Source organism: Sphingobium sp., from assembly GCF_032153725.1.
Classification (GTDB): domain Bacteria; phylum Pseudomonadota; class Alphaproteobacteria; order Sphingomonadales; family Sphingomonadaceae; genus Sphingobium.
This window is the reverse complement of record NZ_JALDYQ010000019.1, coordinates 1-57,671: the sequence shown is the minus strand read 5'-3', so window position 1 is coordinate 57,671 and position 57,671 is coordinate 1. Positions and strand designations below refer to the sequence as shown.

Annotated in this window: 49 protein-coding genes and 1 riboswitch (1 of these 50 running past the window's edge); of the genes, 18 read left to right on the top strand and 31 right to left on the bottom strand. The window is 65.0% G+C overall.

The window, feature by feature from the left end; translation table 11 throughout:
* From RUH75_RS08665 to RUH75_RS08650, 4 genes are all read right to left on the bottom strand, one after another.
* Nucleotides 1–1,309 carry the 5' portion of a TonB-dependent receptor gene (locus RUH75_RS08665; protein ID WP_313804503.1) on the bottom strand. 1,109 nt of this gene lie to the left of the window's left edge, so the window shows 1,309 of its 2,418 coding nt (coding positions 1–1,309); the start codon lies at nt 1,307–1,309; the stop codon falls past the left edge of the window.
* An 8-nt stretch (nt 1,310–1,317) separates the two neighbouring features.
* Complete coding sequence (locus tag RUH75_RS08660) at nt 1,318–1,560, bottom strand: hypothetical protein (RefSeq protein ID WP_313804500.1); 243 nt, start codon at nt 1,558–1,560, stop codon at nt 1,318–1,320.
* A 461-nt stretch (nt 1,561–2,021) separates the two neighbouring features.
* Complete coding sequence (locus tag RUH75_RS08655; protein WP_313804497.1) at nt 2,022–2,894, bottom strand: MucR family transcriptional regulator; 873 nt, start codon at nt 2,892–2,894, stop codon at nt 2,022–2,024.
* Nucleotides 2,895–3,499: 605 nt separating this feature from the next.
* Nucleotides 3,500–3,775, bottom strand: coding sequence for an HU family DNA-binding protein (locus RUH75_RS08650; RefSeq protein ID WP_313804494.1), 276 nt, complete (start codon nt 3,773–3,775; stop codon nt 3,500–3,502).
* Between the two features lie 399 nt (nt 3,776–4,174).
* Here RUH75_RS08650 and RUH75_RS08645 point away from each other — a divergent pair, with 399 nt between their 5' ends.
* From RUH75_RS08645 to RUH75_RS08625, 5 genes are all read left to right on the top strand, one after another.
* Nucleotides 4,175–5,875, top strand: a complete 1,701-nt coding sequence (locus tag RUH75_RS08645) for a ShlB/FhaC/HecB family hemolysin secretion/activation protein (protein WP_313804491.1) — start codon at nt 4,175–4,177, stop codon at nt 5,873–5,875.
* 47 nt (nt 5,876–5,922) lie between these two features.
* Complete coding sequence (locus RUH75_RS08640) at nt 5,923–6,483, top strand: 2OG-Fe(II) oxygenase (RefSeq protein WP_313804488.1); 561 nt, start codon at nt 5,923–5,925, stop codon at nt 6,481–6,483.
* Between the two features lie 742 nt (nt 6,484–7,225).
* Nucleotides 7,226–8,209, top strand: a complete 984-nt coding sequence (locus tag RUH75_RS08635; protein WP_313804485.1) for a hypothetical protein — start codon at nt 7,226–7,228, stop codon at nt 8,207–8,209.
* Between the two features lie 199 nt (nt 8,210–8,408).
* Nucleotides 8,409–9,629 carry an autotransporter outer membrane beta-barrel domain-containing protein gene (locus tag RUH75_RS08630; RefSeq protein ID WP_313804482.1) on the top strand — a complete coding sequence of 407 codons (1,221 nt, stop codon included), beginning with the start codon at nt 8,409–8,411 and terminating at the stop codon, nt 9,627–9,629.
* Nucleotides 9,630–9,758: 129 nt separating this feature from the next.
* Nucleotides 9,759–10,772 carry a ParB/RepB/Spo0J family partition protein gene (locus RUH75_RS08625; RefSeq protein ID WP_313804479.1) on the top strand — a complete coding sequence of 338 codons (1,014 nt, stop codon included), beginning with the start codon at nt 9,759–9,761 and terminating at the stop codon, nt 10,770–10,772.
* A gap of 9 nt (nt 10,773–10,781) precedes the next feature.
* Here the strand turns inward: RUH75_RS08625 and RUH75_RS08620 are convergent, their stop codons facing one another.
* The 11 genes from RUH75_RS08620 to cpaB form a co-directional block, all read right to left on the bottom strand.
* Nucleotides 10,782–11,210: a TadE/TadG family type IV pilus assembly protein gene (locus tag RUH75_RS08620; protein WP_313804540.1), complete on the bottom strand. Its 429-nt coding sequence runs from the start codon at nt 11,208–11,210 to the stop codon at nt 10,782–10,784.
* A gap of 5 nt (nt 11,211–11,215) precedes the next feature.
* Entirely contained in the window at nt 11,216–11,395 is a 180-nt protein-coding gene (locus RUH75_RS08615; RefSeq protein WP_409592342.1) for a Flp family type IVb pilin, read from the bottom strand.
* Nucleotides 11,396–11,465: 70 nt separating this feature from the next.
* Nucleotides 11,466–13,232 carry a TadG family pilus assembly protein gene (locus RUH75_RS08610; protein WP_313804476.1) on the bottom strand — a complete coding sequence of 589 codons (1,767 nt, stop codon included), beginning with the start codon at nt 13,230–13,232 and terminating at the stop codon, nt 11,466–11,468.
* Entirely contained in the window at nt 13,229–13,453 is a 225-nt protein-coding gene (locus RUH75_RS08605; protein ID WP_313804529.1) for a hypothetical protein, read from the bottom strand. The genes RUH75_RS08610 and RUH75_RS08605 overlap by 4 nt, the downstream gene beginning before the upstream one ends.
* Nucleotides 13,453–14,094: a tetratricopeptide repeat protein gene (locus RUH75_RS08600; RefSeq protein ID WP_313804473.1), complete on the bottom strand. Its 642-nt coding sequence runs from the start codon at nt 14,092–14,094 to the stop codon at nt 13,453–13,455. The genes RUH75_RS08605 and RUH75_RS08600 overlap by 1 nt, the downstream gene beginning before the upstream one ends.
* Complete coding sequence (locus RUH75_RS08595) at nt 14,091–14,954, bottom strand: type II secretion system F family protein (RefSeq protein ID WP_313804470.1); 864 nt, start codon at nt 14,952–14,954, stop codon at nt 14,091–14,093. The genes RUH75_RS08600 and RUH75_RS08595 overlap by 4 nt, the downstream gene beginning before the upstream one ends.
* Nucleotides 14,954–15,847: a type II secretion system F family protein gene (locus RUH75_RS08590; protein ID WP_313804467.1), complete on the bottom strand. Its 894-nt coding sequence runs from the start codon at nt 15,845–15,847 to the stop codon at nt 14,954–14,956. The genes RUH75_RS08595 and RUH75_RS08590 overlap by 1 nt, the downstream gene beginning before the upstream one ends.
* On the bottom strand, nt 15,841–17,169 hold the full coding sequence (locus tag RUH75_RS08585) for a CpaF family protein (RefSeq protein ID WP_313804464.1): 1,329 nt from the start codon (nt 17,167–17,169) through the stop codon (nt 15,841–15,843). The genes RUH75_RS08590 and RUH75_RS08585 overlap by 7 nt, the downstream gene beginning before the upstream one ends.
* Complete coding sequence (locus RUH75_RS08580; protein WP_313804460.1) at nt 17,166–18,338, bottom strand: histidine kinase; 1,173 nt, start codon at nt 18,336–18,338, stop codon at nt 17,166–17,168. Before RUH75_RS08580 ends, RUH75_RS08585 begins: the two co-directional genes overlap by 4 nt.
* 2 nt (nt 18,339–18,340) lie before the next feature.
* A complete protein-coding gene (locus RUH75_RS08575) occupies nt 18,341–19,504 on the bottom strand; it encodes a pilus assembly protein N-terminal domain-containing protein (protein WP_313804457.1) in 1,164 nt (387 codons plus the stop codon).
* A gap of 8 nt (nt 19,505–19,512) precedes the next feature.
* Nucleotides 19,513–20,412: a Flp pilus assembly protein CpaB gene (gene cpaB, locus RUH75_RS08570; RefSeq protein WP_313804454.1), complete on the bottom strand. Its 900-nt coding sequence runs from the start codon at nt 20,410–20,412 to the stop codon at nt 19,513–19,515.
* 462 nt (nt 20,413–20,874) lie between these two features.
* Here cpaB and RUH75_RS08565 point away from each other — a divergent pair, with 462 nt between their 5' ends.
* Nucleotides 20,875–21,312, top strand: a complete 438-nt coding sequence (locus tag RUH75_RS08565; RefSeq protein ID WP_313804451.1) for a PaaI family thioesterase — start codon at nt 20,875–20,877, stop codon at nt 21,310–21,312.
* Between the two features lie 14 nt (nt 21,313–21,326).
* Here RUH75_RS08565 and RUH75_RS08560 read toward each other — a convergent pair whose 3' ends face one another.
* From RUH75_RS08560 to RUH75_RS08505, 12 genes are all read right to left on the bottom strand, one after another.
* Nucleotides 21,327–22,490 carry a CaiB/BaiF CoA-transferase family protein gene (locus tag RUH75_RS08560; RefSeq protein WP_313804448.1) on the bottom strand — a complete coding sequence of 388 codons (1,164 nt, stop codon included), beginning with the start codon at nt 22,488–22,490 and terminating at the stop codon, nt 21,327–21,329.
* Entirely contained in the window at nt 22,483–23,112 is a 630-nt protein-coding gene (locus RUH75_RS08555) for a TetR family transcriptional regulator (protein ID WP_313804445.1), read from the bottom strand. The genes RUH75_RS08560 and RUH75_RS08555 overlap by 8 nt, the downstream gene beginning before the upstream one ends.
* A gap of 25 nt (nt 23,113–23,137) precedes the next feature.
* Nucleotides 23,138–24,655, bottom strand: a complete 1,518-nt coding sequence (locus tag RUH75_RS08550) for an AMP-binding protein (RefSeq protein WP_313804443.1) — start codon at nt 24,653–24,655, stop codon at nt 23,138–23,140.
* Nucleotides 24,656–24,668: 13 nt separating this feature from the next.
* A complete protein-coding gene (locus RUH75_RS08545) occupies nt 24,669–25,577 on the bottom strand; it encodes an SDR family oxidoreductase (protein WP_313804441.1) in 909 nt (302 codons plus the stop codon).
* 20 nt (nt 25,578–25,597) lie between these two features.
* Nucleotides 25,598–26,761, bottom strand: a complete 1,164-nt coding sequence (locus tag RUH75_RS08540) for an acyl-CoA dehydrogenase family protein (RefSeq protein WP_313804439.1) — start codon at nt 26,759–26,761, stop codon at nt 25,598–25,600.
* Entirely contained in the window at nt 26,762–27,967 is a 1,206-nt protein-coding gene (locus RUH75_RS08535) for an acetyl-CoA acetyltransferase (protein ID WP_313804437.1), read from the bottom strand.
* 8 nt (nt 27,968–27,975) lie between these two features.
* A complete protein-coding gene (locus RUH75_RS08530) occupies nt 27,976–29,436 on the bottom strand; it encodes an OB-fold domain-containing protein (RefSeq protein ID WP_313804434.1) in 1,461 nt (486 codons plus the stop codon).
* Nucleotides 29,427–30,269, bottom strand: a complete 843-nt coding sequence (locus RUH75_RS08525; RefSeq protein WP_313804431.1) for a MaoC/PaaZ C-terminal domain-containing protein — start codon at nt 30,267–30,269, stop codon at nt 29,427–29,429. The genes RUH75_RS08530 and RUH75_RS08525 overlap by 10 nt, the downstream gene beginning before the upstream one ends.
* A 7-nt stretch (nt 30,270–30,276) precedes the next feature.
* Nucleotides 30,277–31,188 carry an SDR family NAD(P)-dependent oxidoreductase gene (locus RUH75_RS08520; protein ID WP_313804428.1) on the bottom strand — a complete coding sequence of 304 codons (912 nt, stop codon included), beginning with the start codon at nt 31,186–31,188 and terminating at the stop codon, nt 30,277–30,279.
* Nucleotides 31,189–31,254: 66 nt separating this feature from the next.
* A complete protein-coding gene (locus RUH75_RS08515) occupies nt 31,255–32,514 on the bottom strand; it encodes an MFS transporter (RefSeq protein WP_313804425.1) in 1,260 nt (419 codons plus the stop codon).
* Nucleotides 32,511–33,476 carry an alpha/beta hydrolase gene (locus RUH75_RS08510; protein ID WP_313804422.1) on the bottom strand — a complete coding sequence of 322 codons (966 nt, stop codon included), beginning with the start codon at nt 33,474–33,476 and terminating at the stop codon, nt 32,511–32,513. Before RUH75_RS08510 ends, RUH75_RS08515 begins: the two co-directional genes overlap by 4 nt.
* 16 nt (nt 33,477–33,492) lie before the next feature.
* Complete coding sequence (locus RUH75_RS08505) at nt 33,493–35,790, bottom strand: TonB-dependent receptor (protein WP_313804419.1); 2,298 nt, start codon at nt 35,788–35,790, stop codon at nt 33,493–33,495.
* 272 nt (nt 35,791–36,062) lie between these two features.
* On the opposite strand from RUH75_RS08505, the gene iolG reads away from it, so the two are divergent.
* From iolG to RUH75_RS08465, 8 genes are all read left to right on the top strand, one after another.
* Nucleotides 36,063–37,055: an inositol 2-dehydrogenase gene (gene iolG, locus RUH75_RS08500; protein ID WP_313804416.1), complete on the top strand. Its 993-nt coding sequence runs from the start codon at nt 36,063–36,065 to the stop codon at nt 37,053–37,055.
* 25 nt (nt 37,056–37,080) lie between these two features.
* Complete coding sequence (locus RUH75_RS08495) at nt 37,081–37,929, top strand: MurR/RpiR family transcriptional regulator (protein WP_313804413.1); 849 nt, start codon at nt 37,081–37,083, stop codon at nt 37,927–37,929.
* Between the two features lie 69 nt (nt 37,930–37,998).
* A complete protein-coding gene (gene iolC / locus RUH75_RS08490; RefSeq protein WP_313804410.1) occupies nt 37,999–39,912 on the top strand; it encodes a bifunctional 5-dehydro-2-deoxygluconokinase/5-dehydro-2-deoxyphosphogluconate aldolase in 1,914 nt (637 codons plus the stop codon).
* A complete protein-coding gene (iolD, locus tag RUH75_RS08485; RefSeq protein WP_313804407.1) occupies nt 39,909–41,750 on the top strand; it encodes a 3D-(3,5/4)-trihydroxycyclohexane-1,2-dione acylhydrolase (decyclizing) in 1,842 nt (613 codons plus the stop codon). The genes iolC and iolD overlap by 4 nt, the downstream gene beginning before the upstream one ends.
* Complete coding sequence (gene iolE, locus RUH75_RS08480) at nt 41,747–42,646, top strand: myo-inosose-2 dehydratase (protein WP_313804405.1); 900 nt, start codon at nt 41,747–41,749, stop codon at nt 42,644–42,646. The genes iolD and iolE overlap by 4 nt, the downstream gene beginning before the upstream one ends.
* On the top strand, nt 42,643–43,458 hold the full coding sequence (iolB, locus tag RUH75_RS08475; protein ID WP_313804404.1) for a 5-deoxy-glucuronate isomerase: 816 nt from the start codon (nt 42,643–42,645) through the stop codon (nt 43,456–43,458). Before iolE ends, iolB begins: the two co-directional genes overlap by 4 nt.
* Before the next feature lie 183 nt (nt 43,459–43,641).
* Complete coding sequence (locus RUH75_RS08470) at nt 43,642–44,757, top strand: glycoside hydrolase family 68 protein (RefSeq protein WP_313804402.1); 1,116 nt, start codon at nt 43,642–43,644, stop codon at nt 44,755–44,757.
* Entirely contained in the window at nt 44,754–46,961 is a 2,208-nt protein-coding gene (locus RUH75_RS08465) for an alpha-galactosidase (RefSeq protein ID WP_313804400.1), read from the top strand. Before RUH75_RS08470 ends, RUH75_RS08465 begins: the two co-directional genes overlap by 4 nt.
* 77 nt (nt 46,962–47,038) lie before the next feature.
* Here the strand turns inward: RUH75_RS08465 and RUH75_RS08460 are convergent, their stop codons facing one another.
* On the bottom strand, nt 47,039–48,538 hold the full coding sequence (locus RUH75_RS08460) for a putative 2OG-Fe(II) oxygenase (protein ID WP_313804397.1): 1,500 nt from the start codon (nt 48,536–48,538) through the stop codon (nt 47,039–47,041).
* A gap of 199 nt (nt 48,539–48,737) precedes the next feature.
* Between RUH75_RS08460 and RUH75_RS08455 the strand changes: the two genes are divergently transcribed.
* Nucleotides 48,738–51,251 (top strand): TonB-dependent receptor domain-containing protein, encoded by a 2,514-nt coding sequence (locus tag RUH75_RS08455; protein ID WP_313804394.1) that lies wholly within the window; start codon nt 48,738–48,740, stop codon nt 51,249–51,251.
* 91 nt (nt 51,252–51,342) lie between these two features.
* Here RUH75_RS08455 and RUH75_RS08450 read toward each other — a convergent pair whose 3' ends face one another.
* Nucleotides 51,343–52,353, bottom strand: a complete 1,011-nt coding sequence (locus RUH75_RS08450) for a substrate-binding domain-containing protein (protein ID WP_313804391.1) — start codon at nt 52,351–52,353, stop codon at nt 51,343–51,345.
* A 36-nt stretch (nt 52,354–52,389) separates the two neighbouring features.
* Nucleotides 52,390–53,679: an MFS transporter gene (locus RUH75_RS08445; protein WP_313804388.1), complete on the bottom strand. Its 1,290-nt coding sequence runs from the start codon at nt 53,677–53,679 to the stop codon at nt 52,390–52,392.
* 262 nt (nt 53,680–53,941) lie between these two features.
* Between RUH75_RS08445 and RUH75_RS08440 the strand changes: the two genes are divergently transcribed.
* Nucleotides 53,942–55,237 carry a DUF3422 domain-containing protein gene (locus tag RUH75_RS08440; RefSeq protein ID WP_313804385.1) on the top strand — a complete coding sequence of 432 codons (1,296 nt, stop codon included), beginning with the start codon at nt 53,942–53,944 and terminating at the stop codon, nt 55,235–55,237.
* Nucleotides 55,238–55,286: 49 nt separating this feature from the next.
* Here the strand turns inward: RUH75_RS08440 and RUH75_RS08435 are convergent, their stop codons facing one another.
* Complete coding sequence (locus RUH75_RS08435; RefSeq protein WP_313804382.1) at nt 55,287–55,796, bottom strand: MgtC/SapB family protein; 510 nt, start codon at nt 55,794–55,796, stop codon at nt 55,287–55,289.
* 310 nt (nt 55,797–56,106) lie between these two features.
* A riboswitch (cobalamin riboswitch) is annotated at nt 56,107–56,298 on the top strand.
* Between the two features lie 238 nt (nt 56,299–56,536).
* Here RUH75_RS08435 and RUH75_RS08430 point away from each other — a divergent pair.
* Nucleotides 56,537–56,944, top strand: a complete 408-nt coding sequence (locus RUH75_RS08430) for a DUF1636 domain-containing protein (RefSeq protein ID WP_313804379.1) — start codon at nt 56,537–56,539, stop codon at nt 56,942–56,944.
* A partial coding sequence (locus RUH75_RS08425; protein ID WP_313804376.1) for a nicotinate-nucleotide--dimethylbenzimidazole phosphoribosyltransferase occupies nt 56,941–57,671 on the top strand: 731 nt, incomplete at its 3' end. The genes RUH75_RS08430 and RUH75_RS08425, both read left to right, overlap by 4 nt.

Sequence of the window (57,671 nt, the reverse complement as noted above, 5' to 3'; positions counted from 1 at the left end):
CCGCATTGCGCGTCACCGGATCGGCATTGGGGAACAGCCAGAGCGGGGCGTCGGAACCATAGCCCGACGCGCCATAGCCATTGATGATCTGCCAGAAATAATAGGCGCCGATGGTGTAGTGCAGGCGGCCTTCGCCATTATTGCCGAGGCGTAGTTCCTGGCTGAACTGTTTCTGACGATTGGCCTGCTCCGCCAGGGTATTGACCGACAGCGGCGTGTTGTCGGCGTCATTGGCCGGATGCCAGTTCCACTTGCGATAGGCGGTGATGGAGGTCAGCGTGACCGGTCCCAGATCCCAGTCCGCCTTCCCCGACACGCCCCATTGGTTCATGTTTGCCTGAAAATGGGCGTCGACATCGACGCGCCGGGCAAAGGGATCGGTCGGCAGCGGCGTGTAACCGGCGCGCGCCGCCCGCTGGTTGAAATTATTGGCGATGGTCGTGCCGTCATCATAGGTGGTGAAGACGGTGCTGGGCAGGCGCACGCAGCAATTGAGCGTCTGCCGGCCATAATCGCCGATCAGCCGAACGGTGAAATTGTCGCTGGGTTTCAGCAGCAGCTGGCCTCGCGCGGTGAAATTGTCGTAATCATGGATGCGCGCGCCATCATGGATATTGCGCAGGAAGCCGTCGCGATGGGTATCGGACAGGCTGATCCGCACCGCCGCCCAATCGGTGATCGGGCCAGTGACCGATCCCCGGACCTGATGGAGTCCATAGTCGCCCAGCGTCGCTTCGGCCTGACCGCCAAAGTCGAATTCCGGCTGACGGGTGGTGATGTTGATGGCGCCCGCCGTGGTGTTCTTGCCGAACAGGGTGCCCTGCGGCCCGCGCAGCACCTCTATCTGGGCCAGATCGACCAGCTCGAACTGGCTCGACCCCACGCGGCCATAATAAACGTCGTCGACATAGACGCCGACGCCATTTTCCAGACCGTCATTGGTCAACGCGACATTCGACCCCAATCCCCGAATATTGATATTGGTGTTGCGCGGGTTGAAGCTGAAGAGCTGGAGACTGGGCGCGACCTGCTGCACGGCAGCCAGCGTATAGTCGCCGCGCTGTTCGAACTGATCGCCGCCCACGACCGAAAGCGCGACCGGAACATCCTGCGCATCCTCTGCGCGGCGGCGGGCGGTGACGACGATACCGCCGGCGAAATCATCCTCGGCGCTGGCGCTATCGACGGTATCGGGGGCCTGTGCCGCGACGGGCGCGGCGTTCAGCAGGGAAAGGGTGGCGCCAGCCAGCAGCAGGGACCGCGCGGCGCTGGAAAAAGGCAGGCGCGGAGACGAAGAAGCAACGGACATGAAAGAATTTACTCCCTGAATTTCCTGTTTGATTTTGGTGGTTTATTTGCTCCATCGAGCAGCTGTGCCACTTCCACGCCGTAAAGCGCGGCAGCGGCCTGAAGCAGCGAGACGGAATAGGCGCGCGCCCCATCGGCGCGGCCGGATCGTGGAAAACCGGTTTGGGAAGGACTGGTTTGTGGAGGGTGGGGCATGATCGTCCCTTTCCCGGTGGCCAGGGCCGCCAGAATGTCAGGATCGAAGGCAACCACAGAGGTTCCAGGATCACAGGACCCGGGATCAAACCCGCATGGCAACGGTTTTCAGCCAGGCCGAAAGGCAGCTAGTCTGTCATGATATTGCGCATCGCTTCATTCCCCAAAATTGTGGGGGGAACACGATCCTGGCGTTGTCGCCTGAAATCGTGCGCTTTAGCTGTTGGTAACGCGGAGCAAGCTGCATCCCGATCAAAAGCCGCGGGTCCTGATTGCAATATCCGGCACGGGGACCAGCCGTGCCGTCCGATAATCTCTACTTAACAGGTAGATTTTAGTGAGGAAGCAAGTTTTGCTTGGCAACGGACAAGCTGCGTTGGGGCCTGGCGGAAAAACCATGGCCGTGGCGCATGGTCAATGCAGGCGGCTGAGTTCCACCGGACAGAAAAACGCCCCGACCGGCCTATGTGGCGGTCGGGGCGTGTTCTCGATACCCTTGGCCTGAACAGGCCGGTGGATCAGGCCGTGGGAGGCGTCGGCGCCTTGGGCGCGGGCTTGGCGGCCGGCTTTTTCTTGGCGGCCTTTGCCGGCGCCTTGGCAGCGGCTGCGGGCTTGTCGCCAGCGGTTCCCTTATCCGCAGCTTTGGCCGCAGGCTTGTCCCCGGCCGGTGCGGCATCCTTTTTCACGGCGCTGGGCGTGGCGATGGAAAGGCGCTTGCGCGATGCCGCCGGCTTTGCCGCGGGTGCCTTGGCAGCCGGGGCCTTGGGTTCCGCAGTTTTCGCCACGGGCGCCTTTGCCTCGGCGGGCTTGGCTGCGGGTGCCTTTGCCGCGGGAGCCTTTGCTTCCACCGGCTTTGCTGCGGGCGTCTTCACTTCGGCCGCCTTCACCACGGGTGCCTTCACCGTCTTGGCAGGTGCGGGCTTGACGGCGGCAGGCTTCGGCGCTGCCGGCGCTGCTGCGGCGGGTTCGGGCGCCTTCTTCGCATTGACCGGCTTGCGGCCAAGGCCAAGCTTCGTGGCGACTGCGCGTCGCGCTTCCGAATAGTTGGGCGCGACCAGCGGATAGGACTTCGGCAGGCCATAGCGATCCCGATAGTCGTTGGGCGTCAGGCCATGACTGGCAAGATGGCGCTTCAACGTCTTGTAAGGCTTGCCATCGATCATGCTCAATATGTGTTCGGGCGAAGACAGGCTTTTGCGCACGGACACGGCCGGCGTGTAAGTCGGTGCGGTCGCCTCGGCCGGCTTGGCCGCCAGATCATCAGTCAAAGCGAGGCGCGTCGTGCGAATGAGGTCGGCCAGACCTTCGCTCGCGACATTATTATTAGAGACAAAGGCGCTCACCAGCTGAACAGTGAGCGTCGTGATGTCAGGCTGGCTGTTCTCAGACATTGGCCCCGCTTCCCTTATTCGAGTATTGGAAACGGCCTTTTGCGCGGTTTTGCGTGAAATGTAAATCCGAAACAATTGAAACCGGGTCATCGAGGGTTTTTGCGAGATCTCAACTGCACTATTGTTTCGGGATGGCACAGGTCAGGACCGGAAAACCTTGCCATGTCGAGCATGGCAAGGGGTCGGCGGTCAGGCAGGTGGAAGGAAATCGCCGGGAACCTTCGACCCGCCCGATCTTCTATGGAAAGGCTTTATTGGCGGCAGGCCTATATTCGAGACGATTGCCGAAATCTGCCGCTCCAGTCTCTGTCCTCTCCCGCGTGACAAAAAAAGGCCGATCTTTCGATCGGCCTATTGAGTTAGGAGAGGATGCCTGAAAGGCACCCGCCAGATGGCGGGCCGAAGCCGCAATGGCAAATGCGAAGCGCGGCGACACGATTGCGTTCGACGCACCCCATGATCGAATATCAGGAAAAGGGGCGGGCATCCCTCCCGCCATGATGGCGCGCGCCCCGCCGGAGCAGCAGAGGCGCGCCACTGGACCCGAGCAACGGACGCTCCGGTCTTTCGCCAGCGGCGGCCGGTCCCGGCCGCCGGGCATGGGATCAGCCGTTCAGCTGATCCTTTACGGCCTTCGCCGGGGTGAAGGTCAGCTTCTTCGAAGCGGCGATCTGGATCACGGCGCCGGTCGAAGGATTGCGACCTTCGCGGGCGGGCTGGTCCTTGACCTTGAACTTGCCAAATCCGTTCAGCGACACTTCGCTGCCCTTCGCGGCGGCACCGGCGATCGCGGCGAAAACGCCGTCGACATATTTCCGCGCATCGGCCTTGGTCAGGCCGTGATCGGCTGCCAGTGCTTCGGCGAGTTCAGTATTGTTCATGATGATCTCCCTTTCGTGGACGGACGGTCTTAACCTGTCTCTTCGCGCTCAACCAGTCCTTTGCAACCGGTTATCGACGAAAATCAGCAGGAAAAACGCCTCATTTCGGCTTTTGAGATGCAAATCGCCGGTCATCGGGTGTCGTTTGGCCGCTTTTCCCCTCTGTCGCGACTCTGGTGCCGGGAACAGCTTTCACCGAAATGGTCGCAATTGTCGTGACGGCCAGTGGGTGCTGTCGCACCTTCCCAAGCGTCGACAGCCTGTTTTCGCGCCTGGCCGGACTTTACCGAAAGCTTGCGAAAATAACCGATCCGGTCGCGGTTGGAGGTGAAGGCCGCGCCGTTTTCTCCCATCCTTCATTGCAGGGGCGGCCCTTTCGGCGGCCAGGGTGCGTGGACGATGTGGCAGCGGATCAAGGTGGGAATGGGGCGGTACGGGCGCGTTGCGCAGGGGGTCGTCCTTGGCCTGACGCTGCTGCCGGTTGCGGTCCTTGCGCAGGAAGGGGCGCCCGGCCAGCCGAGCGCCGCGCCGGTCATCGACCGCGACCGCGCCGACCGGATCGAACCCCGGATCGCGCCCCCGCAGACCATGGCACCGCGTCCGGCGCCGTCGGTGGAGGTCACCGGTTCGCCGGCGGCGGGCACCCTGCTGACGCAGTTGCGCTATGCGGGGACGACCTTGCCCGCCGCGCGGCTGGACGCGGCGACGAAGGCCTTCATCGGCCGGCCCCTGACCCGCGAGACGTTGCAGGCCATCGCGAATGTGATCAGTGCTCTCTATGCGAAGAGCGATATCGCCTTCTATTCCGTCGCCATCCCGCCGCAGGTGCCGAGCGGGGGCGTGCTGACCGTCCGGCTGGTGGAGGGGCGGATACGCGATTATCAGCTGAGCGGCATGTCGCCCAGCATGCCCACCGACCTCATCGCCGCGCATATGGACCGGCTGATGCGCGAAACGCCGCTGCGCAAGTCCGTGCTGGAACGAACACTGTCCCTGCTGCGTGACATTCCGGGGCAGATGGTCGACGCCCGGCTGCGGCAGGCCCGGTTGCAGCCGGGCGCCGGGCCCGGCGATCTGCTGATCGAACTGATCGTCAAGCGCAAGCAGGTGCAGATCGGGCTGCTGATCGACAATAGCGGCGTCAGCAATGTCGTGGAGGGCGTGCAGGCGCAGATGTCGGTCACGCTCAACGGCCTGGCGCGCGAAGGCGACAGCACTCGCCTGTCCGGCTATCTGCCCTTTTACCCGGACCGCTACCAATATCAGGCGCTCAGCCACATTACGCCGATCGGCAGCAACGGCCTGACCCTGAACGGGCAGATCGCCCATGTGCAGACCCGGTCGCGCGATAGCCGGATCAAGGGGGAGGCAATGCTGGCCGGTCTGACGCTGGCCTATCCCGTCCTGCGGTCGAGCAGGACGAGTTTATCCGTCACCGCCGCGATCGACGGGATCGATAGCGACAATTATTTCCTCGACACCCGCTTCGGCGATTACCGGTCGAGAACGGTTCGGCTGGGCGCGTCCTTTTCCCATGCCGATGCGGCCAATGGCTATGCTGTGTCGGCCATCGTCAGTCAGGGGTTGAACGCGCTGGGCGCCAGACCCTTTACCGGTTTTTCCGAAACCGGCTTCGCCAAGGTCAATGTTCAGGCCGTCGCGGTGAAGGGCGTGACGAAGCAGCTCAGCCTCAGGACTTCGTTCAAAGGGCAATATTCGAAAGACGATCTGCCGGTGACGGAGCGCTTCGCGCTCGGTGGACGCGGCGCGGGCATGGCCTTTCGCACCGGCACGCTGACAGCGGAACAGGCGGTCGCTGGCAGCGCGGAATTGTCATGGTCCTTGCCTGCCCGATCGCGCCTGCTCAAGGCGAGCGCGCTGTTCGTCGCCGTGGATGGCGCGATTGCGCGCACGACGGCCCGGCCTGTCTATGGTCTGGCGGCGCAGGATTACAGCCTTGCATCGGTGGGCGGTGGCGTGCGGTTGGGCCTGGGACCGAAATGGCGGATCAGCGCTGAAGTCGCCGTGCCGATCAAGCGTCCCGATCCGGCCTATAGTCGCCGGCCACGCTTTTTCTTCGGGGTCGGGCGAATGTTCTGACCGGGTTTTGCGAACACGCAAAAACAGATGCGCAGGAAGTTGAGACGATGAATAATATATGGGAGGTATGGCCGTCGGCGCTCACCGCGGCCGAATGTGACGCGATCATCAAGCGGGCGGCGCTTTATACGCAGCAAAACGCGACCGTTGGCTTCGCGCAGGGTACGCGCAGCGATCAGGCCTATCGATCGTCCACCATCAGCTGGCTGGATATTCATCGCGACAAGGACATTGTCGATCGCATGATGCAGTTCGTTCAATCGTCGAACCGCACCAATTTCGGCATCGACATCGCCGGACCCTATGACCTGCAATATACGGAATATCATGGCCGGTTGCAGGGCAAATATGACTGGCATCACGATGTGTGGCTGGAATCATCCCGTCCATTCGACCGCAAGCTGTCGGTGGTGGTGCAATTGTCCGAGCCGGAGGATTATGACGGGGGCGCCTTTGAATTTTTCGGCCTTCAACAGCCGGGCGTGAGCTTCGCGCCCAGGGGCAGCATGCTGATCTTCCCGTCCTTCCTCCAGCATCGCGTCCTGCCCGTCACCAAAGGCGTGCGGCGTAGCCTGGTGAGTTGGATCGAGGGGCCGAGATGGCGGTGACGCTGCTGTCGGCAGCCTGATCACCAACATCCCGGACGGGCCGGCTTCACGCCGGCCTTTTTTGCCTGCGCGGTCGGTCGGCCGTTCTGCAAAAGCAACCATTACGGATGAAAGCACATCGATGCGCCTTTGCCTGTCCTGCCCGGGATTTTGCGGACTGACCCGCCGGAAAAGTCAGGAAAAGCTGAAATTGTCGGGCAGTTCCCCGTTTCCACATGGACTTTGCGTATGGCGGGGGGCCTTTTTTCGGGCACTGACGGCATGGATCTGGGGCGGGATGACCATTGCAACCAGAGCGGTTTCTTCTTGACGAGGCGATAACAATCATTTGGCCTAATCAATCCCTGTTGCGATCTGATCGCAGGGAAACAGGGAGTTTGCGATGTCACGTCATGAATCCGTCCGATCGGCAAGGCGCTATCTATTGTGCGCTACCGCCATACCGCTTCTTTTGCTTGGCGCCTGCGCTGATGGCGTCGGGTTCGACATCGGGGCCGGGGGTGGTCAGGCGCCGTCCGGCCCTTCCGGTCCCGGTGGCCCCACTGGTCCGACGAGTCCCTCCGGCCCGACCGGTCCCGGCGGCCCAAGCGGCCCAAGCGGCCCAAGCGGCCCAAGCGGTCCAGCCGGTCCCAGCGGGCCTACCAGTCCGACAGGACCTGCCGGTCCGAATGGTCCGACCGGCCCCGCTGGCCCCGGAGGCCCGACTGGTCCCGCTGGCCCGACTGGTCCCACCGCCAGCGGATTGATCATCGGCGCGTCCATTGGTGATCTGTCGGTCGTCGATCCCACCGGGTCCGCTTCTCTGGTCGGCGTCAATGTGCTGCCGGGCGCAACGCCTGCGACGGGCAGCGTGGCAACGGTCGGCCTGCTGACTGGGGACGGCACCGTCGCGCAAGTCGCCCTGCCGACCACGGCGGGCGCTGTGCAGCAGGGCCTGGCGTCGGTGGGCACCCTTGCCGGAACAGTCCTGGGCGCTCCGGCGGGCGAGGCGGTGACGCAACTCACCAACGGGCTTTCGCCCACGGTGGCGACTGTCACCTCTACGGTCGATCAGCTCGCCACGCCCCTGCTCGGCACGGTCAATGGCGCGCTGTCGCCGGTCACCGACCCGCTGATCGGTGAAAATGGCGTCCTTGCCCCTTTGACGGGGCTGGTCGAAAACAGCGCCGGCGGCCTGACAGGCGCATTGGGGGGCGTGGGCGGTGATCCCTCCACGGCATTGGGCGGGTCTTTGGTCGGCGCGAATGTCGGCGGCAATGTGCTTCCCGGCGCGTCCTCCACGGAAACGCTGATCGGGGCCAATTTGCTGCCGTCGGATAATGGTACAGTGAACGGACAGCTGGCGACGGTTGGCGTGCTGTCGCAGGGCAATCTGCTGGACGTGACCGTGCCCACCACCGCGGCGGGGGTGGAAGCCGGGCTGGAGCTGGCCGCCAGTCTCGCCGCTGGCCTTTTGGGGCCGCAGGCCGGAACGACTGTGAGTCAGGCCGCCAGCGCCGTCGCACCGGTGGCGGCAACCGTCACCAGCACGGTGGACAGTGTCGCCGCGCCGTTGCTTGACACGGTCAACAGCCTGACGCCCGCGCTGCCCGGCGGCGAGGGCGGTTCGCCGCTCGCGCCGGTCACGGGGCTTCTGAACGGCGCGCTCGCTCCCGCAACAGGCTCGGGTGATGCGACTGCGCCTGTGACGGGCCTGCTGGGCGGCCTGTTGGGCGGCGGCAACTGATGCAGGAGCGCGGCCCGGCATGATCCTCATGCATGGCGGGCCGCGCGCTGACGGCCCCTCCCCATGTGCCCCCGGGGGAGGGGGGGGCGAGGAGGCGGCGGGCGCGCCGCCTCCTCAAACCTTCAGGGCAAGCGATCCCCGCAAAGGCCCACAGTCTTTTGCGCATACGCAAAATCCAATCAAAAAAGGGAATTTCATTTTGTCGAACCGTCCTTTTCCGATCCGGCGCCTGATTCAGGGCGCGGCGGCGGCGCTGCTGCTGTTCGGCGCGCAGCCCGCCCTCGCCGGTCCTTATGCGCCCTATGCCGCGACACCGGGCGAGACAGCGGTGGGCGCGATGCTGGATGCCATGTCCGGCGCGCCCACCGGCGACCGCGCGGCCATGCTGGCGTCCATCGATGCCCTGCCGACGGCGGCCGCGCGCGCGGATGCACTGGGGCAGTTGTCGCCGCGCAGCTATTCGCTGCTTCCCCGCCTGTCGATCCAGTCGATGGACGCGGCCGACCGGGAGATCCGCTCCTGGCTCGTCGAGCGGCGCGCCATCGCGATCGACGCCCCTGCGGATGTTCCGGCGAGCGGCGATCGCACCATCACCATGATGCTGACCGGCGGCGTCAGGCAGGCGAGTTATAAGGGACGGATCGATCGGCCCGAAGCGGAGTCCGACAGCCGGTCGCTGCGCTTCGCGATCGATGTCCGCCCGACAGCTGGCCTCCTTATCGGCGCGACGCTGGGGATTGATGGCATCGACGCCCGGCTGGATCCGGCGCAACGTCCGCGCATCAGCCAGTTCAACAGCAATATCGGACCATATGTCAGCTATGATAATGGCCGATTTTATGTCGATGCGACGGCATCCTACACGCTGTCCGAATATAAGCTGCGGCGTCAGATCGGCTGGTCCGGCTTTACCGGCCGGATGGTCGCGCCGGTTGATGGGGACGGTTGGGCGGCCTCGGGCGAAGCGGGCGCCATGCTCCGTGCCGGGGCCCTCCGCATCCAGCCCTTTGCAGGTCTGCATTATCGCTATGCGGATGTCAGCGGCTTTACCGAAAATGGCAGCGCCGCCGCGTTGCAAGTCGCGCCTTTCCGCACCAAATCGCTCCGTAGCGCGCTGGGTGGGCGCGTTTCGATCAATGTCGTGCAAGGCGGCTGGACCCTGCGTCCCTCGATCGAGGCGCAATGGCAGCGCGAGCTGCGCAGCCGTGCCGACAGCCGGATCGAAACGCGTTTCGCCACGCGGGACCTGCCGGTCTTCACGCTGCGTCCGACCCGGCTGGCGCGCGACGCGGGACTGGTGAACGCGGCCATCAGCGCCACCTGGAACAGCCGTACGACTGTCCGTCTGGGCTATGCCGGGGAATATGGTGCCGACCGCCACGTCCATGCCGCCACGCTGACGATAGGGCGGCGCTTTTAGGGACGAAAAGTCCCCTTCTCCCGCGCGGGAAGGGGAGAATGGATTGCTCCGGAACGGACAGGCTTCCTCACCTCTGCCTTGTCCGAGCCGCTATTGCGTAGCCAACGACACGCAAAAAGGAAGTGATCCATGGCTGGTTTCATCCGCGACATATTGGCGACCCTGACCTATCAACCACCCGTGCCCAAAGTCGCGCCAAAGGTCCTCGGCGATCAGGAAGAACTCAGCCGCCTCGATCAAAGGCTGGCCTGTTTCGCGGACAAGGGGGCGGGCCCGCGCTCGGCCATTTCGATCCAGCCGGACGAATGTTCGGTCTGGGACGGCAATCCGCGCGACCAGCCCGGCCTCACGGCGGACAGCTGCCGATCGCTGATCGAATCCATCGCCAGCGAAGGGGGCAATCGCATCCCCGTGCTGGTGCGCCTCAACCCGCCCGGTTCGGACCGGCCCTATCAGCTTCTGGTCGGCAGCCGCCGCCGCTTCGCGGTCGACTGGCTCAATCATAATGGGCGGCCGGAACTGCGGCTGGCGGCGCTGGTCGTCGACCTGTCGGATGAGGAGGCTTTCCGTCTCGCCGATATTGAAAATCGCGAGCGGGCGGACATCAGCGAACTGGACCGGGCGCGCAGCTACCAGAATGCCGTCGACCGCTTCTATGGCGGCGTGCAGTCGCGGATGGCCGAGGCGCTCAACCTGTCCAACAGTCAACTCAGCCGCCTGTTGGCGTTGGCGCAATTGCCGGAGGACGTGGTGGATGCCTTCGCCACCAGGGATGAATTGCGGGTGCGCTATTCGGAACTGCTCACCCCCTTGCTGCGCCGCCCCGAACAGCGGAGCCGGATGATTGCCGAAGCGCAGCTGATCGGGGAAGAGCAGCAGGCCCTGGCTGTTCAGGGCGACCGCATGATCCCGCCTGCCATGGTGCTGGCCCGCCTGCGGGAAGCGGCCCTGCCCGAGCTGTCGGAGGATGCCCGCGACATCGCGATCATCGCGGGCGGCGCGCGCATCGGCCGCGCCAAGGCCAGTCGCAGCGGCGGCCTGACCGTCGATTTGAGCATCGCGGAGGACATCGATCTGGACGAGCTGCTGACTCGCCTGCGCGAAACGATCGTCGCGGCGCGGGCCGCGCCCCTCGCGTCATAATGGCGCGGTTCAATAGCTTCCGTTGGTGACGATGATGCTGGCGCTGACCGTGGGGGAGGGCATGGGCACGAAGGCCGCATAGCGCATCATCGGACTGCCGCTCATGTCATAGCTGATCCGGACGCGGAAGGTCCCCGTGGCATCGGCCGCCGCCGTGATGACCGGCCCGCCGCCCGATGCCAGCAGCGTGCCATAGCCGTTGATCACCGCCTGCGCCCGGCCCTGCGCCAGCGATGCCCGCTCGGTGGTGGACAATCCCGCCACGGCGGCGCGGGCGCCCTCCACGGCGGCGTGGCGCACGCCCATCAGCGCGGCGAAGTAAAAAGAATAGAGCACGACCGCGAAGACCAACATCAGCAGCGCGGGCGCCAGCAAGGCGAATTCCAGCGCCGCCAGCCCCCTTTCGCAATCAGCCAGTCGGCGCGCGCCCTTCTTCATCCTGTTCAACTCGACGGAATGCTGTTGAACATGCTGGTGAAGGCGGCGCCCAGCTGCGTCTGGAAATTGGTGCCGACCGCGACGATGGCGGCCACCACCACCGCGCCCAGCACGGCATATTCCACCGCCGTCAGGCCTCTTTGGTCGCGCTTCAGCTTCGCGATCAACGATCCCAGCTTCTTCATGATCATTCTCCCTTGGTCCTCCCTGAATGTCCGGCGGCGGGCGGGGGAGGGGACCGCCCGCCGCAAAGCGTCACACCAGCACCGGCACGCCGCAGCGCGCGCCCGTCGCCCACAGCGTCGCATGACCCAGCTGGATGCCCAGGGCGGCGAGCAGATTGTCGAGCAGCGGATCGGCCGTGGAACCGACCAGCCCGGCCAGCGGCGCGACGATCCCGTTCAGCAACTGCGTTCGCACCGCTGTGGCCGTGGCGTCGCAGACCAGCGGCAGGCACAGGCCCAATATCTTCACCTGTAGCCCGTTGCTGGCGGCGATGCTGCTGCCGAGCGATGTCAGCAGCGGTCCCACTTGCGATCCGTTGCCGATGCTGGCGGCGGTGCCCGGCGCGCCGGGGCGTCCGATGCTGCCCTGGCCGCCGGGACCGAAGGTCAGATCGCCGCTATTGCCCATCACCGGTTGCGCGACCGCGCGCGCGTCGACGGTGACGAGGGAGAGCAGATTGACGATCCGCGCCTGCCCGATGCTGGCTGCGGTGATCGACGGCATGGGTCGGGTCATCGCATTGGCCGGGGCCGTGCCGATATAGGCGTTGACCAGCCCGCTATCGGCATGGACCGTGACCCGCGTGTCGCGCGCCTGCTCGGCAGTGTCGGGGCAGTCGATCGCCGTCACCTGCGCCTGCGCGGCGGCGATGTCGATCAGGACCGGCAGGGAATCGACCGAAACCGCCGATCCCAGCACGGAAATATTGTTGAGGCCGATCAGCAGTTGCAGCCGGAGCGCGGATGTGGCGACGCTGGTTTCGCCCGCTGGCCCGAAGGAGAAGCGCGGCCGATCCATCGGCCCACTCGCCATGGCGGCGACCCGCACGGTGCTGCCGCCCGCGATCAGGCTGACCGCGTCGGACAGGTCGATGGCGCCGTTGCCCGCCTGCACCGCGAAGGCAAAGAGCTGATAGGCGTTGATCCCCGCGCGCAGGGCCGGTTTCTCGTCCGCGCCGCCCACCGGCATGTTCTTCCACACGCCCAGGCCGAACAGTCCCGCCAGCGGCACGGAATAGCCATTGCCCGCCTGACCCGCGATCAGGTTCAGCCGGGCCGCGGTCGCGCTGTCGTCCGCGGCGCTGGCGGCGGCAAGGAGCAGATCCTGCAATCCCACGGTCCGGCTGGTGAGGGCGGCATAGGTTCCGCTCTCCCCCACCCGCCGGGCCAGCGCGTCGAAGAACAGCCCGGCATCGACATTGGCGGCCATCAGGCCCTCGACATCGGCAGTGGAGAGAGTCAGTTTGATGCCCAGCAACGCGCCCAGCAGATCGTTGACGCTGTTGGCCAGCGAATTGCTGACGGTGAGGATGCCGGAGGTGATGCCGACGCCCGCCTCATCGATGCGCGCGGCGGTGGCGCTGGCGGCAAGATCGGGCAGCGGATTGGCAGGCCCCAGCACCCGCATCAGAAATTGCCGCGCGGGCTTGGCCGTGCGGATGCGCACGGCAGTGACCCGCCCATTGCCGGGACAAAGCGTCATGCTCGCGTCGAAGCGCTGCGCGGCGCTCAATCCTGCATCAGGACAATAGCGCCCCAGTTCGACCGACCGGAGAATGGCCGGATCATAGCCATTGCGGCTGAGGCTGTCCCGCGCCCGCGCCGCCGCCTGCGCCGGATTCATCGCAGCCGCCAGCGCGGCGGCATCGGTCGCCGCGCGCAGGTTGCGCTCGCCCACATAATAAAGCCCGGCATCGAGCGCGAAACCGGCCGCTCCGATCAGCGTCGCGCCCAGTGCCGCCACCATCGGCGCCACCGCGGCGCGCCGATCGCGCCAGAGAAGGGAGGCCAGCCTCATCGCGGCTGTTCCGGCGCTTGCTCGACGCGCTGGCCGATGGATTCCAGATAGCGTTGCCGGACGCGGGTGGCTTCCTCCGCCGACAATTCCGCGTCGATGCGGGGCGGCGACTGCAATTGCCAGTCGACGATGCGCCGCGCCGCGTTCTCCGGCGGTGCTTTCGAGGGCAAGGGCGGGGGCAAGGGCGGGGGAGCGGCCGCCAGCAACAGCAACAGGTGCATCACCGATCAGCCTCCCTTCGTGATCCGTCCATCTCTATCCGGGCAGCTTCCGCCGCCAGCTTCTGCCGCAGCGGCCCATCCAGGCGCCGCAGACCCGCTTCGGTTTCCGCGCGCCGGCCGCCGACTATCAGCGCCAGCAGCAGATTATTGCGGATGATCGTCATCTGCGGCGCGAGATCGCTGGCCCCGCGCAGGGCCTCGATCGCCGCCGCCGCCTGCCCGGCGCGCAGCAGCGCATAGCCCAGCGCATTGCGCAGCAGCGGATCGGCGGGGCTGGCGCGGCTTGCCTGGCCGTAACAGCTTGCCGCCTCGGCCCATCGTCCGCGCGCGGCCAGCAAATGCCCGCGCACCGCGCTGACGCCGCCATCGCGCGTTTCGGCGGGCAGCGCCACCGCCTCCGCCGCGTCGATCTGGCCCAGATCGATCAGGCTGTTGACCCGCAGCAGCCGCGCCTGGGCATCGCCCGGATAGCGCCGTTCGAAATCGTCAAGATAGGCCAGCGCCGCCCGGGGCCGCCCATCGCCGCGCGCCTGATGGATGAGTTGCAGGTAAAGGCCGCGCGTATCGGGCGCCTCCTCAGCCTGCGCGCCCTTTGCGAGCGTGGCCGCCATCAGCAGCGCGGCCAGCATCACCCGCTTCATTGCGACACCCCCCGCAACGTATCGAAGATCGCCACCACCGGCGGCCCGCCCAGCACCACGAACAAGGCGGGCATGAAGAAGAGGATCATCAGCACCACCATCCGCACGGTGATGCCGCCCATCGCTTCGCGCGCGCGGGCGACGCGGCGCTGGGTGAATTCGCGCGCGAATTCGCGCAGGGCAGGGGCCAGCTCCACCCCCTGGAACAGCGCCTGCCGGAACAGCGCCGCCAGTTCCTTCGCCCCGTTCACCGCCACCCGCGCCGCCCAGCGGTCCAGCGCCAGTTCATAGCGCATCCCCCGGTCGAGGTCGGCCACCAGCATCGCGATCAACCGCGCATGGCGCGGCACGGCAATGGCTTCATCCCGCGCGAGCGAGCGGAAGCACTGGTCGAGCGAAATGCCGCTCTCCAGCATCATCAGCATCAGGTCGAGCAGAAAGGGAAATTCCGCCATGATCGCCTGCGCCCGCCGCGCTGCGAGCAGATGGATCGCCTGCTTCGCCCCGACATAGGTGAGGCCGGTGGCGATCACGATAGCCAGGGGTTGGGCCAGGAAGCCGCCCCAGACCAGTCTGGAAACCAGCATCACCGCAAGCCCCATGCCTACGGTCGCCGTCATGCGCGCCCACACGAACCAGTCGGCCGCGCGCGCATTCTGAAAACCCGCCAGCATCAGCTTGCCCGCAATCTCGGACCTGTCCTGTCCACGCGCAGTCAGAACACCCGGCAACCGAAAGGCAGGCCGCTCCCCGGCCATGCCCAGCCGCGCCGCCAGCCGCTGGTCAGCCAGCCACATCCGCGCCCCGGCAAGGGCGCAAGCCACCCCCAGAGCCGCGCAGAAGAGAAACAGCGCGCCCATCAGAAGGCGAGCCTCATCACCCGCCGCATCGCCAGCATCCCCAGCCCTTGCAAGCCCGTCGCCACGATCGCGAGTTGGTGCCCGCGCGGATCGTTCAGGAAAAAATCGACATAGGACGGGTTCATCGCCACCAGCGCCGCCATCGCCACCAGCGGCATGACGATCAGCACCCGCCCGCTGATCTTCGCCTCGGAAATGGCGGCCTTCAGCTCGCGCTTGATGCGGATGCGCTCGCGCAGGATGTTGGAGAGGTTCAGCAGCACCGCCGAAATCGATCCGCCATAGCGCATATTGGTGCGGATCACGGCGGCCAGCATCGATATTTCGGGAACGCGCAGGCGCTCCGCCAGCACCTGCATCGCGTCGGCCACCGACGCGCCCAGCTCCAGCCTTCGCGCGACGGGCGCGATGGCGCTTTGCACGATGGCAGGCGCATCGCCCAGCGCCCGTTCCAATGCCTGCGCCAGCGAATTGCCGACGGCCTGCATCTGCCGCACGGCGTCGATATAATAAGGTAGCGCCTCGATCAGCGCCTCGACCCGGCGCTGCGCCCGCCGCCTGACCCAGCCGAGCAAGCCCAGCGGCACGCCGACGACCACCGCCAGCGCCGCTACCGGTCCCGCCGCCAGCAACGCGACCAGCGCCGTCAGCGCCAGCCCGGCGGCAAACCCCTTCAGCGCCCGCGCCGTCACTTCAAGCTGCGCCTGCGCCAGCAAGGGCGCGACGGCATCCGGCACCAACAATGCCGCCCGGCGCTGCGCCACGACTGCCGTGGCCAATCCCAGCCGCCGGTCGATGTCCGTCTGCTGCCGTCGCCGCTCCGCCAGCAACGGCCAGCCGACCCCCGCCAGGCTGAGCAGCGCCAGCACCATGAAGGCCGCCCCGCTCAGCACGGCCGCTCGCTCCGATAATCCCGCAGCCGTCCCGCAAAAAACGGCCGGGGCGATTGCGTCCGAAACACGCCCAGGCCCGACATGGCCGGCTGTTCCTGAAAGACGAACAGCTCGTTCAGCGAATAGGCGTCGCCCTCCAGCCCGGTGACTTCGCTGACCGACATCACCCGCCGGCTGCCATTGGCGAGCCGCTGCAACTGCACCACCACATGCACGCTGTTGGCAATGAAGCGCCGGATCGCGCGAATGTCGCTCTGCACCCCGGCAAAACCGAGCAGCATCTCCAGCCGCGCGAAGGCGTCCCTCGGGCTATTGCCGTGCAGGGTCGCCATCGACCCGTCATGCCCGGTCGACATGGCCTGCAACATCTCCACGGCTTCCACGCCGCGCACCTCGCCCAGGATGATCCGGTCCGGCCGCATCCGCAGCGCATTGCGCACCAGTTCGCGCGAACTCACCTCGCGGTTGCCGTCCACCGTCGGCGGCCGCGTTTCCAGCCGCACCACATGGCTTTGCCGCAATTGCAGTTCGGCGGCGTCCTCTATGGTGATCAGCCGTTCGCGATCGCCGATGAAGGTCGAGAGCATGTTGAGCAAAGTCGTCTTGCCCGCTCCCGTTCCGCCGCAGATCAGGATGTTGAGCCGCGACCGCACCGCCGCGCCCAGATAGGCCGCCATGTCCGCGCTCATCACCTGCTTTTCGACGCAGTCGTCGATCGTCATGCTCTGCAACCGGAACTTGCGGATCGAGAGCGTCGGCCCGTCCAGAGCCACTGGCGGGATCACGATATTCACCCGCGACCCGTCGGGCAGCCGCGCGTCGACATAGGGACTGGCCTCATCCACCCGGCGTCCGATGGGTCCCACGATCCGCTGGATGATGTTCATCAGATGCGCGTCGTCGCGAAAGCGCGTCTCGACCTTTTCCAGCAGCCCGCCGCGCTCGGCATAGACATGCCCCGGCCCGTTGACGATGATGTCATCGATGCCCGCATCGCGCAGCAGCGGCGCAAGCGGCCCCATGCCCGCGACCTCATCCTCCACATCCTCGATCAGCAGCAGCCGTTCCGCGCTGTTGAGCGCCAGTTGCCCGCGCCGGCTGCGGCTGGCGATGACCTGCTCGATCTCCTCGCGCAGCGCCCTTGGCCCCAAAGTCTCCGCCGTCTCGCCCCGCGCCTCCAATTGCTCGATCAGCTGGGCGCAGGTCTGCGCCTTGGCGAGCTGATAGCTGTCGCTCATCCGCTGCGCGGCGGGCTGGGCGACGGGGGCGATCCGGACCTCCCGCGCGGGCACGAAGCCCTCTTCCCCGGTCAGCAGGCTCATGACGCGCGCTCCACGACCTTGAGCATTGCCCGCCTGACCCGATCAATGCCGCGCGTCTTTGGCGCCACCCCGCACACCCGCCGGATCGCGCTCATATAAGCCCCGCCATCCGCCTCCATGGCCAGGGGCCGCCCGGCGTTCAGGGCATTGCGCATCCGCGCCCGGTCCGTCGGCAGCGCCAGTACCGATCCGACCCCCAGAGCATCCGCCATCCGCCGTCCATCCAGCAGCACGCCCGGCAGATGGTCCCACACCAGCAGCCGCATCGCCTCGACCCGTTCACGCTCCGCCCCGATCCGGTCGAGTAGGCGGCGGCACGCCTCGATCTCCCGGATGGTTTGGCCGCAGAGCAGCTCCACCTGGGTTGCTTCCGCCACCACCTCCCGCAACAGCCCGCCATGGCGCAGGCTTCCTGCATTCAGCACCACGTCGCTGCAACAGTTCCGCAGCAGCCTGATCAACGCCGCCAGATCGCCCGGCGTCAGTCCCGCCGGTTCCGCGCCCGTGCCGCCGTCAAAGGTCAGCAGCATCAGCCCGCTCGGCCCATGCCGCGCCAGCGTGCTGGCGAGCAGGCTGGCGTCCAGCCGATCCATGTCGCCAACCGCCGAAGCCAGCCCATAATCGACGTTGAGGTCCAGATAGGCCGCCGCCGCGCTGGTCGGCAAGGTGCAGTCGATGAGCAGGCCCGAACCGGGGTTCGCACTGGGCTTCTCACCCTGGCCCGCCGCGATCGCCATATCCGTCGCGACCATGGCGCAGGCATCGCGATCCGCGCCCAGCACTAAAGTCAGCCGCCCCCGGTTCCCCCGGTCCGCCATCGCATCGTTCAGCAACCGCGCCAGCACGGCGGCAATCTCCGTCCCTTCGCCCCCGCGCGGAACGACATCGCTCGCCCCGGCGCGAATGGCGCGCAGCAAAGGCTCGGCCTCCATCTCGTCGGTGGCCAGCACGACGGGCCGCCCGCCCGCGCTCTGCACCACTGTCCCGATCGCGGCGGACAAGGCCCGCTCCGGCGGAATGGCGGCGCGATCGATCACGATCAGGCACGGTCCTGCCAAAGCATCGCGCTCAATGGACTGCGCCAGTTCGACGGTCGCGCGTCCGCCCAGCGACTCCTCGATGCGCTGCGCCAGCATCCGGTCGACGGAAAGCAGGAAGATCGTTGCCATGTTCAGCGCCTCACCACGCCGAAGGGCGCGCCCGACTGGTCCAGCCCGTCCGTGCTGACGATCATGTCGCTCGTCACCGGATCGACCCCGGCCGTCGCCGCGCCGGGCAGGGGCGGCATCTCCTCCGCCTTCACCGGCCCCACCAGCCGGGGCGTGGCAACGATGATCAACTCCTGCTTTTCCTTCTGGCTCTGCTGGCGTCTGAAGAAGGCGCCCAGCACCGGAATATCGCCCAGCAACGGCGCCTTTTCCCTGGATGTCGTCTGGCTGGAATAGCTCAGCCCCGCGATGACGAAACTCTGCCCGCTGCCCAGTTCCACCGTCGTTTCCGCCGAGCGCCGCCGCAATCCCGGCACGACATAGCCCTGCAACTGCACGCCGTTATTATAATCGAGTTCGCTGACCTCTGGCGCGATCTTCAGGACGATATGGTCTTTCGACAGCACATAGGGGGTGACGGACAGCCGCACGCCGAACTCCTTATACTGGATGGACAGCGTGTTCCCCGATCCGGAAAGCTGTGGCACCGGCACGGGGAATTCGCCGCCCGCCAGGAAACTCGCCTGCTCGCCGGAGCGCACCAGCAGGGTCGGCTGGGCCAGCAATTGCGACAGGCCGTTGGAGGACAGCGCGCTCAACACTGCCCCGATGCCGCGATTGGGCGCCGACAGGAACAGGTTGAAGGCGTTCTGGATCGGCGCGCTCGCCTCCAGCGAAAGGCCATTGGGGGTAAAGGAGGCGCTTCCCAGACTGTTGGGCGAAATGATCGCGCCCTGAATGTCGCCGCTCAATCTGGAGAAGTTGAACCCCAGTGCCTTCAACGTCGTGGAGGATACCGCCGCGAACTGCACATCGACCGCCACGACCTGTTCACCCGCCCGCACGACCGGCGCGCTCGCCGCCGCGTCGGGACCCACGCTGATCGGCACCCGCGCGATCAGTTGGCCATCGCCGCCATAAATGCTGATGGTCGCCTCCCCCTCGCCAATGGCCGTCAGCCGCAACGACCGGGCGGAAGGCGCGGCGATGGACAGCACGCCATCCCGGTCCACCTCCACCCGCCCGATGGGGCGGGGATAGGACAGGGTGCGCTGCTCCTTCACATGCAGCGCCGTCTGCGCAGCCGCTGCCATGGGGAAGGCCAGCGCGACCAGGCTGGCGGTCATGAAAATCCTCAACGGCCGGCACTCCCGGAATAGATGGTTTCGCGCCGGTCGCCCACGACCAGCTCGATGGCGTGAGGCGCAGGGCGCGGCACGGCGCGCGGCGCCGGCGCAGCCAGAACGCGCGGCAAGACCGGCGCCGCCACCGGATCGGGTCCGGAAGAGGCGGCGACGGCCACCGCCACCGGCGCGCTATCCGCCGGATTGCGCAGCGACAGCGTCAGTGCGCCGGTGCTTTTCGCAAGGGACAGGGTCGACACCTGCTCTGGCGTCAGGGCCAGCGTCACCGTCCGGGCGGGCGGGGGAGGGGAGGACAGCGCGCCATCCACGCCGGAAGCCTGCCGCGTCCCCACGACCACCTCTCCGACGGCCAGCACCTGCACCATCTGCAACAGGGCCTGCGCGCGACTACGCCCGGCGCCGCGCGCTCCGCTGATCGCATCGGCGCCCGGATAGACCACCTGAACATCCACCCGATCCCCCGGCCGGATCAACCCGGCCACGGCGATTTCCGCCGTCGTATCGATGCTGACCGCGCGCATCCCCATCGGCACGCGAATGGCGAGCCTGCTTTCCATCCCCACCGCATCGCGCGCAATGAGCGCGCGCATGGGAATGTCGCGGGTGGCGACCTTGCCCACCACTTCGGCGACGGTCGCGGCATGGGGAAAGCGCGCCGGATCGCCCGCAGCATTGCGGATCATGGCGGCGGTGATCGTCTCGCCCGTGCGGATCGCCCGCGCCGCCTGCACCAGCACTGCGGCCGGCCCGGCGACCTGTGCGGGCAACTCCCGGCTCTTCACCGTCGCGGCAGAGGCCTTTCGCCATTCCCTGACGCCCATCGCCAGAAAAGCCGAAGCGGCGGTCAGCCCGACGGCGATCGTCAGCTTCGCTTTCAAACCCAGGCGCATATATGTCCCCCATCAGCGCCTTGCACCCGCGTAACGTTCGGGCGCAAAGCGCTTCAACCGGGAGAATTCATAGCTTCAGAGCCATTGTCAGGGCATGAAAGACGCAACCGGAACGGCGCAAAGTCCAACGGCGCGGAATGGGCGGCCTTGCGTATCGGCGATGGGACTTTTGCTGATTTCCACCGCGCAAAAACCGCTGCGGAACAGGCGCGATTGGTCCAGAATGGTTGAGCTTCCTTCCATTACGCCTGCGCCGACCTGGAGCCGGCATAGCGGATCGTCATTTATCCCGCCTTATCTCGACAGATGGTCGTAAAAACAGGTGTCGGCCGTCAGTCATTCAAAATAATAATCGTAATTAATGGAAAATAATGGTGTGAAAAGGAAATATTTAATTCAAAAATTTTGAATTAAATATAGAATATGTTTGACATTATATAAAATTAACCCATTGTATCTTGCATGATTAAATATCCAGAAGGCTTCTCGCTATATAAATCATCGCCATTTACGGCCTTTCTTGGCAATCTGTATTCCAAGCGCGACGAGGCGGGGATCAGTTTCGGCCTTCTTCTGGAGGAAAGGCACGCCAATTTCTCCATGCATGCGCATGGCGGCGTCATCGCGGCAATGTCCGACATCGCGTTGACTAATGCCATCAGGGATGCCCGCGAGCCGCCGACGCCCCCTGTAACCTTGAGCCTGACGACCGAATATCTCGCGCCGGCATCGATAGGCGAATGGCTCATCGCCGAAGTGACCGTCAGGTCGGCGGGTCGCTCGATTGCGTTTGCTTCCGCCGAGTTCAGGTCGGACGGCAGGCTCTGCGCCATCGCCCATGGCACGTTCAAATATGTCCGCGCGGCGCCGGAGCGTGCCGATGACAATGAACGGTCGTAGCGGTCCATGGTCAGCTAACCGAAAGCGCCTTCCGCCTCGAGCCGCCTGATCTCCGCCTCGTCCATGCCGAGGTCGGAGAGGATGGCGGCGCGATCCGATCCGGGGGCCACCGGTTTTGACGGCTGGTTCAGGCTGGTTCTGGAGTAGCGCGGCGCCGGCGCCGGTTGGACCAGTCCATCAATCTCCACGAAGGTCCCGCGCTCGCGGTTGTGCGGAAATTCCAGGGCTTCGCCCATGTCGAGGACGGGCGAGACACAGGCGTCGATCCCGGAAAAGATCGCGACCCACTCGTCCCGGGTCCTGGTCGCTATCACTCGCGCGACGCGGCGTTTGAGCTCGGGCCAGAGTTCCTCGTCACGCTGGCGGTGAAAATCGCGATCTCCGTCGAGGCCCAATGTTTCGAGAAAGCGCGCGTAGAAAGCAGGTTCGATTGCTCCGATCGCCAGATAGCCGTCAGCCGCCCTGTATACCCCATAGAAATGGGCGCCGCCGTCGAGGGTGTTCGCGCAGCGCCGGTCGTTCCATCGGCCCGCCGCCCGGTTGCTCCAGATCATGCTGGCCAGCAGCGCGGCGCCGTCCGTCATCGCGCAGTCGACAACCTGACCCTCGCCGGTGTTCCTGGCATGCAGCATGGCCGCGACCATGCCGAATGCCAGCATCATCCCGCCGCCGCCGAAATCGGCGATGAGGTTGAGTGGAGGAATCGGACCCCGATCCTCGTCGCCGATGAGGCCAAGCACGCCGGCGATCGCAATATAGTTGATGTCGTGCCCGGCCGTGTCGGCAAGGCTGCCATGCTGTCCCCATCCGGTCACGCGGCCATAGACGAGGTGGGGATTGTCGGACAAGGCGATGTCCGGTCCCAGTCCCAGCCGTTCCATTACTCCCGGACGGAACCCCTCGATCAGGCCGTCGGCGTTGCGCAACAGCTTGCGCAAGACTGACCTGCCGCCCTGTGACTTCAGGTCGAGCGCGATCGACCGGCGCGATCGCCGCAGGATGTCGGTCATCGGGTCGAGGCCGGACCCCGCCCGCACGCCGCCCGGGCGTTCGATGGCGATCACCTCTGCCCCGTGATCGGCGAGCATCATGGCCGCGAACGGACCGGGCCCGATACCGGCGATCTCGATCACGCGCAGGCCCGCCAGCGGGCCGGAAGAAGGGGACCTGTCAGTCATTGCGAAGCAGTCCGTTGGTGACGATCTCGACGACGAGGTCCGCATGGTGTTCGGCGGTTTCCGGGGCGATGGCTTCGCTGCGCAACAGCAGACTGGCGATCACCGGCGTGGCGAACAGATATTGGCAGGCTCCGATCACGAGGAAGTAAAACAATTCGGGCTCGACCGGCTTGAAATGGCCCGAAGCCACGCCTTCTTCGAGAAGTTGCCGCTGCGCATCGGCCAGCGGCCGCACCAGGGCGTCGCGAAGCTCTTCCGCCGCCGAGCCTTCGCCCCGCAGCAATAGGTTGAGCAGGCTGTTGAGATAGGGATAGGTGCTGTAGGTCCGCGTAATCGCGTGGATATGGATGCGCAATTTCTCGACCGGATCGAGCTTGCTTTCGACAAGATGGCGCAACTGTTCGATCGAACGCCCGGTGTCGCGTTTGGCCAGGGCGATGAACAGCCCCTCCTTGCTCCCGAAATAATATTTCACCAACGGCGCCGTCACGCCGGCGTGCTGCACGATCGCGTGAAGGGAGACGTTCGCGGTGCCTTCCCTCGTCATCAGTTCGCTTGCCGCCATCAGCAGATGTTCCCGGGTATTCCGCCCCTGATACTGCAACCTCTGCGCGTTTGGCATCTGACTTCCTTGTTCTGGGCGCGGCTCAATATTCGCTTCGCAAGAGCCGCTTCATGAGTTTTCCGGTGGGCTCTCGCGGCAGTTCCCGCCGGAAATGGATGGCCTTGGGCCGCTTGACCGGACTGAGCCTGCCTCTGACGAAATCGGTCAGCTCCGCGGCAAGCGCCTCACCGGCGTCTTCCCAACGCGAAGGCACGATCACGGCCGTCACTTTTTCGCCCAGATCCTCGTCCGGCGTTCCGATCACGGCGACATCGTCGACGAGAGGATGCTCCAGAAGCATATTCTCGACCTCCTGCGGATAGACGTTGACGCCGCCGGAGATGATCATGAAACTCTTGCGGTCGGTCAGATAGAGATAGCCGTCATCGTCCACATGGCCGATGTCGCCGAGCGTCACCCAACCCTGGGAATTGCGACTTTCAGCAGTTTTCCCGGGGTCCTTGTGATATTCGAAGGCAGCCACGTCGGAGAAATAGACGAGCCCGGTTTCGCCCGCCGCCAATTCCTCCTCGCCATCGAAGCCGCAGATGCGGACCTTGCCGAACTTCGCCGTCCCGACCGAACCAGGATGCGCAAGCCATTCCTGTGGCCCCAGCGCGGTCAGCCCCGATCCTTCCGAACCGCTATAATATTCATGGAGGATCGGCCCCCACCAATCCATCATCGCATATTTGAGCGGGACCGGGCATGGAGCGGCGGCATGCACCGCACAGCGCAGCGATCCGACGTCGTAGCGGGCCCTGACCTCGGCCGGCAGCTTGAGCATGCGTGAGAAATGCGTCGGCACCCACTGGCTGTGGGTGACGCGGTAGCGACCGATCAACGACAGCATGGCCTCGGCATCGAAACGGGCGACCTGAATGACCGTCCCGCCAAGGCGATGTATGGCCAAGGCGTGGCGGATCGCCGCGGCGTGATAGAGCGGAGCGGGCGACATGTAGACGATCTCGCCGCTCGCACCGAAAGTATCGCGCCACAGCTTCTCGCCCCGGGTGGGTTCGGACAATGTCGAGGTTACCGCTCCTCGCGCGACGATGCCCTTGGGGCGGCCTGTCGTGCCCGAGGAATAGAGCATGTCGCGCCCCTGGCACTGATCGGGAATCGGTCCGGCAGGCATCGTCTCGAGCAATGCCGCCCAGTCGCCGAAGGGCGGGAGATCGCCATCGATCACGAAAATCCGGGCTTTCGGCATGTTGGCCTGCTCGGGCACGAGGACCGGCGCCAACGCCGCCGAGGTGATGACGATCCGGGCATCGCAATCGTCGACGATGTAGCTGGCCTCCGGCCCGGTCAGCCGCGAGGGAACCAGCGTGTAGACGAGCCCCGAGCGATCGGCGCCCCAGATCAGCGGCAGGAAGTCGCGATGATTTTCGAGGAACACGGCGATATGCGTGCCGGGCCCGCAGTCCAGGTGACGGAATAGTTGCGCCACCCGGTTCGATCGGCGATCCAGTTCGGCGAACGACACGCATTCGCCGGTTTCGCCATAGATGATGGCGGGCTTGTCAGGGGTGAGGGATGCGCGTTCCTGTAGATGCACGGATTTTCCTTCCTCAGCCCCGCCGGGACTTGTCCATCGAATCGGTCGCACGAATGCTCTGGCGCGCATTCTCCCAGTCCGCGTCGCTCCAGCTGCGGAGCGATGAGAAGTTTCCGCCCGTCGCAAGATGGCGCCCGCCGTCGATCGCGATCGTCTGACCGTTGATGTAGTCGCTGCCCGGGCTCATCAGGAAGGCTGCGAGATTGGTGAATTCGGGCAGCCGGCCTACGCGGCCCATGGGATTGTCCGCGCCCGCGTCGCGATCCGCTTCATCCTCGGACATGCCCGGACGCAGCCGTTTGCGCACGCCCTCGGTCGGGAACGGACCGGGCGCGATCGCGTTCAGCCGGATTCCCTTGCCGCCCCATTCGACCGCCAGCGACTGGACCATCGCGTTGATGCCGGATTTCGCCATCGCCGAAGGCACCGTGTAGGGCGAACCGTTCCAGACCCATGTTGCCACGATCGAGAGCACCGAAGCCCGATCACCGCCGGCAATCCAGCGCCGCCCGCAATTGTGGGTGATGCCGAACGCGCCGCGGAAGACGATGTTGGTGATCGCATCGAAGCCGCGCATCGAGAGGTCTTCGGTGCGGCTGATGAAGTTGCCCGCGGCATTGTTGACGAGCCCGGTCAACGGGCCTGAGCCTGCCCAGATCGTATCGAGCATCGCTTCGACCGCAAGATCGTCACGGATGTCGCAGCCATGGGGAATGATGCTGCCGCCGGTCCTGCGCGAAAGCTCGGCGGCGGCAGCGTCCAGCACGCCCTGGCGCCGACCGCAGATGTGCACGCGCGCGCCGAGCATCAGGAAGGTTTCGGCCATGGCGCGGCCAAGGCCCGAACCGCCGCCGGTAATGAGGATATTCTGTCCGGCCATGATTCCCGGACGAAGCATCAGGTCTGCCGTTTCCATGGTCATGGTGATCCCGTCTCCCTCCCTCATGCAGCCAGGAACCCGGCCCCGCGCCTGGCAAGTTCCTTGCCGATGATGATCTGCTGGATTTGCGTCGTGCCCTCGTAGATCCGCAGGACGCGCACGTCGCGGTAGAGCCGTTCCACCACGCTGTCCCGCATGTAGCCCGCGCCGCCATGGATCTGCACTGCCCGGTCGGCGATCCGCCCGACAGCCTCCGAAGCGAACATCTTCAGCGCCGAGGCCTCGAGCGAGACGCGTTCACCGGTCGCGACCCGCCTGGCCGTTTCGCGCAGCATGCACTCCGTCGCGAAGAGGTCGGCATAGCTGTCGGCAAGCAGGGCCTGGACGAGTTGGAAGTCCGCAATGGGCTGGCCGAACTGCTGGCGGTTGGTGGCGAAGGCGAGTGCCTCATGCAGGATGCGGCGGCCCTGGCCGACACAGGAGGACGCGACGTTGACGCGGCCTCGGTCGAGCACGCGCATCGCCAGCTCGAAGCCGCGTCCCTCCTCGCCACCGACGATCGCGCTGGCGGGCACCCTGACGTCATCGAGGATGACGTCGGCGGTCCACGCCCCGGACTGTCCCATCTTCCGGTCGCGCCTGCCGATGGACAGCCCCGGCGCGTCGCGCGGCACCAGAAAGGCGGTCACATGCCGGTTGCCGGGCAGCTTTTCCGCAGAAGTGCGGGCCATGACCGTGATCAGGCCAGCGCGCGGTGCGTTGGAGATGAAGCGTTTCGTCCCGTTGAGGACATAATCGTCCCCGTCGCGCCGTGCCGTGGTTTTGAGCGCGGCGCTGTCGGAGCCGGATTCGGGCTCGGTCAGGGCGAATGCCGTGATCATTTCGCCGCTGGCGATCCGGGGCAGCCACTCCGCCTTTTGCGCGTCGGTGCCAAGCTGAACGATGCCCTGCGAGCCCACGCCCAGATTGATGCCGATCCACGAGCGGAAGGCGAGCGAGGCCCAGGCGATCTCGAGCACCAGCTCGACTTCCTCGTCGGAACGCAGGCCCATGCCGCCATATTCCTCCGGCACGGTCAGGCCGAATAGGCCCATCTGCGCCATTTCCTCGATGATCCCGGTCGGCACTTCGTCATTCTCGGCGACCTGCTCCTCCAGCGGAACCAGCCGTTCGCGGACGAAGCGGCGCACGGTCTGCTTGAGCGAAATCAGGGTTTCGTGATCCATTCACGCATCTCCTAAACCAATGATCGAAATTGCCGCGACATTCTGGCTCGGCATCCCGCCGAGATTATGGGTGAGCGCGAGCGCGGGATTGTCCTGGCGCTGCCTTTCGCCGGCGCGGCCAAGAAGTTGGAGGTAGTTCTCGTACAGCATCCTGAGCCCCGAAGCGCCGACCGGATGGCCGAAGCATTTGAGGCCGCCGTCGATCTGGCAGGGAATGTGGCCATCATGGTCGAACATGCCATCGAGGATGTCCTTCGCCGCGCCGCCTTCGGCACTGACGAAGAGGTCTTCCATGGTCACGAGTTCGGTGATCGAGAAGCAGTCATGCACCTCTACAAGGTCGAGCTGCTCGCGCGGCCGTTCGATTCCCGCTTCCTCATAGGCGCGCCTGGCGGCGATGCGGGTGGTGTGGAAATAGCTTCCGTTCCAGCCGCTGCCCTGTAGCTCCCAGCCGTTCGAGACGGAGAGCTGCAAGGCCTTGACGAGAACCGGCTCGGCCTTGCCGAGCGCCTTGGCGATGTCGGGCGTCGTCACGATCGCGCAGGCGGCGCCGTCGGAAACGCCGCAGCAATCGAACAGCCCGAGCGGCTCCGCCACCATCGGCGCCCGGAGCACCGTATCGATGTCGATTTCCTTGCGAAGATGCGCCTTGGGATTGCGCGCGCCGTTGCGGTGGCTCTTCACCGAGACATGCGCCATGGCCCGCTTGAGATCGTCCGGCTGCATATCGTGCCGCGCCCGATAGGCCGATGCGAGCTGGGCGAAATTGCCCGGCGCCGATCCGACGACGCCGATCATGTCGGACATCGTGCCACGGGTGCGCACGGGCAGGCCGCCATAGCCGGTGTCCTTGAGCTTCTCGACGCCCATGGCGAGCGCGATGTCGCACGCGCCGCTGGCAACCGCATAGACCGCGCCGCGGAATGCTTCCGTGCCGGACGCGCAATAATTCTCCACCTTGGTGACGGGCACATTGTCCAGCCGGAGCGCCATCGCGAGCGGAATGCCTGAAGGCCCGATGTTGATGGCGTCGAATGCGACCGAGAGCCAGGCAGCGCCGATCTGCCTGCTTTCGATGCCGGCATCGGCAATGGCTTCGGCATAGGCTTCGACCATCAGCGCCTCGGCATCGGCGTCCCATCGCTCGCCGAAGCGGGCGCAGCCCATGCCGATGATGGCGACCTTGTCCTTGATGCCGGTTGCCATGAAACCTCCTATTGGCCCTGGAAGCCGGGTGCCGCTTTCCAGAAATAGCGGACGAAACCCCTGCTCTCGTCGATCGACTTGATCCGGAACATCATCCGCATCTCGCGGCCGACGACGGCGTCGCCGGGCTCCATGTCGCAGAATTCGGCGGTCATGCGTCCGCCGCCGTCAAACTCTATCGCGCCGTAATAGGTGGGCGGATCGGGCGAATAGGCCAGATTGTCGATGGTGAAGCTCTGGATTCGCGCGGGCCGATCAGCGAGCCTGTAGGCGTCCTGAACTTCGTCGGCGGCGCTGCCGTCAAGCGGAATGGGCGATGGGGGATATTGCACCGATCCGGTTTCGCGGCCACGCGTCCCGACCAGCCCGAGCACCGTCCGGCGGTTGCGATAGAGCGCCGTCAGCGGCTGTTTGGATTCGATTTCGGCGCGCATGCCGCGCTCGACCTCCAGCATGCCGCCGACTGCCAGGAAGCGCGGATAATGATCGACCGCTATCCGCCGGGCGAGCCAGCCATCGAGGCTCGCCGTTGGCCGGCGCGTCTCGATCGCGTCGCTGGTGCGCAGCAAGCATGCGTCGCAGCCGCTGCCGAAACCGGTCACGAGGATGACCTCTCCGGCGGCCGCCTTGCCGAGAACAGCGTTCAGCATGAGCAGCGGATGGGCGCTACCTGTCTGACCGACCATGCCGGTCAATGGATCGACGACGCTGTGTGGGCCGATGCCGCACGCCTTGGCGACGAAGCCGGCAATCGCCGCCGAAGCGGGAACGATCAGATGATCGACGTCATCAGCCGACAGGCCGGCCTGGGCAAGCGCCGCCTCTATCGCGCGCCTGACGATCCCGCCATAGCCCTCGTCACGTATCCAGCGGGCTTCCCATTCATAGTCCGCCACGCGGCCCGGCGAGCGGAAATGATCGACGAAATCCGCCGAAATCGACGCATGACCGATCAGCGTCGCGATCGGGTCATGGGCCCCGACGAGAATGGCCGCGGCACCGTCGCCCAGCGTCATTTCGGCTTCGGAGGCGGGACGGGCCTTGCGGCGGTCCGACGCGACGATCAGCGTCGCCCTGTCCGACCGGCGCTCAAGCGCGCCGATCATCGCAGACAGGCCGCTGCGGATGCTGCCGCCCATATCGATCGTCGAGACGGTATCGGGCAGGTCGAGCGCCTCCTTCACGATCCCCGACCCCTGCCGATCCGCGAACGGCGCGGATACCGAGGCGAAAACGAGCTGGCCGACCTCCTCACCGTGGCGCGAACCCAGGCAGCAGCGCCCGGCCTCAACCGCCATCGTCACGGCGTCCTCGTCCCATCCGGCAAAGCTGCGCTCGCCTTTGGCAAGGGACTTGAGGTTAGGCGCGAACCAGCCATTCGCCGCGAAGATCGCCGAGCGCAGCATGCGGCCACGCGGCAGATAGCAGCCGAAGCCAGTGATGCCCAAAAGCGGATCGGTCAGCGGCATTCGAAATATCCTTGATCGAGCACCACGATCTCCCTTTCGACGGCATGCGTCCGAAAGAAGCCGGAACCGCCGTCCTGCCACCAGATGTCGGTCCGCAGCGTCTCGCCGGGATAGACCGGAGAGGCGAAGCGGGTATCGAAGCGCGAAAGCGACGAGCCGGTGCGCCGGACGATCGACTGGAGGACCGCGCGGCCCGCCACTCCATAGGTGCAGAGCCCATGGAGGATCGGCCGCGAAAAGCCGGCGGCCGAAGCGACCTTGGGATCGACATGGAGCGGGTTGAAGTCCCCGGACAGACGGTAGAGGAGCGCCTGGTCGGGCGATGTGGGCAGGGTGACCCGCTCATCGCCAGGACGATCGGGAATCGGCGACGGCGCCGTCCTGGGCGCCGGCATTGCGCCGCTGTCCCGGTCGCCCCGCAGCAAATAGGTCTGGCGCAGGTCCGCGATCGCTTCGCCGCTATGCGTATCGCTCAGTTCGCGGCGCGTGTGCAGCATCGTACCCTTGCCGGCCTTGTCGTAAACCGCTTCCACCGTCAGTTTGCTGGTGACGTCGCCTTCCGGCGGCAGGTCACGATGAAGCGAAAGCGCCTGGCCGATGTGCAGGACGCTCCGCCAGTCGATCTCGAACTCGGCCTCATCCAGCCAGAAGCCCGGAGTGGCGATCACCACCGCCATGGTCGGCAAAACCCGCAGCGCCGCTTCATAGACATAGGCGATCTCGCCGCTACGGTCGCTCGCCCCGACCCCCAGCGCGTAGAGCATGGCATCCCGCGCAGAATAAAGCTGGCGGGTCGCGCGGGGGGAGAACTCCAGGAGTTTGGCGAGTTTCATCGCGGCCTCACACCGGATCCCAGCCGAAGACGTCGGATGAGCGCTGCAGGGGATGCATCGACGGGCGCAGCGCGGCCATCGCCTCTTCGGCCACGCTTTCCACCGTCCAGCCTTCGGAACGATGGATCGAACGGATCGGACGGGGCGGGCTGAACAGGAATATCTCGTTCTTGCGCACGCAGAATATCTGCGCGTTCACATCGTGCGCGCGGTCCGAGCAGAGGTAGACCGCGAGTGGCGCGATCTTCTCAGGCGTCATCGACTTGATGCGTTCGACGCGCTGCTTTTCCGCTTCGGTTTCGGTTGGAATGGTTGCGATCAGGCGACTCCACGCGAAGGGGGCGATGCAGTTCGAACGCACCCCATAGCGTTCCATGTCGAGCGCGATCGAATTGGACAGCCCAACCACGCCCATCTTCGCGGCAGAATAATTCGCCTGTCCGAAATTGCCGATCAGGCCGGAGGTGGAGGTGAAGTTGACGAAGGCGCCGCTACCCTGTTCCCGGAAATGAAGCGCCGCAGCCTTGGCGACGTAGAAATAGCCGTTGAGATGCACGTCGATGACGTCCTCCCAATCCTTGATGCTCATCTTGTGGAAGATGCGATCGCGCAGGAAACCCGCGTTGTTGACGACCGCATCGATCCGGCCGAACCGCTCGATCGCGTCCGTGACGATCGATTGCGCTCCGGCCGGGTCCGCGATGCTGGCCGTATTCGCCACCGCGTGACCGCCGGCGGCCACGATTTCGGCGACGACTTCGGCGGCTGGCCCGATGTCCGCGCCCTCACCGTCAGAGCTGGAGCCATAGTCGTTGACGACCACCGCCGCGCCTTCGCTGGCTGCCAGCATGGCAATTGCCCGCCCGATGCCCCGGCCCGCGCCGGTGACCGCCACTACTTTCCCTGCCAATATCGCCACAATAATCTCCGCGTCTTTAACGTCTGTTAAATCGAACTCGTCCCAGTGCCGAAACCGTGGTTCCGCCTATTTCACCGAACGGATGCCGAGCACCAGCAAGCCTCCCAGCAGGGCCAGCAGCGCGGATGCGCCGAACATCGCGCCATATCCAAGCCCGTAGATCAGCGCCGCGGCAATCGGCGAAGCGACGATCTGCGGGCCGGCGGAAGCCACGGTCAATATGGCCATGTCGCGCCCGGCCGAAAGCTGATCGGGCAAGACCAGCGACATCAGGGCCATGTCGACCGCGATATAGACGCCGAAGGACATGCCCCCGACCAGCGCGAAGATCACCAGCGCCGTCCACGAACCGTCCACCGCGGGAGGCAACAGGGATGCGGCCATGCCGATGGATGCGATCGACACCGTGAGCTTGCGTCGGCCGGATCGATCGGCGAGCCAGCCGGCGACCGGGACGCTGACGATCCAAGCCGACATGTTGAGCGTCGCCAGTACGCTCATCGCGATCCCGGCATTTCGCTGCGGCAACTGCGCCACGGGAATCCGGTCCTTGATCAGATAGAACAGGAAGCCATTGGCCATGAAATAGGCGAGGAACAGCAAAGCCCGCGCCGTGAAGGCCAGCGTGAAATCACGATGCCGGAATGCCGAAAGCAGTCCGCCGGTGACGGAGCCCGCCACGGAGATCGAAGCTTTCGAACCCGTTATCGAGAAATCCATCGGCTTTTCGGGGGCGAGCCAGGCGAAGCTGAGCGAACCGGCCATCAGCAGCAGCGCGAGGATCCAGAACGCCCCATCCGCGTCGATCCGACCGGCGATATTGACGCCCACCAGGATGCCGAACGGTATGGCAAGCCCGTAGACCGAAGACGCCAGCCCCCGGCGTCGGGGCGAGACTCGCTCCGGCAGCACGGCGGACATCGCCGCCTGGGCAAAGTTGAGCGTGAACCACAAGGCGCAATAGACCACGGTGAGGATCGCAATCGCGCCGAGATTCTTGACCAGCACCAAAAGCCCCGCGCTGGCGAAGGCCATGACGACGATCCAAGGGTTGCGCCGTCCCCATGGCGTCCGGATACGGTCGGACATGATTCCGCCCAGCACGAGGCCGAGGACCGAGGTGATCGACGACAGCGACGTGATCAACGCGAGGTTCGCGACCTTCTGCGCGGCATCGGCTGCTTCGACCTGGGCGGGCTGAAGGACCTGCTGGACGCCCTGAAGCGCCGCGAAAAGCGGTACTGTGGGCAGGAACAGCGCGGCGATCAGCCGGTTTTCGGAAATCGCCGGTTGCCCATGCGCGCGAATGTCGGCCATCGCCGTCATGCCAGCGGCGCCATTGCCTGGCGCGAAAGGAACCGGGCCGCGAGGTCTAGCGCGACATAACCGTCGGGCATGAGCTTGGGCATGCTCATGAAGGCATGGATGGCGCCCGCGAAGCAGTGATATTCCACCGGGATGCCGGCCTCCCGCAGGCGTTTGGCATAGGCCTCGCCTTCGTCGCGCAGCGGATCATATTCGGCGGTGATCAGCAGCGTGGGCGGCGATCCCTCCAGCGCGGGCGCCTTGATGGGGCTGAACCGGATGTCGTCGCGCTGCGCCGGATCGGTGAGGTAGAGCCCGGTGATCCAATCGCATCCTTGCGCGGATACGCCGAATTCGCCGGAGCCGAACATCTCGAATGACGGGAAGCCATCATGATCGCCCATCGAGACGCTGGGGTAGAACAGGGCCTGCGCGATGACCGGAGGGCCTTCCCCTCTTGCCGAACGCTGGGCGAGAACCGTGGCAAGAGTGCCGCCGGCGCTGTCGCCGGCGACGATGATCCGGTCAGGATCGCCGCCATAGCTGGCAATGTTCGCGCATGCCCAGTCGAGCGCGGTCGCGGCGTCGTTCACGGCCGTGGGAAACTTGTGTTCGGGGGCCATGCGATAGTCGACGTTGATGCCGATCACGCCCGCCTTGTCGCAGAGGTATCGGCACATATTCCCATGCGAGTTCGTGCTGCACATGACCCATCCGCCGCCATGCAGGAACAGCATCACGGCCATCGGAACATCCGGTTCGCTGCTGCGCGGAACGTAGATTTCAATCCCGATCGTGCCGCCGTCCGGGGTAGGGATCATGATGCGGTATTCGACTGCCAGCCGTGGCGCCACGACATCATAGGCCAGTTCGTGAGCTTCGTTCATCGCCCGTAGCTGGTCGATGTCGATCGTTGCCCAATCGCGCTTTCCTTTCTCGGCCGTCGCCAAGAGATGTGCTTTGGAACCGGGTGAGAGCGGCATGATCGGTCCTAACGGGTCAGAAAGCCAGGTCCACGCTCGCGCCGATCATGCGGAACGAGCCCAGGCTGAATTGTTGACCGTAATCGTTCCCCGAGAACGGATTGCTCTGGATGAAGGTCGCAAACCGTTTGTCGGTGCAGTTGCGGCAGAACAGGCTGAGTTTCCAGGGCCCGGATTCCGGTTTCAGTTCCAACCCCAGGTCGAGCAGGGTGTAGCCTGGATGAACCGTGCTGGGATCGTTGTTGGAGGCGAAGAACACGCGCGAGCGCGAATAGGTTGCGGCCTGCACCGCGCCGATCAGGTTCCCGCCCACGGAATGCTCATATCGGGCCGATAGCGTGCCGGCCCATTTCGGCGCGTTCGGCAGTCGATTGCCGCTCGAATCGGTCACGCCGCCAACGCAGGCACGCGGTCCGGTGGCGGGCTGCGCGGCATAGCATTGGTCGCCCACGAAACGCCCGAAGGTCGCATCCACATAGGCGATCGAGCCGGTCAGCGTCAGCCCATCCGTTGGTTGAAACCGGAAGTCGCCCTCAAAGCCTTTCGAATTGAGGACGCCGGCATTGAGGATTTCGAAGTTCAAGGTGCTTGGATTGAAGGTCTGGGCCTGGAAGTCCTTGAACCTTTCCTTGAAGACCGCGAGGTTGAGCAGCAGCCTGCGATCGAGCAACTCGGTCTTGAGGCCTGCCTCGTACATCATCGAGGTTTCCGAACGTACCGGACGAGCGGTGAATTGATTGAAGCCCGGCCCCTTGTAGCCGCGTGCGACGGTCGCATAGGCGGTCACCCGATCGGCAATGTCATATTGAGCGCTGCCGCGCCACGAGAAGTCGGTGTGATCGACCGACGTCGTCGGCACCACCGTGCTCGGGAAGATCTGGTAAAGGCTTCCTGCCGTGTCGATGACCCCGTTGATCTTCACCTTGTCATAGGTCACCCGTCCGCCGGCGACGAGACGAAACGCATCGGTCAGGCGCAGTGTCGCCTGGCCGAACCCGGCGACACTGGTTGTTTTCTGTGTCTGAGCGAGATCATTGCCCAGCGTCGCGGTGTAGCCGGGGGGCGCCGAAGGGGACCCGAGGTTGCCGAAGAGCAGGACATGCTGATCGGCAGTCGTCGTCATGTAGAATGCGCCGAATTGATATTCGAACTGCCCGCCGCCTGCTGACGTGTACCGTAATTCGTTGGAGAACTGGCTGAACTTGCTGTTCTCATGATTGATGTTGAGCAGGTCGATCTGGTGGCTGTCGACGTCGAAGATGCGGAAATGCGTATAGCGGCGCCATGCGGCGATATTGGTCAGTCGTCCGCCGTTCGAGAATTCATAGTCGACATTGGCCTGGATGCCGCCGACCGAGAAATGGTCGTCGGTCCGGCCGTCGGACGCCAGTAGCGTGTTTTCCGGCCCCGGGATGATCCCGGCCGCAGCGTCGAGAGCGGCATAGGGGCTGCCGGCGCCGAGCGAACGATCGGTGGTCGCGCCGCCACCTGCGCCCTTGGAGTGGAAATAGTCGCCCGAGAGGAGAACGCGCAGGCCGTCATGGTCCCAAAGATGCTTGGCGCGCAGGCCATATTGGGTTTGTCCATAGTCGCTGCCGGGGACATCGAGGACATTTTTCACGATCGGCGAGTTGTTCATGAATACGGCATTCAGACGCAGGGCGGATTCGGCGCCGGTCGGAATGTTGATGGTGCCGTCGACCTTTTGCATCGTGCCGTTGTCGGCAGTGTTCAAGAATCCGAACTGACCGCCGAGGCGGCCGGAGGTCTTGCCGATTTCCGGGTCGGTTGTGTGAATGCTGACGACGCCCGCCGAAGCGTTCTTGCCGAACAGCATTCCCTGCGGGCCGTTCAGGACCTCGACCTGCGCGATATCCGAGAAGGGGATGACGCCCACTTCCGGACGGCCCATCACAATATCGTCGATGACAACCGATACGCTGGCATCGATCGTCTGCTGAAACGACAGGGTGCCGACGCCACGGATCGAAAAATTGCTTGAAACCACCGCCGCGTTGGAACTCTGCAACTGAAGGCTTGGCGCCAGCTGCGGCAATTGTTGGGCATCGACGATCTGGCGCTGCGCCAGGTCGGCGCTGGTGATGGCTGTAACAGTAAACGGCACATCCCGAATATTTTCGGGACGCTTGGTCGCGGTCACGACGATTTCGAAAATGCCCCCCGGGTTCGGTGAGAACGATGCGTCCTTCGGCTGCGCGAGCGCCGCGGTTGCGCCAAGGCCCAGGCCAAGCGGCACGACACAGGCAACCAACGATGCGGAATTCAGCAACCCCCGTCTTGCAGCAAGCTTCATGGCTGTCTCCTCTCCAATTCCGGGGCGTTTTGGAACCACGCCTTTCGGAAGGTCGCTGGCGGATTCGATCAGGTCGATCCCCGCGACTTAACGCTCGTTAAACTCACTCCGGCGGCATGTCAACAGATTTTCTATTATTGTATATGACGGAATAAATATTCTATATTATTCGTCCAGCGGCCGCCAATGGTCGTCTGGAAGACGGAGCAAGAGAAGTCGCCCTTGCGCCTCGCTATGTGTAGAGTCGACAGACGGTCGAGGGACGAGAATAGATGGGAATAGGCCAAATAGCTGTTATCGGTGCCGGCAGGATCGGCCGGATCCATGCCGCGAACGCCCGCGCATCGCGGGAGCTTTCACTAAAATATGTGGTCGATCCGATCGCTGAAGCGGCGGCCAGCCTCGCCGAGCAATCGGGCGCGCGGGTGGCGACGTTTGACGAGGTCCTCGCGGATGGAGAGATCGATGGTGTGGTGATCGCCAGCTCCACCGATACGCATCTGAACTATTCCCTGCGAGCGCTTGAAGCGGGCAGGGCGGTGTTCTGCGAGAAGCCGGTTCATTCCGACCTCGCGGAAGCCAAGGCCGCCCGGAAGCGACTGGCGGCGAGCGGGGGCGCGTTCCTTCTCGGCTTCAACCGGCGTTTCGACCCCAGCTTCCAGAAGCTGAAGCACGCCCTCGACCAAGGAAGGCTGGGAACGGTCGAATGCGTGCACATCATCAGCCACGATCCCGCGCCGCCGCCGATCGATTACATCAAGGTTTCGGGCGGTCTGTTCAAGGACATGGCCATTCACGATTTCGACGTCGCCCGGTGGCTGCTGGGCGAGGAACCCGTCGAGGTCTTCGCATCGGGTTCCTGTCTGATCGACAAGGGGATCGCTGCTGCCGGGGACATCGACACCGCGCGCACGGTCCTGCGGACGGCCTCCGGCAGGATGTGCGTGATCAGCAACAGCCGCAGGAGCGGATATGGCTATGACCAGCGGCTGGAGGTATTCTGCTCGCGCGGCGCGATCCGCGCCGACAATGTCGCCCAGTCGACCGTTTCGACCTGGACCGACGATGGCCGGCGCGGCGACAGTTTCGAGAATTTTTTCCTTGATCGCTACGCGGCCGCCTATGAGGCTGAAATGGCCCATTTCGCGCGGGTTCTGGCGGGGGAGCAGCCGCTGGTGACTTATGACGACGGGGTGGCGGCGCTTGAACTGGCCGAGGCAGCTGCGCGTAGCGTGGCGGAGCGCAGGCTGGTGACGATCGCATGATGAAGCGAGCGGTTCGGAGTAAGGCATGACTTCAGTGAAAATCCCGCCGGAAAGCGCCGCAGAGTTCCGCGAGGAACTCCTCGAGCGATTCGACGGCCTGAGCAAGAAGCTGAAGGAAATCGCGCGCTACGTGCTCGACGCGCCGAATGAAGTGGCGCTCGAAACGCTTTCGGTGATTTCCGAACGCTGCGGGGTGCCGCCGTCCGCGATCGTGCGATTCGCGCAGACCTTCGGCTTCAGCGGCGCCAGCCAGATGCAGCGGGTGCTGCGCGACGGGCTGATGTCGTCCACCATCGCTCTCAGCTATCACGATCGCGTCCGCCAGCTCGGTGACGGCGCCAAGACAGCCACAAGCGAAATGCCGCTGCTGGACGACTTCGCGCAGGCCAGCGTCCTGGCGCTCGAGCACCTCAGGGAGACGGTTTCGCGAGCGGAACTTGCCAAGGCGGTCGGCATGATATCGCATGCATCGACCGTCTGCGTCGCGGGCTTTCGCCGGGCGTTCCCCGTCGCCTCCTACCTTGCTTATTCGCTGCTGCAACTCGGCAAGAGGACCCTGTTCATCGACGGGGTCGGAGGCTTGGCCGCGCCGCAGATGACCAATCTGGGCCGGGCGGATCTGCTCGTCGCCATCAGTTACCAGCCCTATGCTCCCGAAACGATCGAAGTGGCGCGCAAGGCGAAGGAGCGCGGAGCGAAAATCCTCGCGATCAGCGACAGCCCGGTCAGCCCCATCGCCCTGCTGGCCGACGCTTTCCTGCTCGTGCAGGAATCGGAGATGCGCGGCTTTCGATCGCTTTCGGCCTCGATGTGCCTTGCCCAGACGCTGGCAATCGCCTCGGCCCTTGAAGAGCCGGACGATCAGGTTGGATGAAATGATTATTGCTTATGTGTTATATTTGGAATATATGTTCCATCCATGACAAGGGCGGCTTTCGGGAACATGGACGATAGGGTAGACGTGCTGGCGATCGGTCGATCCAGCATCGATCTTTATGGCGATCAGTGTGGCGGCCGGCTGGAGGATATGGCGTCTTTCAGCAAATATATCGGGGGGAGCCCCACCAATAGCGCGATTGGCTGTGCCCGGCTGGGCCTGCATGCGGCGCTGTTGACGCGGGTAGGGAATGACCATTTCGGCCGCTTCATACGCGAGGAACTGGCCCGCGAAGGTGTCGATGTGCGCGGCGTCGTCGAAGATCCGGAACGGCTTACGGCCTTGGCCGTGCTGGGCATCCGCGATCGCGAAAACTTTCCGCTCCTGTTCTACCGGGAAAATTGCGCCGACATGGCGATCACGCTCGCCGACCTTGAGGCAGCATGGATGTCGCCCCGCGCGGTGCTGATCAACGGCACCCACCTGTCGGCACAGAATGTCCGGGAGGTGAGCCTGCGGGCGGCGCAGCGGGTGCGCGAAGAGGGTGGCAGGGTGGTCTTCGACATCGACTATCGCCCGGTCCTCTGGGGACTGACCGGACGGGACATGGGCGAGAACCGCTTCGTGGCGAATGCGGAGGTCACTGCCAGGTTGCAGGGCCTCCTGCCGCTCTGCGATCTGATCGTCGGCACCGAGGAGGAAATTCATATCCTGGGTGGCGCGACCGATTCGCGTGAAGCGCTCCGCGCGATCCGGCAGGCCAGCGACGCGTTGATCGTCATGAAGCGGGGGCCGTTGGGCTGTGTCGCCTTCGACGGCCCGATTCCCGAAAATATCGACGACGGGATCCAATCGTCCGGCTTCCCTGTCGAGGTATTCAATGTTCTCGGCGCGGGCGACGCCTTCATGGCGGGATTTCTGCGAGGCTGGCTGCGCGACGAGCCGGTCGCGCGCTGCTGCGAACTGGCCAATGCGTGCGGCGCGCTCGTCGTTTCGCGCCACGGCTGCGCCCCCGCCATGCCGAGTTGGGCGGAACTCGACTACTTCCTTTCGCTCGAACACCGCCCCGTCCGGCTGGGCGAAGACCGAAAGCTCGCCCATATCCATTGGGCGACCACGCGGCCCAGGAACTATGACGAGCTGGCGGTGCTTGCGATCGATCACCGGGTGCAGCTTGAGGATATCGCGAAGCAGGCGGGTGAAACCGATCTGAAGCGGATAGCCGCATTCAAGGACATCGCACTGCGCGCGCTCGACCGGGTGGCGGCCAACGATCCCCGCTTCGGCATCCTGCTCGACGGCCGCTATGGGGGCGATGCCCTCGCCCGGGCAGCCGATCGCACCTATTGGATCGGTCGACCGATCGAGCTTCCCAAATCCCGCCCGCTGGCCTTCGAGGGTTCGCCCGACGTCGCGGTCGAACTGGCCGAATGGCCGACCAATCACGTCGTGAAGTGCCTTGTCACCTACGACGCCGACGATCCCGCGACGCTGCGCGACGAACAGGAACGGCAACTCGCCATCCTGTTCGTCGCCTGCCGCAAGACGCGCCATGAACTGCTGTTGGAGATCATCGCTCCCGACGACAGCCAGTTGGATAGCCGAACAATCGCCCGCGCGATCCGCCGGATCTACGAAATCGGCATCTATCCCGATTGGTGGAAGCTGGAACCCAGCCGCGATTCTGCCGCCTGGCGCGAGATCGAGGCTGCCATCCGCGAGAATGATCCCTTCTGCCGGGGCGTCGTGCTGCTCGGCCTTGCCGCGCCAATTCCGGAACTGATCGAGGCATTCCGCGCGGCGGCGCCGGTGCCGATCATCCGCGGCTTTGCCGTCGGTCGCACGATCTTCCAGGAAGCGGCGCGCGGATGGCTGGAAAATTTCATCGATGACGAGACGGCCGAAATATTGATGGCGGAGCGTTTTGCCACGTTGGTGGACGCATGGCGAACCGCGCGGCAAGGTGGGGAGGGCGCTTGACCAGGATCTCGCTCACCGCTGCGCAGGCCGTGATCCGGTATCTGGCCAACCAGTTCGTCGATTCGACCGACGGACCCGTCCGCTATTTCGCCGGAGCCTGGGCGATCTTCGGCCACGGCAATGTCACCGGCATCGGCGAAGCGCTGGCCTCCGCCGGGGACAGCCTGCCGACCTATCGGGCGCACAACGAACAGGCGATGGCTCATGCCGCCATCGCCTATGGGAAACAGATGCGCCGCCGACGGGCGATGATCTGCACCACCTCCATCGGGCCCGGCGCGACGAACATGGTGACCGCCGCGGCGCTCGCTCATGTCAATCGGCTGCCGGTCCTGTTCCTGCCGGGCGATGTCTTCGCCAGCCGCCGACCTGACCCCGTATTGCAGCAGGTTGAGAGCTTCGCGGACGGGACGGTTTCGGCCAATGACTGCTTCCGGCCTGTCTCCCGCTATTTCGATCGCATCGCGCGGCCCGAACAGCTGATCGACGCCCTGCCCCACGCCATGGCGACCCTGACCGATCCCGCCAGTTGCGGCCCGGTGACGCTCGCGCTCTGCCAGGACGTTCAGACCGAAGCCTTCGACTGGCCCGAAAGCCTGTTCCGTCCGCGCCACTGGACCATCCGCGCACCGATGCCCGAACCGGACGATATGGACCGGCTGGAAGGCCTGTTGCGCGCCGCCGATCGGCCGCTGATCATCGCTGGCGGCGGTGTGGCCTATGCCGAGGCCGATGACGCGCTTGCCGCCTTCGCCGCAGCCACCGGCATTCCGGTCTGCGAAACGCAGGCGGGCAAGGGCAGCCTGGTCTGGGATCATCCATCCAACCTCGGCGGCGTCGGCGTTACCGGCACCTCGGCCGCCAACCAGGCCGCGGCGGAAGCCGATCTCATCATCGGCATCGGAACCCGGCTACAGGATTTCACCACCGGCTCACGGGCCCTCTTCGCCTGCCCGGAGAGCTCGCTCGTCCAGGTGAACGTCGCGCCCTACGACGCGCACAAGCAGGATGCCCTGCCCATCGTCGCCGACGCCGGGCGGGTCCTCACCGCGCTGGCGGAGCGGTTGCGGGGCTGGCAGGCTCCAACCCCATGGCGCGCGCAATCGCGCGATGCCATGGCGCTCTGGAACCGCGACTGGGAAGCGGCGAGTGAGGCCGATCCGGCTTCACTGCCCTCGGATGCCCAGGCGATCGGTGCGCTTTGGCGCAAGACCGGCGACGACGCTCTGGTGGTCGCGGCCGCCGGAGGCCTGCCGGGGGAGTTGCACAAGCTCTGGCGGGTGCGCCGCAACGGCGGTTACCATGTGGAATATGGCTATTCGTGCATGGGATACGAGATCGCTGGTGGTCTGGGCGCCAAGCTGGCGGAGCCCGGCCGCAACGTTTTCGTGCTGGTGGGCGACGGCAGCTATCTGATGATGAATTCGGAGCTTGCGACCTCGGTGATGCTTGGGGTCAAGCTGGTCGTGCTGCTGCTCGACAATCGTGGTTTTGGATGCATCAATCGCCTGCAACAGGCGAGTGGCGGGGCAGCGTTCAACAACCTCCTGGCCGATTCCCGTCACACGACCCTGCCTTCCATCGATTTCGCGGCCCATGCCGCCAGCCTCGGCGCCACCGCAGAACGCGTCGACGGCATCGCCGGATTGGAGCAGGCGCTCGACCGGGCGGCCGCATCCGACCGCAGCTATGTCATCGTGCTGGAAACGGACCCGGCGATCAGCACCCAGGCGGGCGGCGCATGGTGGGACGTGCCGGTCGCGGAAGTCTCCGAAACGGCGGAGGTCCGCGCCGCACGCAAGGCTTATGAGGCAAGACGCGCAAGGAACAGCGAATGACGATAAGGTTCGGAGCGAGTCCGATTGCGTGGATCAACGACGACATGCCCGCTCTGGGCGGTGCCACGGCGCTGAAGAGCGTGCTCTCCGACCTTCGGGACCTCGGCTTCGCGGGCGTCGAACTGGGCGGCCGGTTTCCGCGCCAGCCGGAGGCGCTTGCGGCCTTGCTTGGCGCATACCGCCTCGACCTTGCCGGCGGCTGGTACGGCGCCCATCTGCTGGCGCGGTCGGCCGAAGCGGAGATCGAGGCGATGCAACCGCATCTCGCCCTGCTGAAAGCCATGGGCTGCAAGACATTCATTCTCGCCGAAGTCAGCAACGCGATCCATGGCGACATGGCCATGCCATTGGCCCGGAGGCCGCAGCTCAGTGACGACGAATGGCCGGAGTTTGGCCGCCGCCTCACCGCCGTCGCGGACTATCTCGTCTCGCAGGGACTGCGCCTCGCCTACCACTACCATCTCGGCACCGTCGTCGAGCGCGCGCAGGATATCGATGCCTTCCTTCGCCATACGGGCGATACGGCGGGCTTCACTCTGGACACGGGACACGCGGCGCTCGGTGGGATCGATGCGGTTGAGCTTATTCGCCGGGCGCCGGAACGCATCGCGCACGTCCATTGCAAGGATGTGCGGCCCTCGATCCATGAGGACGTCGTCGCATCGTCGAAAAGCTTCCTCGATGGCGTGCTGGCCGGAATGTTCACCGTGCCCGGAGACGGGGCACTGGACTTCGCCCGGATCATGCGGGCGCTCGACGAGATTGGCTATTCCGGCTGGATCATTTTGGAAGCCGAGCAGGACCCTGCCGTCGCCGATCCCCGGATCTATGCCGAACTCGGCCTAGCCACACTGCGCCGCGAAGCGCGCGCCGCTGGCCTGATGGAGGCGATATGAGCTTGCGCGTTCGCCCCCATGAGCCAGACAGCCAGGGCTGCGTTCTCGACATCACGCCCGCAAGCGCGGGATGGGAGCATGTTGGTTTCAAGGTTGTAAGGCTGGGGCCCGGCGATTCCCACGCCGGTGGTGAAGCGGGCCGCGAGGCCTGCCTGGTCATCCTTGCAGGAACGGCCAGCGTTAGCGCCGCTGATGATGTCTATGTCGCGGTAGGCGGGCGGGAGAGCGTCTTCGAGGACCGGGCCCCGGGCGCGGTCTACGTTCCCGCTGGCATCGCATATAAGGTCACCGCCACCACCGCCGTCGAACTCGCGATCGCCACTGCGCCGGGATCGGGCGAGGGATCGGTCAGGCAGATCGATCCGGCGGCGATGCCGCGTGAAATCCGCGGCCAGGGCACGAACCAACGCTTCGTGCGCAACATCCTGCCCGAAACCGAAGCGGCCGAAAGCCTTCTGGTGGTCGAGGTGATCACCCCCGCCGGGCACTGGTCCAGCTATCCGCCGCACAAGCACGATACCGACACGCCCGGAGAAGAATCCGCGCTGGAAGAAACCTACTATCACAGGCTCGATCCGCCGCAGGGCTTTGCGTTCCAGCGTGTCTACACCGACGATCGGTCGATCGACGAGACGATTGCCGTCGAGGATGGAGATACCGTCATGGTGCCACGGGGCTATCACCCGGTCGGATCGCCGCACGGATATTCGCTCTATTATCTGAATGTGATGGCTGGCCCGCGCCGGCAGTGGATCATCCGCAATGATCCTGCCCATGAATGGCTGCTGCGGCCGGGATGCGGGGTCGGATAGGTCATGAAGAATCGAATTTATAAATCTCATTGCAAACGTTTGCGTGGAGTTCTAGAAGGTCCGCGGAAGCAGGTTTGAGCGCACTCATCAGGGGCGTCCGGGTCCTGTTCCAGGATAGGGGAGGATGTGGTCAGGACTGCACGCCTGACGGCGTCCTCCCCCAAGCAGAGGAACGCGCAGGACATGACGACATCTTGGACCGCCACGCATGTCGCTGCCATTCCTGCCGATCCGCCCGCCATCGCCCCGATCACGGAACGGCATCTTGCGCAGGCATCAGCTGATCTCGGGCTATGGGACGCCTGGCCGGTTCAGATGCGGGATGGCACGCCCATTCTGCTGAAGGGCGGGGCGGAGCTGTGGATGGCTCTCGCGGCGCCCCGATTCAGCGATCCCGACATGCGCCATGGGCAGGCGCGCATCCATCTGTTTCGCCATCAGGGCGGGCGATGGATTCCGCTTGGCCCCGCCATGCCGGACGGCTTTTCGCCGGGCAGCCGGGAATGGTCCGGCTCGGCTCTGCTCGATGAATCGAGCGGCGATGTGATCCTCTATTTCACGGCGGCGGGACGTCGCGGCGAGGGCGTTCCCACCTTTGAGCAGCGGATGTTCAGTGCGCGGGCGAGGCTGACGGACGAAGGGAAATTGGTCGACTGGGACGATCTGCGCGAGGTTATTCCGCCCAATCCGAGCCTCTATATGCCGACCACGGCTGGCGGGGCGATCGGCACGATCAAGGCCTTCCGGGACCCCGCCTATTTTCGCGATCCGGCGGATGGCCGCCATCATCTTTTCTTCGCGGGCTCGCTGGCGGGGTCATCCTCGGCCTTCAACGGCGTTGTCGGGATTGCTTCCGCGCCGGCGGACCGGCCCGGCGAATGGACGATCGGGCCGCCGCTGATCTCGGCCGATGGCCTCAACAATGAGCTGGAGCGGCCGCATGTCGTTCACCATGACGGGCGCTATTATCTCTTCTGGTCGACGCAGGCGCATGTGTTCGATCCTGCGGGACCGATCGGTCCCACCGGGCTTTATGGCATGGTCGCGGATGCGCTGGCCGGGCCGTGGCGTCCCTTGAACGGCACGGGCCTCGTCTTCGCCAATCCGGCGGCGGCGCCCGCGCAAAGCTATAGCTGGATGGTCTTGCCCGACCTGTCCGTCACCAGCTTCATCGACAATTGGGGAGGGGGCCAGGATCGGCGCTTCGGCGGCACATTCGCGCCCTTCGTCCGCCTGTGGATCGATGGCGATGCGGCGGGCGTGGTGGCGCTGGACGCCTGTGCGAAGAGGCAAGGATGATGAAGAGTCGTCCGTTGTTCATGGGCACGACGGCGCTGATGGCCTGCGTCATGCCGCAGATTGGGCATGCCAAGGTCAGTGCCACCGCGGACGGCCATCTGATGCGGCTGGACGGGGGCGGCGTCACCTATGCCATGGGCGTGGATGAGCAGGGTTATCTCCAGCCGCTCTATTGGGGCGCCGCGCTGGATGCGAAGGCGCCGCTGACCGCGAAACATCCGGGCGAACTGTCCGGCTTCGACCCGGCCGGATCGATCACCGCGCAGGAATATGCCGGGCAGGGCGAAGGGCTGGTGAGCGAGCCGGGCGTCAAGGCCGTTTTCGCGGACGGCAACCGCGATCTCGTCCTGAAATATCGCAGCCACAGCGTTGCGGGCGAGACGCTGACGGTGGAACTGGCGGACATTCGCCGCCCGTTGACCGTCACCTTGCGCTATACGATCGATCCGACAACTGGCGTCATCGCCCGTTCCGCCAGCGTGCGCAACGGGGACAGCAGACCGGTGCGCATCGATCAGATCGCGGCGGCCACCTATACGCTGCCGGTCGGCAATGCATATCGGCTCCACTATCTGACGGGCCGCCATGCGTCGGAATGGTCGCAGGTGGACGTGCCGGTCACGCCGGCGCTGACCGTCCTCGAAAGCCGGCGCGGGTCGACCGGTCATGGCAATCAGCCCTGGTTCGCCATCGGCAAGGCCGGCAAGAGCAGCGAAACCCAAGGCCCGATCTGGTATGGCGCGCTCGCCTGGTCGGGCTTTTTCCGCCTCTCGGTCGGGCTCGACAATCTCAGCCGGGTGCGGATCAGCGGTGGCTATAACCCCTATGATTTCAGCTGGACGTTGAAGCCGGGCGAAAGCCTGGACACGCCCATATTCTACGCCGGCTATACCGGCAGCGGGATGGGCGACGCTTCCCGCCGTTTTCACGCCTTTCAACGCGCCCATATCATTCCCGGCGGAACCAAGGCCAGGGTCCGGCCCGTGCTCTACAATAGTTGGGAAGCGACCACGTTCAACGTGACGGAGGCCGGACAGACGGCCTTGGCCGAGAAGGCGGCACGCATCGGCGTGGAGCGTTTCGTCGTCGACGACGGCTGGTTCGGCGCGCGGGATGATGACAAGGCGGGGCTGGGCGACTGGACCGTCAATCCGCGCAAATTCCCGCATGGCTTGAAGCCCCTGATCGACAGGGTGAAGGCGCTGGGCATGGATTTCGGCCTGTGGGTCGAACCGGAAATGGTCAACCCCAACTCCGACCTCTATCGCGCCCATCCCGACTGGGTGTTGAACTTCCCTGACCGTCCACGCACCGAGGGGCGCAACCAATTGATGCTGAACCTTGCGCGGGCCGACGTGCGCGACCATCTGTTAGCCGTGCTCGACCGGCTGGTCAGCGACAATGACATCGCCTTCCTCAAATGGGATTATAACCGCAACTGGACCGAAGGCGGCTGGCCGGAGATGGCGCCGGAGGATCAGCAGCGGGTGCAGGTCCAATATATCCGCAACCTTTATTACATCCTGTCCGAACTGCGGCGGCGGCATCCGGGGCTGGAGATAGAGGGCTGTTCCGGCGGCGGCGGGCGCATCGACCTTGGCATGATGGCGCTCACCGACCAGAGCTGGACCTCCGACAACACCGATCCCTATGACCGGCTGATCATTCAGGATGGTTTCACCCAGGCCTATTCGCCCTCGATCATGATGGCCTGGGTGACGGACAGCCCCAATTGGGCGAACGGGCGGGAAACCAGTCTGGATTATCGCTTCCTTTCGGCGATGCAGGGAAGTTTGGGCATCGGCGCCAATCTGGATCATTGGCAGGCGGCGGATTTCGCGACCGCGCGCAAATGGATCGCCGCTTACAAGGGCATCCGTCAGACGGTGCAGCGCGGCGACCTTTATCGCATCGCACCGCCGGGGCCGGATGCGGCGGTGTCCGCGACCTTCCATGTGTCGCCCGACAGGCGACAGGCGGTGCTGTTCCAGATGCAGCGCGGCTCGCTGTTCCGGGACAATGTCGAGGCGCTCCATCCGCAGGGGCTGGACCCTGCGCGCAGCTACAAGGTGCGGATGCTGGATGGATCGGCCCTGCCCGAAGGCGTGCCGGCGCAGGCGAGCGGCGCCTATTGGATGGAGCAGGGGCTGCGCGTGAAGCTGAAGGGTGACTATAAGGGCGCGGTCTATCTGTTCGAAGGCTGAGCATTTTCGAAGCGGATGGTTTCATCCGCTGGCTAGGAGCCGAAGGCCGGCGAAGCTAAAATGCGGGAAAAGAAAGACTATGCAGGCGGGCGGATATCGAAGGCGATGGAAAGTCGCTCGCCATCCGCGAAGGGCGTGGTGCCGTGCCAGAGGGTCGAGGGGAAGAGGATCAGCTGTCCCGCCTTGGGTTCGACCTCCCCATAGGGGGCGAGGTCGAGGCCCAGTTCGGGCGGCGGCGTGCCGAAACTTAGCGAGCCGCCCTCCATTTTGTCCGGCAGCGAGACATGAAGGGCGGAACTGATCCAGCCGGTCGGATGCGTGTGCGCGGCATGATAGCCCTGCGCGCTCAGTCTGACGGACCAGCTTCCGGCGAACTTCACTCTGTCTCGCGGGATGTCGAGCAGGGGATGGCCCGCTTCCGGCGGGGGCAGGACGGCGATATAATCGCGCACCGCCGCTTCGATCGCGGCACGGGTGCGCTGCATGATCGGTTCATGGCGGAAGAGCAGGGGGCGGTCCGTCTGGGTGCCGCCGCGCACGGACTGGTCGGGATAGGGGGCGGCTGCGGTGTGGAGGGACCGGAGAAGGTCCGCCAGCATGGCCAGTTCGCGGGCATCGAGGCCGAGATCGGCGCTGCGGATGAAGCGATCGGGCTGGTCGAGCCATGCCGCCCGATCATCGCCCAGCAGGCGCCAGCCGATCGAGAGATAGGGCCAGAACAGCCGCGCGGCAGGCGTGGGCAGATGGGTCATGGCGATGGCCACGGCCTTGTCGGGCGCGCTACAGCGCAGCGCGTGCCGCACGCGGGCGAGTGACAGGCCGGGATCGGCTCTATCGGCCAGCTTGTCGAAAAGGTCGGGCCTGTCGGTCGCCGCGCCGGACTCGGCCTCCAGATAGAGGCGCGTCATTTCCAGTGCCGGGCTGTCGCCGCAATGGCGGACTGCGTCGTCGCATATGGCCCGCGCTTCGTCCCACCGCCTTGCTTTGGCGAGCCAGTGAAACCAGGCAAGGCGCAGCGCGACATTATGCGGCTCGGTACGGACGGCTTCGGCAAATCCGGCATCATCCGGTCCCACAGCCCCCGTCAGGCGATGCAGCGTCGCGCGATAATCATGCCCCTCGATCCAGCCCGGCCTTTCCCTGAGCGACCGCGCCATCAGCGTCATCGCTGCTTCCGCTTCGCCCTCGGCGGCGAGAGCGCCGGCATGGCCGATGATCAATGCCGCATCACCGGGCGCCAGCGCGCGGGCGGCGGCGAAGGCGGCTGCGGCGGTGCGGCCCGTTTCGGTGCGGAGTTGCGCGAGCAGCGCCCTTGCCGCCGGATCGTCCGGCGCCAGATGTAAGGCGCGCTCTGCCGCGACCAGCGCGGGTTCATGCGTCTGAGCTTCGCGCAGAAGGAGCGCCGATAGCCAGGCGAGGCCGGCATGGCTGGGCCAGCGGCGGGCGGCATCGGCCAGCAAGGGGGCAAGGTCGTCGCTCGTCCCGGACCGCAGCGCGGCGAAGCTGGCCGACTCGATCGCCGCCATCCAGTCAGTCGCTTCGGGACCATCGGGCAGCACCGGCTGACGCGCGATCAAGGCCGTAAGTTCCTGCCCTCTCTCCATCCCTCCGCCCTTTCCGCGACGCGCCTTCTCAACGCCTTATAGCATGGCTTCAATCAGCGGCGAGGTAAATCAGCAAACGTTTGCCGATAATCGTTGCAAAGGTTTGCAGAGGCTTCTATGAAGAGCAGGAACCGACCGCGCAACGATCCGCGGCGGCCCGATGGAGGGGATGATGAAGACCAGCATTCAACTGAGCCGCATTTCGACTGCCGCCCTGGCGATGGCATGCCTGTCCGTGCCCGCGTTGGCGCAGAATGCCGCGCCCGCCGACACGCAGCAGGCCTCCGCTGCCGAAGACCAGGCGCCGATCAGTGGCGAGGATATCGTCGTCACCGCCGCCGCTGGCGACAAGTCACGCTTCCGCTCCTCCATCTCCGTGTCGCAGGTCAGCCAGGAAGCGATCCAGAATTTCACGCCGCGGTCGGAGGCCGAAGTGCTGCGCTCCATTCCCGGCCTTCAGCCGTCCGACACGGCGGGGCCGGGCGGTAACGCCAATATCGGCGTGCGCGGCATCCCGGTATCGACCGGCGGTTCGGAATATGTCGCGTTGCAGGAGGATGGTCTGCCCGTCACCCTGTTCGGCGATATCCAGTTCGGCAATAACGACTATTGGCTGCGCTTCGACCAGAATGTCGAGCGCGTCGAGGCCGTGCGTGGCGGTTCCGCCTCCACCTTCGCGAGCCAGGCGCCGGGCGCGGTCATCAACTATATCAGCAAGACCGGCGACAAGGAGGGCGGCTCCATCGGCCTGTCCAAAGGCGTCAACTTCCGCGAAACCCGCGTCGATTTCGACTATGGCGGGCCGATCAGCGACACGCTGCGCTTCCATGTCGGCGGCTATGCCCGCGAAGGCGGCGGGCCGACCAACGAGGACTTCAATATCCTGCGCGGCTATCAGGTGAAGGCCAATCTCACCAAGGATTTCGCGGACGGCAAGGGCTATATCCGCTTCAACTTCAAGCGGCTGGACGAACATGCGCCGACCAACACCACCATGCCGTCGCTGGTGACGATCGACGGCAACAAGATCACCGATTTCAAACCGATGCCGACCTTCGATGCGCGCGATGGATCGACCTATTCCATCTATCAGCGCAGCTTCCAATATGTCGACAGCAACGGCGCGCTCAAGACCGCTGATGTCGAGGGTATCCATCCCCGCGTGACGTCTGTGGGCGCGCAGTTCCATTATGAGCTGAGCGACGCGCTGACCGTGGATAACAGTTTCCGCTATACTGACATGAGCGGCAATTTCACCACCCAGTTCCTGAACGTCGCGACGACTGCCAGCGTGCTGGGATCGACCGTCAACGGCCAGACGGTGGGGGCGATGCGCTATGCGGCAGGTCCGAACAAGGGGCAGGTTTATAGCGGCACCTATCTGAACAATAATCCGAACATCAACACGCTGATGAAGGATATGGGCAGCATCGCCAACAATCTGGCGCTGACCGGCAAGTTCGATATGGGCGGTGGCAAGGTGACGGTGCAGGCCGGCTGGTTCCACATGAGCCAGAATATCGTCCAGGACTGGCATGTGAACCGCCAATATAGTGCGCTGGAAGGCGAAAATGCCGCGCCGCTCAATCTCTTCTCGACCACCGGCACGCAGTTGACGGCGGCGGGACAAGCGGGATTGAACGACAATTGGGGACCATGCTGCGCCCGTAGTGTCGACCTCAAATATACCGACGATGCGCCGTTCCTGTCCGCCAATTATTCGGGCGGTGGTTTCGACCTCGACGCCAGTGTCCGCTTCGACCGGGTGCGCGGCGAAGGCACGGCGCAGGCTGGCGTTGCCGGCCCCAGCTATACGGTCAGCGATGAGGTGGGCAGTGCGACTCTGCCGTCCATGTTGCCCGGTGGCGCGATCGAGCGGATCAATTACAAGCGCAGCTATACAAGCTGGTCGGTCGGCGCGCTCTATGCCTTCAACAACAGCACCAGCATCTTTGCCCGTGTCAGCCGGGGCGGCCGTTTCAACGCGGACCGGCGCACCCTGGGCGGGAATTTCAATGCCGACGGGTCGCTCAACAGCCAGGGCGCCAGCACCGCCATCAACTTCCTCAATCAACAGGAAGTGGGGGTGAAGCATCGTGGCTTCGTCGGCGGGTCGGGCAATTATTCGTTGGAAATCACCGGGTTCCGCTCGACCCTCACCGAAAATAATTATGATTTTACCCGGATCAACAACCCGGCGCCGAACAATGATCCCAATATCTCGAACGACTATCGCTCATGGGGCATTGAACTTACCGGGCGTCTTAATATCGACAATTTCCATCTTGCTGTCGATGCGACCTGGGTGAACCCGAAGATCAAGGACAGCGCGACGGCGGCACTGGCCGGCAACCGGCCCGGCGGCATTCCCAAGCTCACCTATCTGATTTCGCCCTCTTATGATGCCGGCCTGTTCGCGGTCGGCCTGTCGGCTAGTGGGCAGACCAGCGCGCCGAATGACGATTTCAATCTATACACGGTGCGCGGAACCACCTTCTTCAATGGCTTCATCAAGGTGCGGCCGGTGGAGAATCTGGAACTGGGCCTCAATGCCAACAATATCTTCGACACGCTGGGCTATCGCGGCGGCGGACAGCTCTTGCCGGTCAGTGCCACCACCGGCATTTTCCAGAATCAGGCGGTCTATGGCCGCACGGTGACGGCCTCGATCCGTTATAATTTCTGATCCGGCGCCGTGGTGAGCCGCTCTTCCCCCTGAGCGGCTCTTCCGGCCAACTGAAGGCCTGGTTCCACGCGGAACCGGGCCTTTTCTTCAATCAGCTGGATTCGCGCACGACCAGCTCCGGCGCGATCTGGACGGAGGCGGTGTCCTCCTCCGCAAGCCGGCGGCAGAGCAGGTCGACCAGCAGATGCGCGCCCTGCCGAATATCCTGCCGCACGGTGGTCAGCGGCGGATTGGCCAACTGGGCCAACGGAACATCGTCGAAGCCCACCACCGAAAGCTGGTCGGGCACGCGGATATCCTGTTCGGCCGCCGCCGCGATGACGCTCATGGCGGTCACGTCGGAGGCGGCGAAAATGCCGTCCGGGCGATGGCCCGCCACGAAATAGTCGGCCGCGACGCGATGGCTGGCCTCCGGCGTCACATGGGCGTGGACCAGATCGACCTTGCCGCGCATGTCGGCGGGCAGGGCAGAGAGAAAGCCCTCATAGCGCGCGGCGAATTCGGGCACCGCGACATTGCCGAAAAAGGCGAGCCTGTCGCGCCCCTTCTCCAGCAGATGCCGGGCAGCCAGCGCGCCCCCCGCCTGATTGTCGGTGCCGACGGTCAGATAGCGATAATGGGCGGCATGGGCACCCCAGATCACCAGCGGCCCATAGCGTTCCGCCGTTCGGTCCAGCACCGCGCTCTGATCCGACTGGCCGATGATGATGACGCCATCGACCCGCCCGGTGCGAATGAAATTATCCAGCCAGTCGTCGCCATCGGGCAACACACGGGAGAGGAGCAGGTCGTAGCCGCGCTCGGTCAGCTCATCGGCCAGAAAGCCCAGCATCGCCATGAAAAACGGATCGGACAGATGTTGTCCGCGCTCATGGCCGAGCGGCAGCAGCACCGCGATGGCGCCGGTGCGCCCCAGCCGCAGATTCTGCGCCGCGACGTTGAGCTGAAAGCCATGTTTCGCCGCGAGTTCCTGAATACGGCGGCGGGTTTCCTTGTTGAGCGCGCCCTTCGCCGTCAGCGCGCGCGATACGGTTGATACGGATACGCCCGCGATCCGCGCGAGATCGGTGATGCTCCTGACCGGTCCTTCATCATCTGCCATGCCGCTTCATCTAGGCGATTGGAGGGCGGTGAACAATCATTCCCGGACGGGCGCGTTGCGAACCAGCAGCGTGGCCGCTCCCGCCGCGATCATCATCATCCCCGTCATCAACAGGATATTGCGCGAATCCCCGCCCAGCAGAGGCTGGTAGATGAGCGGCACGATCAGCGTTTCGAGCAGCATCGGAATGACGATGAACATGTTGAAAATGCCCATATAGACGCCGGTACGTTCAGGCGGGATGGCGTTGGCGAGCAGCACATAGGGATTGCCCATCATGCTGGCCCAACCGATTCCGATGCCGATCATCAGCGGGAACAGAGCCGCCCGATCCTGCGCACCCGGTATGGCGAGCATCGCCGCGCCGGAAATCGCCACCGACGCCGCATGCAATGTCCGGGCGCCGATGCGGCGGCTGATCGACACCATCAGGAAGGCGGCGAGACAGGCGACGGCATTGTAGAGCGCGCCCGCCTGCCCGGTCAGCAGTACTGCCTGGCGGAAGCCGCTGCTGGCTGGGTCGGTCGTGTCGAAGATGGTCCGTGCGAGCGCGAAGCCGATAAATTGCCAATAAGCGAACATGGCGAACCATTGCAGCAGCATCGACAGGGCAAGCTGCCGCATCTGGGTCGGCATTTCGCGGACGGCATCGACAAAGTCGCGAAAGGCCGTGCGGGGCGACAGTGCCTCCGCCTGCATGCGGGCGATCTCCTCCGGCGGCAGAGGCAGTTCCGGCACGCGCAGCACCGACCAGAGCACGGTGGAGAGGGAAATGACGGCCCCGGCGATGAAGGCGAGGCGGGTGACGTCGGGTATGCCGTTGGCATCCACCAGATCGGCGTCATACCCCCACCAGACCAGCAGGGACGGAGCGAGATAGGAGAGGGTCTGGGCCAGGCCGGTAAAGGCGCTTTGCGTCAGGAAGCCGACCGATCGCTGGCTTTCGTCCAGCCGGTCGCTGATATAGGCGCGATAGGGTTCCATGGTGATATTGTTCGCCGCGTCGAGAATCCAGAGCAGGCTGGCCGCGAACCAGAGCGTCGGGCTGTAGGGCATGGCCAGCAGACCCAGACTGCACAGCAGCGCGCCGATCAGAAAATAGGGGGTGCGGCGGCCCCATCGGCTGACCGTGCGGTCGCTGAGTGCCCCGATAATGGGTTGGACGAGCAGGCCTGTGATGGGGCCTGCAAGCCAAAGGAGCGGCAAATGCGCTTCCTCCGCGCCCAGATAGCGATAGATCGGCCCCATATTGGCCTGTTGCAGGCCGAAGGAGAATTGGATGCCCAGAAAACCAAGGTTCATCTCGATAATCTTTATGAGACGCATCCTCGGTTTCTTTACCGCGCTTCGCATGGAATCACCCTCTCCTCGCCTCTTCCGCGGCGTTTGTCGTTGCGGAGGATAATGCGGCCAGAAAAAATTGCAATCGTTTGCTTTTGGCGCGCGGCCGGATGCTTCCGACGGCTGGCGTGGACCATCATCCTTTCGGGCAGGACCAATTGCCAATCGCGATCCTGCCGCGGTAACAGGTGATGGTCACGGCATCGCCGGACTTTTCAACGCAACAAAGCCAGGGAATAACCGGTCCATGGACGACTTGACCAGCATCCCGACCGATCCATTCGCGGCGCTCATCCAGCGCGACCATCCGTTGCGCGCATCCCTTTCGCGGGAAATGCATATTCGCGGCCTGCCCCGCTTCGATGCGCCCGCGCTGGCACTGCAATATGTGCTGCTGGTCGATGAAACGCAGGCCCATGAGAGCGTCGCCCTTCTGTCCGCACGCCTTCCCGCCCTCAAACCCGGCGACCGCTTTCTCTCCGCCCGGATCGGCGACCTGCATTTTTCCTGGGAACGCCACACCGAATATATGACCTACAGCTTCCTAGCCCCGGTCGAGGGTGCGGCGCTGTTCGATCTTTCCCCCTTTGACGACGTGCCGCGCTGGATGGCGGAAATTCCCGGCCGGGTGATCCGCTCCACCCAGATCGCGATGGTCATGAACGAACCGCCGCCTGCCGCCATCGGCGCGCATTTCGCAACCGACGACCTCATCATATCCGATGTCGCGGATGGCCATGCCCGCATCTGGAGCGATTTCCGCCTGCATGAAGACGGCTTCGGCCGGCTGCTCATCCATGACAAGGGGTTGCAGGGCGGCGAAAGTTCGCAACTGGTCCAGCGGCTCCAGGAACTGGGCAATTACCGCAAGATCGCCCTGCTCGGCCTGCCCGAAGCGCAACAGGCGACGCCGCTGCTGACCGCGCTGGAACAGCGGCTGACGGCGATCACCAGCCGCGTCGCGCAAAAGGATGCGGATGCCGATCAGGTGCTGGAACAGCTCTCCGCCCTCAGCGCTGAACTGGCGGAGATCGTGGCGCGCACCCGTTATCGCATGAGCGCGACGCAGGCCTATGCGGAAATCTGCCGCGATCGCATCCGCCGCCTTGCCGTCGTGCCGGTGCGGGGATATCGATCGCTCGACGATTTCACCGAGCGGCGGCTGCTTCCCGCGATGCGGACCTGCGACGCCTTCATCCGCCGGCTGGAGGATCTGGCACAGCGCACCGCCTGGACCAGCGCCCTGTTGCGCACGCGGGTCGACACCGCGCTTGCCCGTCGCAACCGTGACCTGCTGGCATCCATGGATCGCCGGACCGGCCTTCAACTGCGGCTTCAGCATACGGTCGAAGGGCTGTCGGTGGTGGCCATCAGCTATTATGCGCTGGGCCTTTGGCATCATCTGAAGGAGGCGCTGGAGCTTCAGGGGGTGCATTTGCCTGGCTGGGTCGATATCGCGCTGTTCCCGGCGACGATCATCACGGTTTTCCTGGGCATCGGCCAGATCAGGAAGGTCAAGCGGCTGCCGGCTGACGGGCATTAGGATCAGCTGGCCGGTGACTGTCGGCCTTGCCCGAATGGATGGCGGTCGGTCAGCCTTCCTGATCGGGGACCGCGGAACCGCGGCGATTAGGTATGGCGATGGCGTCGTCGTCCGCTTCATCCGGTTTTTCCGCCCGCCGGCCGACATGCTTTTCGAAGATGAGCAACAGCGAAAGCACCAGTAGAGCGATCAGCGATCCGGCAAGGACGAGGACATATTGCCCCGCGCCCGCCGTGATCCCGACGGCCGCCGCCATCCACAGGCTGGCGGCGGTGGTCATGTTACGGACATCCCCGCCGCGCACGAAGATAAGGCCGCCCGCGATGAAGCCGATCGCCTGGGCCAGTCCCTGAACCACGCGGATCGGATCGCTACCGGCGTGGCTTTCCGCCAGTTCCAGCGCCGACAGGGTCAGCATCGCGGAACTCAGCGATACCAGGCCGTGGGTGCGCAGGCCCGCATCATGGCCATGCCGCTCCCGCTCGAATCCCAGGGCAAGCCCCAGCAGGGTGGCGAGGCAGAGGCGGACAAGGGTGGTACCGAGATCATTGGCCAACATGGCCATAATACCCGCGACAAGCCCTGCTGTTCCATGAAGTACGGGATGGCAGGGGCGGCGCGGGGCCGCGAACACATCACCGATCGTTGGCGTCGGGGGAAATATGCGTAATCAGGCTGTTGACCCGCAGGTCGTTTTCCGCCGTGCAAGCGAACATTCGGCAGAGCCAATCCATCCAGCGCGTTAGAATCGCCATGATCTTCTTCCTCACCCAAATCGGATGATAGCAGGTCGTCGAGGTGAAGAGAAGCGCAACCATCGCCGCGTCGCCGGTCGTTTCACCCCCTTGCGATGGAGCGAGGTGGGCTTTATCAGCGGCGGCGCGACAGGTTCCCCGCAAGGGGATGAAAAGGGAAGTCGGGTGAAGAGCCCGCGCTGCCCCTGCAACTGTAAGCGGCGAGCGATCCGGCCATCACGCCATTGGACCAGCCAGGTTCCGAGAAGGCGGCCGGAAAGCATCGACCCGTGAGCCAGGAGACCTGCCTGACGCAGTCGTTCTTCGACCGGACAGGGTGTGCCGGCCGAACGGGGTTTCCCTCGCCGAGCGACAGCCATCGCCTTGCCGGTGCGGCCGTGCGGGGGAGCGCCTGTTCATGCGCTTCCCTTGTCCGGCCTTCCCGGCGGGCCGTTTGCCGTCCGGTCGGAGGAGCAGGGATGATTGATTTTGGAGCATCGCGGGCAAAAGCGGAGCGCGCGACATGCATCGGATGCGGCGCGGTGCGCGTCCGGAGTCTGCGCTGATGTTGCGCGCGGTGGAAGACGGGGCGTCGGTCGTGGTCTGTTCGACCTGTCGCCTGTCGACGGAGAGCCGGGAAGATGCCGAAGGGCGGCGCGGCGGCGCGCTGCTCGTTGAGGCGATGCACGCCGTCCGGGCGAGCGATCCGGCCTATCAGGGGGTCGCGGTGCAGGACATGCCGTGCCTTTTTGCCTGCCAGCGGCATTGCGCCGTGCATGTCCGGGGGACCGGCAAGGTCGGCTATGTGCTGGGCGACTTCACCCCGGATGAGGAGGCCGCCCGGGCGATACTCGATTATGCGGTGCGTCACGCCGCCAGCGAGCAGGGCGTGGTCCGCTATGCCGACTGGCCGCAGGGAGTGAAGGGGCATTTCATCGTCCGCACCCCGCCTGAAGGTTTTGTCTGCTCATGATCCGGTTCGACGATCGCGCGGCCTTTGCCGCTGCGCTGGCGGATTTGCCGGCACCCGACGGGGCCGCCATCGAAGCGGCGACGGCGCGGCAGGCGGTGTTGACCAAGCCCGCCGGATCACTGGGGCGGCTGGAAGAGATCGCCCTGTTCATGGCGGGCTGGCAGGGACGGGAACGGCCCCGCGTCCAACGTCTCCGCGCGGCGATCTTCGCGGGCAATCATGGCGTGGCGGCGCGGGGCGTCAGCGCCTTCCCGGCGGAGGTCACGGCGCAGATGGTGGCGAATTTCCGCCATGGCGGCGCGGCGATCAATGCGCTGGCAGCGGCCTGCGGCGCGGAACTGGCGGTGGTCCCGCTCGATCTGGAGCGGCCGACGGGGGATATCTGCATCGAAGCGGCGATGAGCGAGGCGGATTGCCTGGTCGCGATCAATGCCGGGGCGGCGGTGGTGGACCCGGACCTCGATCTGCTGCTATTGGGCGAGATGGGAATTGCCAACACCACCTCGGCGGCGGCGCTCTGCGCGCAGGCCTTTGGCGGCGCGGCGGAATATTGGATCGGGCGCGGGACGGGCGTGGACGGGGCCGGGCTGGCGCGCAAGGCCGAAGCGGTGGCGATGGCGATCGCTCTGCATGGCGCGCATTGCGGTGATGCGTTTGAGAGGTTGCGGCGGCTGGGCGGGCGGGAGATCGCGGCGATGGCGGGCGCGGTGCTGGCGGCGCGGGCGGG

What these genes read in the sequence shown, in the direction of transcription:
- RUH75_RS08650 (WP_313804494.1), bottom strand. Translation starts at nt 3,775, where the DNA reads ATGAACAATACTGAACTCGCCGAAGCACTGGCAGCCGATCACGGCCTG.
- RUH75_RS08455 (WP_313804394.1), top strand. Translation starts at nt 48,738, where the DNA reads ATGAAGACCAGCATTCAACTGAGCCGCATTTCGACTGCCGCCCTGGCG.
- iolC (WP_313804410.1), top strand. Translation starts at nt 37,999, where the DNA reads ATGGACGATAGGGTAGACGTGCTGGCGATCGGTCGATCCAGCATCGAT.
- RUH75_RS08605 (WP_313804529.1), bottom strand. Translation starts at nt 13,453, where the DNA reads ATGCACCTGTTGCTGTTGCTGGCGGCCGCTCCCCCGCCCTTGCCCCCG.
- iolG (WP_313804416.1), top strand. Translation starts at nt 36,063, where the DNA reads ATGGGAATAGGCCAAATAGCTGTTATCGGTGCCGGCAGGATCGGCCGG.
- RUH75_RS08435 (WP_313804382.1), bottom strand. Translation starts at nt 55,796, where the DNA reads ATGTTGGCCAATGATCTCGGTACCACCCTTGTCCGCCTCTGCCTCGCC.
- RUH75_RS08515 (WP_313804425.1), bottom strand. Translation starts at nt 32,514, where the DNA reads ATGACGGCGATGGCCGACATTCGCGCGCATGGGCAACCGGCGATTTCC.
- RUH75_RS08445 (WP_313804388.1), bottom strand. Translation starts at nt 53,679, where the DNA reads ATGCGTCTCATAAAGATTATCGAGATGAACCTTGGTTTTCTGGGCATC.
- RUH75_RS08640 (WP_313804488.1), top strand. Translation starts at nt 5,923, where the DNA reads ATGAATAATATATGGGAGGTATGGCCGTCGGCGCTCACCGCGGCCGAA.
- iolE (WP_313804405.1), top strand. Translation starts at nt 41,747, where the DNA reads ATGACGATAAGGTTCGGAGCGAGTCCGATTGCGTGGATCAACGACGAC.
- RUH75_RS08620 (WP_313804540.1), bottom strand. Translation starts at nt 11,210, where the DNA reads ATGAAGAAGGGCGCGCGCCGACTGGCTGATTGCGAAAGGGGGCTGGCG.
- RUH75_RS08525 (WP_313804431.1), bottom strand. Translation starts at nt 30,269, where the DNA reads ATGAAACTCGCCAAACTCCTGGAGTTCTCCCCCCGCGCGACCCGCCAG.
- RUH75_RS08555 (WP_313804445.1), bottom strand. Translation starts at nt 23,112, where the DNA reads ATGCCAAACGCGCAGAGGTTGCAGTATCAGGGGCGGAATACCCGGGAA.
- RUH75_RS08545 (WP_313804441.1), bottom strand. Translation starts at nt 25,577, where the DNA reads ATGACCATGGAAACGGCAGACCTGATGCTTCGTCCGGGAATCATGGCC.
- RUH75_RS08465 (WP_313804400.1), top strand. Translation starts at nt 44,754, where the DNA reads ATGATGAAGAGTCGTCCGTTGTTCATGGGCACGACGGCGCTGATGGCC.
- RUH75_RS08610 (WP_313804476.1), bottom strand. Translation starts at nt 13,232, where the DNA reads ATGAGGCTGGCCTCCCTTCTCTGGCGCGATCGGCGCGCCGCGGTGGCG.
- RUH75_RS08450 (WP_313804391.1), bottom strand. Translation starts at nt 52,353, where the DNA reads ATGGCAGATGATGAAGGACCGGTCAGGAGCATCACCGATCTCGCGCGG.
- RUH75_RS08430 (WP_313804379.1), top strand. Translation starts at nt 56,537, where the DNA reads ATGTTGCGCGCGGTGGAAGACGGGGCGTCGGTCGTGGTCTGTTCGACC.
- RUH75_RS08595 (WP_313804470.1), bottom strand. Translation starts at nt 14,954, where the DNA reads ATGGGCGCGCTGTTTCTCTTCTGCGCGGCTCTGGGGGTGGCTTGCGCC.
- RUH75_RS08505 (WP_313804419.1), bottom strand. Translation starts at nt 35,790, where the DNA reads ATGAAGCTTGCTGCAAGACGGGGGTTGCTGAATTCCGCATCGTTGGTT.
- RUH75_RS08575 (WP_313804457.1), bottom strand. Translation starts at nt 19,504, where the DNA reads ATGACCGCCAGCCTGGTCGCGCTGGCCTTCCCCATGGCAGCGGCTGCG.
- RUH75_RS08540 (WP_313804439.1), bottom strand. Translation starts at nt 26,761, where the DNA reads ATGGATCACGAAACCCTGATTTCGCTCAAGCAGACCGTGCGCCGCTTC.
- RUH75_RS08625 (WP_313804479.1), top strand. Translation starts at nt 9,759, where the DNA reads ATGGCTGGTTTCATCCGCGACATATTGGCGACCCTGACCTATCAACCA.
- RUH75_RS08510 (WP_313804422.1), bottom strand. Translation starts at nt 33,476, where the DNA reads ATGCCGCTCTCACCCGGTTCCAAAGCACATCTCTTGGCGACGGCCGAG.
- cpaB (WP_313804454.1), bottom strand. Translation starts at nt 20,412, where the DNA reads ATGCGCCTGGGTTTGAAAGCGAAGCTGACGATCGCCGTCGGGCTGACC.
- RUH75_RS08615 (WP_409592342.1), bottom strand. Translation starts at nt 11,395, where the DNA reads ATGAAGAAGCTGGGATCGTTGATCGCGAAGCTGAAGCGCGACCAAAGA.
- RUH75_RS08565 (WP_313804451.1), top strand. Translation starts at nt 20,875, where the DNA reads ATGATTAAATATCCAGAAGGCTTCTCGCTATATAAATCATCGCCATTT.
- RUH75_RS08535 (WP_313804437.1), bottom strand. Translation starts at nt 27,967, where the DNA reads ATGGCAACCGGCATCAAGGACAAGGTCGCCATCATCGGCATGGGCTGC.
- RUH75_RS08560 (WP_313804448.1), bottom strand. Translation starts at nt 22,490, where the DNA reads ATGACTGACAGGTCCCCTTCTTCCGGCCCGCTGGCGGGCCTGCGCGTG.
- RUH75_RS08600 (WP_313804473.1), bottom strand. Translation starts at nt 14,094, where the DNA reads ATGAAGCGGGTGATGCTGGCCGCGCTGCTGATGGCGGCCACGCTCGCA.
- RUH75_RS08440 (WP_313804385.1), top strand. Translation starts at nt 53,942, where the DNA reads ATGGACGACTTGACCAGCATCCCGACCGATCCATTCGCGGCGCTCATC.
- RUH75_RS08470 (WP_313804402.1), top strand. Translation starts at nt 43,642, where the DNA reads ATGACGACATCTTGGACCGCCACGCATGTCGCTGCCATTCCTGCCGAT.
- iolB (WP_313804404.1), top strand. Translation starts at nt 42,643, where the DNA reads ATGAGCTTGCGCGTTCGCCCCCATGAGCCAGACAGCCAGGGCTGCGTT.
- RUH75_RS08580 (WP_313804460.1), bottom strand. Translation starts at nt 18,338, where the DNA reads ATGGCAACGATCTTCCTGCTTTCCGTCGACCGGATGCTGGCGCAGCGC.
- RUH75_RS08530 (WP_313804434.1), bottom strand. Translation starts at nt 29,436, where the DNA reads ATGCCGCTGACCGATCCGCTTTTGGGCATCACTGGCTTCGGCTGCTAT.
- RUH75_RS08585 (WP_313804464.1), bottom strand. Translation starts at nt 17,169, where the DNA reads ATGAGCCTGCTGACCGGGGAAGAGGGCTTCGTGCCCGCGCGGGAGGTC.
- RUH75_RS08495 (WP_313804413.1), top strand. Translation starts at nt 37,081, where the DNA reads ATGACTTCAGTGAAAATCCCGCCGGAAAGCGCCGCAGAGTTCCGCGAG.
- RUH75_RS08655 (WP_313804497.1), bottom strand. Translation starts at nt 2,894, where the DNA reads ATGTCTGAGAACAGCCAGCCTGACATCACGACGCTCACTGTTCAGCTG.
- RUH75_RS08645 (WP_313804491.1), top strand. Translation starts at nt 4,175, where the DNA reads ATGTGGCAGCGGATCAAGGTGGGAATGGGGCGGTACGGGCGCGTTGCG.